The sequence below is a fragment of the Streptomyces mesophilus genome, assembly GCF_040300965.1.
In the GTDB taxonomy this organism is placed as follows: Bacteria; Actinomycetota; Actinomycetes; order Streptomycetales; family Streptomycetaceae; genus Streptomyces; species Streptomyces mesophilus_A.
The window spans coordinates 1-55,889 of the sequence record NZ_JBEPEW010000020.1 but is presented as its reverse complement, the minus strand read 5'-3'; the positions used below and the strand labels follow the sequence as shown (position 1 = coordinate 55,889).

57 protein-coding genes and 2 riboswitches (1 of these 59 running past the window's edge) are annotated in these 55,889 nt (G+C 70.9%); of the genes, 32 read left to right on the top strand and 25 right to left on the bottom strand.

Annotated elements, in window-relative coordinates:
• From qcrB to ABT367_RS10560, 3 genes are all read left to right on the top strand, one after another.
• Nucleotides 1-1,188, top strand: the 3' portion of a protein-coding gene (qcrB, locus tag ABT367_RS10570; protein ID WP_352251648.1) for a cytochrome bc1 complex cytochrome b subunit. 447 nt of this gene lie to the left of the window's left edge; 1,188 of the gene's 1,635 nt are visible here — the last part of the coding sequence; its start codon lies beyond the left edge, outside the window; its stop codon occupies nt 1,186-1,188.
• A 219-nt stretch (nt 1,189-1,407) separates the two neighbouring features.
• A complete protein-coding gene (trpD, locus tag ABT367_RS10565; protein ID WP_352251646.1) occupies nt 1,408-2,472 on the top strand; it encodes an anthranilate phosphoribosyltransferase in 1,065 nt (354 codons plus the stop codon).
• An 84-nt stretch (nt 2,473-2,556) separates the two neighbouring features.
• A riboswitch (SAM riboswitch) is annotated at nt 2,557-2,674 on the top strand.
• Nucleotides 2,675-2,850: 176 nt separating this feature from the next.
• Complete coding sequence (locus ABT367_RS10560; protein ID WP_352251644.1) at nt 2,851-4,245, top strand: aminotransferase class V-fold PLP-dependent enzyme; 1,395 nt, start codon at nt 2,851-2,853, stop codon at nt 4,243-4,245.
• Between the two features lie 3 nt (nt 4,246-4,248).
• Here the strand turns inward: ABT367_RS10560 and ABT367_RS10555 are convergent, their stop codons facing one another.
• From ABT367_RS10555 to ABT367_RS10525, 7 genes are all read right to left on the bottom strand, one after another.
• Nucleotides 4,249-5,403, bottom strand: coding sequence for a glycerate kinase family protein (locus ABT367_RS10555; protein ID WP_352251642.1), 1,155 nt, complete (start codon nt 5,401-5,403; stop codon nt 4,249-4,251).
• A gap of 135 nt (nt 5,404-5,538) precedes the next feature.
• Nucleotides 5,539-6,957 carry an SLC13 family permease gene (locus tag ABT367_RS10550; RefSeq protein WP_352251640.1) on the bottom strand — a complete coding sequence of 473 codons (1,419 nt, stop codon included), beginning with the start codon at nt 6,955-6,957 and terminating at the stop codon, nt 5,539-5,541.
• A 96-nt stretch (nt 6,958-7,053) separates the two neighbouring features.
• A complete protein-coding gene (locus tag ABT367_RS10545) occupies nt 7,054-7,719 on the bottom strand; it encodes a response regulator transcription factor (RefSeq protein ID WP_165332094.1) in 666 nt (221 codons plus the stop codon).
• A 75-nt stretch (nt 7,720-7,794) separates the two neighbouring features.
• A complete protein-coding gene (locus ABT367_RS10540) occupies nt 7,795-9,255 on the bottom strand; it encodes a sensor histidine kinase (protein ID WP_434975439.1) in 1,461 nt (486 codons plus the stop codon).
• Entirely contained in the window at nt 9,230-9,505 is a 276-nt protein-coding gene (locus tag ABT367_RS10535; protein ID WP_352251638.1) for a small secreted hydrophilic protein, read from the bottom strand. The genes ABT367_RS10540 and ABT367_RS10535 overlap by 26 nt, the downstream gene beginning before the upstream one ends.
• Nucleotides 9,506-9,607: 102 nt before the next feature.
• Nucleotides 9,608-9,889 carry an Lrp/AsnC family transcriptional regulator gene (locus ABT367_RS10530; protein ID WP_352251636.1) on the bottom strand — a complete coding sequence of 94 codons (282 nt, stop codon included), beginning with the start codon at nt 9,887-9,889 and terminating at the stop codon, nt 9,608-9,610.
• Nucleotides 9,886-10,650, bottom strand: a complete 765-nt coding sequence (locus ABT367_RS10525) for a rhomboid family intramembrane serine protease (protein WP_352251634.1) — start codon at nt 10,648-10,650, stop codon at nt 9,886-9,888. The genes ABT367_RS10530 and ABT367_RS10525 overlap by 4 nt, the downstream gene beginning before the upstream one ends.
• A 160-nt stretch (nt 10,651-10,810) precedes the next feature.
• Here ABT367_RS10525 and ABT367_RS10520 point away from each other — a divergent pair, with 160 nt between their 5' ends.
• The 8 genes from ABT367_RS10520 to ABT367_RS10485 all read left to right on the top strand — a co-directional run bounded on the left by ABT367_RS10520 (nt 10,811) and on the right by ABT367_RS10485 (nt 18,234).
• Nucleotides 10,811-11,050 (top strand): hypothetical protein, encoded by a 240-nt coding sequence (locus ABT367_RS10520; RefSeq protein WP_093609527.1) that lies wholly within the window; start codon nt 10,811-10,813, stop codon nt 11,048-11,050.
• A gap of 33 nt (nt 11,051-11,083) precedes the next feature.
• Entirely contained in the window at nt 11,084-12,430 is a 1,347-nt protein-coding gene (locus ABT367_RS10515; RefSeq protein WP_352251632.1) for an NYN domain-containing protein, read from the top strand.
• Between the two features lie 301 nt (nt 12,431-12,731).
• Nucleotides 12,732-13,760, top strand: coding sequence for an NlpC/P60 family protein (locus ABT367_RS10510; RefSeq protein ID WP_165332089.1), 1,029 nt, complete (start codon nt 12,732-12,734; stop codon nt 13,758-13,760).
• A 434-nt stretch (nt 13,761-14,194) separates the two neighbouring features.
• The gene (locus ABT367_RS10505; protein ID WP_352251630.1) at nt 14,195-15,241 is read left to right on the top strand and encodes a C40 family peptidase; all 1,047 of its coding nucleotides are present in this window, start codon (nt 14,195-14,197) and stop codon (nt 15,239-15,241) included.
• A 73-nt stretch (nt 15,242-15,314) separates the two neighbouring features.
• Entirely contained in the window at nt 15,315-16,505 is a 1,191-nt protein-coding gene (locus ABT367_RS10500) for a hypothetical protein (protein WP_352251628.1), read from the top strand.
• 153 nt (nt 16,506-16,658) lie between these two features.
• On the top strand, nt 16,659-17,315 hold the full coding sequence (locus tag ABT367_RS10495) for a helix-turn-helix transcriptional regulator (protein ID WP_352251626.1): 657 nt from the start codon (nt 16,659-16,661) through the stop codon (nt 17,313-17,315).
• A gap of 97 nt (nt 17,316-17,412) precedes the next feature.
• A complete protein-coding gene (locus ABT367_RS10490; RefSeq protein ID WP_352251624.1) occupies nt 17,413-17,811 on the top strand; it encodes a hypothetical protein in 399 nt (132 codons plus the stop codon).
• A 51-nt stretch (nt 17,812-17,862) separates the two neighbouring features.
• Nucleotides 17,863-18,234, top strand: a complete 372-nt coding sequence (locus tag ABT367_RS10485; protein ID WP_352251622.1) for a cupin domain-containing protein — start codon at nt 17,863-17,865, stop codon at nt 18,232-18,234.
• Nucleotides 18,235-18,244: 10 nt separating this feature from the next.
• On the opposite strand, the gene ABT367_RS10480 is transcribed toward ABT367_RS10485, so the two are convergent.
• On the bottom strand, nt 18,245-18,769 hold the full coding sequence (locus ABT367_RS10480; protein WP_352251620.1) for a PadR family transcriptional regulator: 525 nt from the start codon (nt 18,767-18,769) through the stop codon (nt 18,245-18,247).
• Nucleotides 18,770-18,876: 107 nt separating this feature from the next.
• Between ABT367_RS10480 and ABT367_RS10475 the strand changes: the two genes are divergently transcribed.
• Nucleotides 18,877-20,232 (top strand): MATE family efflux transporter, encoded by a 1,356-nt coding sequence (locus tag ABT367_RS10475; protein WP_352251618.1) that lies wholly within the window; start codon nt 18,877-18,879, stop codon nt 20,230-20,232.
• Here the strand turns inward: ABT367_RS10475 and ABT367_RS10470 are convergent.
• Nucleotides 20,196-21,470, bottom strand: a complete 1,275-nt coding sequence (locus ABT367_RS10470; RefSeq protein WP_352251616.1) for a glycosyltransferase 87 family protein — start codon at nt 21,468-21,470, stop codon at nt 20,196-20,198. The two genes, ABT367_RS10475 and ABT367_RS10470, sit on opposite strands and share 37 nt — an antisense overlap.
• Nucleotides 21,471-21,579: 109 nt before the next feature.
• Between ABT367_RS10470 and ABT367_RS10465 the strand changes: the two genes are divergently transcribed.
• Nucleotides 21,580-22,722, top strand: a complete 1,143-nt coding sequence (locus ABT367_RS10465) for a glycosyltransferase family 4 protein (RefSeq protein ID WP_352251614.1) — start codon at nt 21,580-21,582, stop codon at nt 22,720-22,722.
• 64 nt (nt 22,723-22,786) lie between these two features.
• On the opposite strand, the gene ABT367_RS10460 is transcribed toward ABT367_RS10465, so the two are convergent.
• A complete protein-coding gene (locus ABT367_RS10460) occupies nt 22,787-24,580 on the bottom strand; it encodes an AMP-dependent synthetase/ligase (protein WP_352251612.1) in 1,794 nt (597 codons plus the stop codon).
• Nucleotides 24,581-24,928: 348 nt separating this feature from the next.
• Between ABT367_RS10460 and ABT367_RS10455 the strand changes: the two genes are divergently transcribed.
• From ABT367_RS10455 to ABT367_RS10430, 6 genes are all read left to right on the top strand, one after another.
• A complete protein-coding gene (locus ABT367_RS10455; RefSeq protein WP_352251610.1) occupies nt 24,929-25,690 on the top strand; it encodes a metallophosphoesterase family protein in 762 nt (253 codons plus the stop codon).
• Between the two features lie 123 nt (nt 25,691-25,813).
• A complete protein-coding gene (locus tag ABT367_RS10450) occupies nt 25,814-26,254 on the top strand; it encodes an SRPBCC family protein (RefSeq protein ID WP_352251608.1) in 441 nt (146 codons plus the stop codon).
• Between the two features lie 99 nt (nt 26,255-26,353).
• A complete protein-coding gene (locus ABT367_RS10445) occupies nt 26,354-27,472 on the top strand; it encodes an ArsA family ATPase (protein WP_352251606.1) in 1,119 nt (372 codons plus the stop codon).
• Nucleotides 27,473-27,571: 99 nt separating this feature from the next.
• Nucleotides 27,572-28,012, top strand: a complete 441-nt coding sequence (locus tag ABT367_RS10440) for a DUF5304 domain-containing protein (protein WP_352251604.1) — start codon at nt 27,572-27,574, stop codon at nt 28,010-28,012.
• 56 nt (nt 28,013-28,068) lie between these two features.
• The gene (locus ABT367_RS10435) at nt 28,069-29,022 is read left to right on the top strand and encodes an ROK family glucokinase (protein WP_165333299.1); all 954 of its coding nucleotides are present in this window, start codon (nt 28,069-28,071) and stop codon (nt 29,020-29,022) included.
• A 69-nt stretch (nt 29,023-29,091) separates the two neighbouring features.
• Nucleotides 29,092-29,862, top strand: a complete 771-nt coding sequence (locus ABT367_RS10430) for an endonuclease/exonuclease/phosphatase family protein (protein WP_352251602.1) — start codon at nt 29,092-29,094, stop codon at nt 29,860-29,862.
• 64 nt (nt 29,863-29,926) lie between these two features.
• Here the strand turns inward: ABT367_RS10430 and ABT367_RS10425 are convergent, their stop codons facing one another.
• Together ABT367_RS10425 and ABT367_RS10420 are read right to left on the bottom strand one after the other, a co-directional pair.
• Complete coding sequence (locus tag ABT367_RS10425; protein WP_352251600.1) at nt 29,927-30,571, bottom strand: hypothetical protein; 645 nt, start codon at nt 30,569-30,571, stop codon at nt 29,927-29,929.
• Nucleotides 30,564-31,349, bottom strand: coding sequence for an alpha/beta hydrolase (locus tag ABT367_RS10420; protein WP_352251686.1), 786 nt, complete (start codon nt 31,347-31,349; stop codon nt 30,564-30,566). The genes ABT367_RS10425 and ABT367_RS10420 overlap by 8 nt, the downstream gene beginning before the upstream one ends.
• A gap of 201 nt (nt 31,350-31,550) precedes the next feature.
• On the opposite strand from ABT367_RS10420, the gene ABT367_RS10415 reads away from it, so the two are divergent.
• The 4 genes from ABT367_RS10415 to ABT367_RS10400 all read left to right on the top strand — a co-directional run bounded on the left by ABT367_RS10415 (nt 31,551) and on the right by ABT367_RS10400 (nt 35,448).
• Entirely contained in the window at nt 31,551-32,288 is a 738-nt protein-coding gene (locus ABT367_RS10415; protein WP_199548456.1) for a lysophospholipid acyltransferase family protein, read from the top strand.
• Nucleotides 32,289-32,327: 39 nt separating this feature from the next.
• The gene (gene macS, locus ABT367_RS10410; protein ID WP_352251598.1) at nt 32,328-33,536 is read left to right on the top strand and encodes a MacS family sensor histidine kinase; all 1,209 of its coding nucleotides are present in this window, start codon (nt 32,328-32,330) and stop codon (nt 33,534-33,536) included.
• Nucleotides 33,536-34,231 (top strand): response regulator transcription factor, encoded by a 696-nt coding sequence (locus ABT367_RS10405; protein WP_352251596.1) that lies wholly within the window; start codon nt 33,536-33,538, stop codon nt 34,229-34,231. The genes macS and ABT367_RS10405 overlap by 1 nt, the downstream gene beginning before the upstream one ends.
• A 179-nt stretch (nt 34,232-34,410) precedes the next feature.
• On the top strand, nt 34,411-35,448 hold the full coding sequence (locus ABT367_RS10400; RefSeq protein ID WP_352251594.1) for a 6-phosphofructokinase: 1,038 nt from the start codon (nt 34,411-34,413) through the stop codon (nt 35,446-35,448).
• Nucleotides 35,449-35,467: 19 nt separating this feature from the next.
• Here ABT367_RS10400 and ABT367_RS10395 read toward each other — a convergent pair whose 3' ends face one another.
• The 3 genes from ABT367_RS10395 to ABT367_RS10385 all read right to left on the bottom strand — a co-directional run bounded on the left by ABT367_RS10395 (nt 35,468) and on the right by ABT367_RS10385 (nt 38,653).
• On the bottom strand, nt 35,468-36,475 hold the full coding sequence (locus ABT367_RS10395) for a 2-hydroxyacid dehydrogenase (RefSeq protein ID WP_352251592.1): 1,008 nt from the start codon (nt 36,473-36,475) through the stop codon (nt 35,468-35,470).
• Nucleotides 36,476-36,605: 130 nt separating this feature from the next.
• Nucleotides 36,606-38,483 carry an anthranilate synthase family protein gene (locus ABT367_RS10390; RefSeq protein ID WP_352251590.1) on the bottom strand — a complete coding sequence of 626 codons (1,878 nt, stop codon included), beginning with the start codon at nt 38,481-38,483 and terminating at the stop codon, nt 36,606-36,608.
• A gap of 113 nt (nt 38,484-38,596) precedes the next feature.
• Nucleotides 38,597-38,653, bottom strand: coding sequence for a trp operon leader peptide (locus tag ABT367_RS10385; RefSeq protein ID WP_071528813.1), 57 nt, complete (start codon nt 38,651-38,653; stop codon nt 38,597-38,599).
• 110 nt (nt 38,654-38,763) lie between these two features.
• On the opposite strand from ABT367_RS10385, the gene ABT367_RS10380 reads away from it, so the two are divergent.
• Together ABT367_RS10380 and ABT367_RS10375 are read left to right on the top strand one after the other, a co-directional pair.
• Complete coding sequence (locus ABT367_RS10380; protein WP_352251588.1) at nt 38,764-40,116, top strand: class II 3-deoxy-7-phosphoheptulonate synthase; 1,353 nt, start codon at nt 38,764-38,766, stop codon at nt 40,114-40,116.
• A 144-nt stretch (nt 40,117-40,260) separates the two neighbouring features.
• Entirely contained in the window at nt 40,261-40,515 is a 255-nt protein-coding gene (locus tag ABT367_RS10375) for a (2Fe-2S)-binding protein (RefSeq protein ID WP_352251586.1), read from the top strand.
• A 25-nt stretch (nt 40,516-40,540) separates the two neighbouring features.
• Here the strand turns inward: ABT367_RS10375 and bfr are convergent, their stop codons facing one another.
• Nucleotides 40,541-41,020: a bacterioferritin gene (bfr, locus tag ABT367_RS10370; RefSeq protein ID WP_165333289.1), complete on the bottom strand. Its 480-nt coding sequence runs from the start codon at nt 41,018-41,020 to the stop codon at nt 40,541-40,543.
• Nucleotides 41,021-41,174: 154 nt separating this feature from the next.
• Between bfr and ABT367_RS10365 the strand changes: the two genes are divergently transcribed.
• Nucleotides 41,175-41,798 (top strand): sulfite oxidase-like oxidoreductase, encoded by a 624-nt coding sequence (locus tag ABT367_RS10365; protein ID WP_352251583.1) that lies wholly within the window; start codon nt 41,175-41,177, stop codon nt 41,796-41,798.
• A gap of 58 nt (nt 41,799-41,856) precedes the next feature.
• Here the strand turns inward: ABT367_RS10365 and ABT367_RS10360 are convergent, their stop codons facing one another.
• The 6 genes from ABT367_RS10360 to thiO form a co-directional block, all read right to left on the bottom strand.
• A complete protein-coding gene (locus ABT367_RS10360) occupies nt 41,857-42,414 on the bottom strand; it encodes a DUF4396 domain-containing protein (RefSeq protein ID WP_352251581.1) in 558 nt (185 codons plus the stop codon).
• Nucleotides 42,415-42,513: 99 nt separating this feature from the next.
• The gene (locus ABT367_RS10355; RefSeq protein ID WP_352251684.1) at nt 42,514-43,371 is read right to left on the bottom strand and encodes a deoxyribonuclease IV; all 858 of its coding nucleotides are present in this window, start codon (nt 43,369-43,371) and stop codon (nt 42,514-42,516) included.
• A gap of 55 nt (nt 43,372-43,426) precedes the next feature.
• Nucleotides 43,427-45,355, bottom strand: coding sequence for a Stk1 family PASTA domain-containing Ser/Thr kinase (gene pknB / locus ABT367_RS10350; RefSeq protein WP_352251579.1), 1,929 nt, complete (start codon nt 45,353-45,355; stop codon nt 43,427-43,429).
• 100 nt (nt 45,356-45,455) lie between these two features.
• Nucleotides 45,456-46,250 carry a thiazole synthase gene (locus tag ABT367_RS10345; RefSeq protein WP_352251577.1) on the bottom strand — a complete coding sequence of 265 codons (795 nt, stop codon included), beginning with the start codon at nt 46,248-46,250 and terminating at the stop codon, nt 45,456-45,458.
• A 5-nt stretch (nt 46,251-46,255) separates the two neighbouring features.
• Complete coding sequence (gene thiS, locus ABT367_RS10340; RefSeq protein WP_352251682.1) at nt 46,256-46,456, bottom strand: sulfur carrier protein ThiS; 201 nt, start codon at nt 46,454-46,456, stop codon at nt 46,256-46,258.
• A 29-nt stretch (nt 46,457-46,485) separates the two neighbouring features.
• The gene (thiO, locus tag ABT367_RS10335; protein ID WP_352251576.1) at nt 46,486-47,649 is read right to left on the bottom strand and encodes a glycine oxidase ThiO; all 1,164 of its coding nucleotides are present in this window, start codon (nt 47,647-47,649) and stop codon (nt 46,486-46,488) included.
• Nucleotides 47,647-47,757, bottom strand: a riboswitch (TPP riboswitch). It overlaps the preceding gene by 3 nt.
• Before the next feature lie 49 nt (nt 47,758-47,806).
• Here thiO and ABT367_RS10330 point away from each other — a divergent pair.
• The 6 genes from ABT367_RS10330 to ABT367_RS10305 all read left to right on the top strand — a co-directional run bounded on the left by ABT367_RS10330 (nt 47,807) and on the right by ABT367_RS10305 (nt 52,684).
• Nucleotides 47,807-48,151 (top strand): hypothetical protein, encoded by a 345-nt coding sequence (locus tag ABT367_RS10330; RefSeq protein WP_352251574.1) that lies wholly within the window; start codon nt 47,807-47,809, stop codon nt 48,149-48,151.
• Between the two features lie 51 nt (nt 48,152-48,202).
• Complete coding sequence (locus ABT367_RS10325) at nt 48,203-49,441, top strand: NAD(P)/FAD-dependent oxidoreductase (protein WP_352251572.1); 1,239 nt, start codon at nt 48,203-48,205, stop codon at nt 49,439-49,441.
• A gap of 83 nt (nt 49,442-49,524) precedes the next feature.
• Complete coding sequence (locus ABT367_RS10320) at nt 49,525-49,905, top strand: Rv2175c family DNA-binding protein (protein ID WP_352251570.1); 381 nt, start codon at nt 49,525-49,527, stop codon at nt 49,903-49,905.
• Nucleotides 49,906-50,032: 127 nt separating this feature from the next.
• Nucleotides 50,033-50,698 (top strand): thiamine phosphate synthase, encoded by a 666-nt coding sequence (gene thiE / locus ABT367_RS10315; protein WP_352251568.1) that lies wholly within the window; start codon nt 50,033-50,035, stop codon nt 50,696-50,698.
• A 111-nt stretch (nt 50,699-50,809) separates the two neighbouring features.
• Nucleotides 50,810-51,730 (top strand): methylenetetrahydrofolate reductase [NAD(P)H], encoded by a 921-nt coding sequence (metF, locus tag ABT367_RS10310; RefSeq protein WP_352251566.1) that lies wholly within the window; start codon nt 50,810-50,812, stop codon nt 51,728-51,730.
• A 51-nt stretch (nt 51,731-51,781) separates the two neighbouring features.
• Nucleotides 51,782-52,684 carry a hypothetical protein gene (locus ABT367_RS10305; RefSeq protein ID WP_352251564.1) on the top strand — a complete coding sequence of 301 codons (903 nt, stop codon included), beginning with the start codon at nt 51,782-51,784 and terminating at the stop codon, nt 52,682-52,684.
• Nucleotides 52,685-52,727: 43 nt separating this feature from the next.
• On the opposite strand, the gene ABT367_RS10300 is transcribed toward ABT367_RS10305, so the two are convergent.
• From ABT367_RS10300 to ABT367_RS10290, 3 genes are all read right to left on the bottom strand, one after another.
• Nucleotides 52,728-54,176, bottom strand: coding sequence for a phytoene desaturase family protein (locus tag ABT367_RS10300; protein WP_352251562.1), 1,449 nt, complete (start codon nt 54,174-54,176; stop codon nt 52,728-52,730).
• Between the two features lie 86 nt (nt 54,177-54,262).
• Nucleotides 54,263-54,883 carry a DUF4126 domain-containing protein gene (locus ABT367_RS10295; RefSeq protein WP_352251560.1) on the bottom strand — a complete coding sequence of 207 codons (621 nt, stop codon included), beginning with the start codon at nt 54,881-54,883 and terminating at the stop codon, nt 54,263-54,265.
• A gap of 380 nt (nt 54,884-55,263) precedes the next feature.
• The coding region (locus ABT367_RS10290; protein ID WP_352251558.1) for an alpha/beta fold hydrolase at nt 55,264-55,889 on the bottom strand (626 nt) is incomplete at its 5' end.

Below are 55,889 nucleotides of genomic sequence, written 5' to 3'. Positions count from 1 at the left end.
CTGTTCGGCTTCCTGCTGCTCGTCCTCGGCATGTTCACCGGATTCACCGGTTACTCACTGCCTGACGACCTGTTGTCGGGTACCGGTGTCCGCTTCATGCAGGGCGCGGTGCTCTCGGTGCCGATCGTCGGTACGTATCTGTCGATGTTCCTGTTCGGCGGAGAGTTCCCCGGCGGCGACTTCGTGGCCCGGTTCTACTCGGTGCACATCCTGCTGCTGCCGGGCATCATGCTCGGGCTCGTGGTGGCGCACCTGATCCTGGTCTTCTACCACAAGCACACCCAGTTCGCGGGCCCCGGCAAGACCAACAAGAACGTGGTCGGCATGCCGCTTCTGCCCGTGTACATGGCGAAGGCCGGCGGCTTCTTCTTCCTGGTCTTCGGTGTCATCGCGGCCATCTCGGCGCTCGCCTCGATCAACCCGATCTGGGCGCTCGGCCCGTACCGTCCGGACCAGGTGTCGACCGGCGCCCAGCCCGACTGGTACATGGGCTTCTCCGAAGGCCTGATCCGTGTCATGCCGGGCTGGGAGATCAACCTCTGGGGTCACACGCTCGTCCTGGGTGTGTTCATCCCGCTGATCATCTTCCCGCTGGTGCTCGTGACGATCGCCGTCTGGCCGTTCATCGAGTCCTGGGTCACCGGGGACAAGCGCGAGCACCACATCCTGGACCGCCCGCGCAACGCCCCGACCCGTACGGCCTTCGGTGTGGCCTGGCTGACCTGGTACTTCATCCTGCTCATCGGTGGTGGAAACGACCTCTGGGCGACCCACTTCCATCTGTCGATCAACTCGATCACCTGGTTCGTCCGGATCGCGTTCTTCGTCGGACCGGTGATCGCCTTCATCATCACCAAGCGGATCTGCCTCGGCCTCCAGCGCCGGGACAAGGACAAGGTGCTGCACGGACGCGAGTCCGGCATCATCAAGCGCCTGCCGCACGGTGAGTTCATCGAGGTGCACGAGCCGCTCAGCCAGGAGGCGCTGCACACCCTCACGGCGCACGAGCAGCACAAGCCGCTCGAGCTCGGCCCGACGGTCGACGAGAACGGTGTCGAGCGCAAGGTGAAGGGCACGCAGAAGCTCAAGGCCAAGCTGTCGCAGGGCATGTACGGGGAAGAGAGCCAGATCCCCAAGCCCACCGCCGACGAGTACAAGGAGATCACCAGCGGCCACGGCCACCACTAGTGGCTGACGGGTGACGGGGCTGAGGTCTCCGTCACCCCGAGGCTGCTCCGCCGCTCCGCGGCGGTGGGTGTCGTGGGGGCTAACGCCCCCACACCCCTCGCTTTTGATCCTGATCGCCACGGCAGGAGCCCCGTCCATTCGCTGGACGGGGCTCTTTGCCGTCCCCGGGCTTCGTTAGGCTGAGGCCTGCCGATTTCGTACCGACGACCAGGAGCGACCATGAGCGCTGTGACCCCCGCTGGAGGCGACACCACGGCGGTCCGTTCCTGGCCCGCCGTACTGAACGGACTGCTCGACGGGCGCGACCAGAGCGCCGAGGACACCTTCTGGGCGATGGACCGCATCATGCGCGGTGAGGCCACCGACGCTCAGATCGCCGGGTTCGTGGTGGCGCTGCGCGCCAAGGGCGAGACGGTCGGCGAGATCACCGGTCTCGTACGCGCGATGTACGAGCACGCCAACGTCATCGAGGTGTCCGGGCCGACCGTGGACATCGTCGGGACCGGTGGTGACGGCGCCAAGACGGTCAACATCTCCACCATGTCGTCGATCGTCATCGCCGGCACGGGCGCCAAGGTCGTCAAGCACGGCAACCGGGCCGCTTCGTCCGCGTCCGGGTCCTCCGACGTCTTGGAGAAGCTCGGGGTCAATCTGGAGCTGACGCCGCAGCGTGTGGCCGAGGTGGCCGAAGAGGCCGGGATCACCTTCTGCTTCGCCGTGAAGTTCCATCCGGCGCTGCGCCATGCCGGTGCCGCGCGCGGCCAGTTGGGCATCCGGACGATCTTCAATGTGCTCGGTCCGCTGACCAACCCGGCCCGCGTGAAGGCGCAGGCCGTGGGTGTGGCCGATCCGCGGATGGCGCCGATCGTGGCCGGGGTGTTCGCCGAGCGCGGGAACTCCTCGCTGGTGTTCCGCGGTGACGACGGGCTCGACGAGCTCACCACGACCGCGACCTCGCGGGTGTGGATCGTGCGCGACGGTGTCGTACGGGAGGAGTCCTTCGATCCGCGCGATGTCGGCCTGGAGTTGGTGCCGGTCGAGGCGCTGCGCGGCGCCGACGCCTCGTACAACGCCGAGGTCGCGCGCCGGGTGCTCGCGGGGGAGACCGGGCCCGTTCGGGACGCTGTGGTGCTCAACTCGGCCGCGGCGCTTGTCGCGTTGGAGCCGACGGACGCACCGCTCGCCGAGCAGATCCGGGCCGGGATGGACAAGGCCGCCGAGGCGATCGACTCCGGTGCGGCGCGCAGGACGCTCGAGCGGTGGATCAAGGCGAGCAACGCCTGAGGGCTCGTAGGTGTGACGCAGGGCGCAGTCCGGGATACGGACTGCGCCTTGCGCGTGGAAGATCTTCTGGCAAGATGCTGCACAGGTCATGAGTGACAGCGACTACGGCCCCGGCCCGCTGTCCGGCAACCCTCCGTCCGTGGCGGGGTGCCCCGGGTGAAGACCAGGCCGCAGACAACAAGGTCTGTGGCAAGCGCGGACCCCTGCACACCCTGGGGTCCTGGTCCTCAAGGGAGCAGTCTCGTGAGCAAGCGAATGCGATAGGGCGAATCCGCCCCACTTCCGCGCACCCTCTTTTCCCCTTTCTTTTCGGATCACCTGCGCTCGACGCCGTACGGCTCGCGCGGTGCATTCGCCTGCCTGCCACGGGAGTTCGCCATGTCCGCGTACCTGAACACCAACGCCGCCACCCTCGAAGCCTCCGCCGCCGAGCCGGTGTGTACCGAGCCGCTCCAGGTCCTCGGCCGCGATGTCCGCGTGCCGCTCGTCACCGGCGGTGAAGTCACCTACGCCGCCCTGGACTACGCGGCCAGCGCCCCCGCCCTGCAGCGGGTCTGGGACGACGTCGCCGCGTACGCGCCGTACTACGGCAGCGTGCACCGCGGGGCCGGCTATCTGTCGCAGCTGTCCACCGACCTGTTCGAGAACGCGCGGCGCACCGTCGAGGAGTTCCTCGACTGCCGCGAGGGCGACCAGGTGATCTTCACGCGGTCGACCACCGACTCGCTCAACCTGCTCGCCCAGGCGCTGCCCGCCGACTGCCAGGTGTTCGTCTTCGAGACCGAGCACCACGCGTCGCTGCTGCCCTGGCGCGACGCCCGGGTCACCTACCTCAACGCCCCCCGTACGCCCGACGAGGCCGTACGCACCCTGGAGACCGCGCTCGCCGCGCGCGACCCGTACGGCCCCGCGCTCGTGTGCGTGACCGGGGCGTCCAACGTCACCGGCGAGCTCTGGCCGGTGCGCGAGCTGGCGGCGGCCGCTCACGCGCACGGTGCGCGCATCGTGCTCGACGCCGCTCAGCTCGCGCCCCATCACCCCGTCTCCGTCCAGGAGTTGGACGTGGACTGGGTGGCCTTCTCGGGGCACAAGCTGTACGCGCCCTTCGGCTCCGGTGTCCTTGCCGGGCGGGCCGACTGGCTGCAGGAGGCCGAGCCGTACCTCGCGGGCGGCGGTGCCTCGAAGGCGGTCGCGCGGCGCACCGACGGTGGTGTGGACGTGGAGTGGCACTCCACCGCGGCGCGGCACGAGGCCGGTTCGCCGAACGTGATCGGCGCCTACTCCATCGCCTCCGCGTGCAAGGCGCTCACCGAGGCCGGCTTCGACTCGCTCGTCGCCCGTGAGCAGGAGCTGATCGGGCGGGTCCGTACGGGACTTGCCGAGGTGCCCCAGGTCAGGGTGCTCTCGCTGTTCGGCGACGACGCCCCGCGCGTGGGTGTCATCTCCTTCGTCGTCGACGGCTGGAACAGCTCGCACTTCGCTGCCGCGCTCTCCGCCGAGTACGGCATCGGGGTGCGCGACGGACTGTTCTGCGCCCACCCGCTGGTGCGCACCCTGCTCGGCAGCGACCCGCAGGAGCAGGGCGAATGCGGTGCGCCCGAGGCCGCGCCCGGCGAGAAGTCGCTGAACGCGATCCGGGTGAGCTTCGGTGCCGGTACGCCCGACGAGCACGTGGAGCGTTTCGTACGCGCCGTCGGCGAGCTGGTCCGTGACGGTGCGCGGTGGAACTACCGGACCGAGGACGGTCGTTGCGTCCCCGACACCTCTGCCTGACAGTCAAGCCGCCAGCCGGGTGCCCAGGAGGACCATCCGCAGGGCGCGTTCCGTGGCGTCCGTGAGGAACTCAGCGCCCCGGCCCAGGGCTTCGGGCAGGGAGACCGGCGCGGGCAGGATGCCGCTGTAGGCGTCCACGCCCGAGGCGCGGATACGGTGCGCGCCCTCGCCGATCGTGCCCGCGAGCACGAGCACCGGCCGGCCGGACAGCTTGGCGCGGCGGGCAACTTCGGCGGGGACCTTGCCGCGCGGGCTCTGGAAGTCGAGGGCGCCCTCGGCCGTGACGACCAGGTCGGCGCGGGCCAGCCGGGCGTCGAGGTCCAGGTGGTCCAGGAGCACGTCGAAGCGGGGGAGCAGCCGCGCGCCGAGCGCGGCGAGGCCCGCGCCCAGGCCGCCGGACGCGCCGGTACCCGGGCCCTCCCGCAGGTCCAGGTCGCTCGGCAGATCCCGCTCCAGGGCCGAGGCCCACCGGTCGAGGGAGGCCGAAAGCGCCTCGACCTGCTGCGGGGTCGCGCCCTTCTGCGGGCCGAAGACGCGGGCGACGCCGCGTTCGCCGCACAGGACGTTGAAGGGGTTGCAGGCGACAAGCAGTTCCGTGTCCTTCAGGCGCGGATCCAGACCTGTCGTGTCGATCCGGTCGAGTGTCGTCAAGGCGCTTCCGCCGTACGGGAGTTCGCGGCCGTCGGCGTCGAGGAGCCGCGCCCCCAGGGCCTGCAGCGCACCCGCGCCGCCGTCCGACGTGCCGGAGTCCCCGCAGCCGATGAGGATGCGGCGCACGCCCGTGTCGAGCGCCGCGGAGATCAGTTCGCCCACGCCGTACGTCGTGGTCGCGCCCGGATCGCGCAGGGCGCGGGGGACCAGGGACAGGCCCGCCACGGCGGCCATCTCCACGACTGCCGTGGTGGGGCCGAGCAGCGCGAAGTGGGTGCGGACGGGGCGGCCGACCGGGCCGGTGGCGGTGGTGGGGACGAGCCGCCCGCCGGGGGTGCCGGCGACGAGCGTCGCCGCGGTGCCCTCGCCGCCGTCCACGAGCGGGATGAGGTCGACCTCGGCATCGGGTACGACGCGTCGTACACCCTCGGCGATGGCCTGCGCGGCGGCCTCGGCGGACAGGGACTCCTTGAAACCGCTGGGGGCGACGGCGACTCGGGTCAGCATGGTGAACTCCTGATCGGGGTGCGGGGGTTGGGGACCGGTTCGGGGGTGGGGTGCTCAGGGCGCGAGGCTGAAAGGGCAGGTGGCGCTCTCGGAGCGCGAGGCTCAGGGGCGCGTGGCGCTCTCACGGCGCGAGGCTCAAGGGGCGAGTACGGGCACGCCGAGCAGCGGCCAGACGGCAAGGGCGAAGAGGAGCACCAGGGCGGCCGTGAGCGGTGCGAGCACGGCGGACAGGCGCAGCAGGTCGCGCGGGGTGTACGTCGGGGTGCCGGGGATGTCCGCGAAGAGCGTCACGGGCTTGGCGGAGGCCGGCAGGGTGTGGCAGAAGCCGGCCGCGGCGGTCGAGGCGAGCGCGGCGGCCACCGGGTTCACACCGGCGCCCACCGCGGCCACCACGACCAGCGGCACCAGGACCGAGGAGCGGGCCGAACGGGACTGAAGGACCAGATGCGCCGCGGTGCTGACGGCGATCACGACCCCCAGGAACAGCGCGGGGGACAGCCCGTCGGGCAACCCGTCGACCAGCCACTTCGCCGCCCCCGAATCGGCGAGGGCGACGCCCATCGCCATGGTCGCGGCCATGAAGAGCAGCAGCGACCAGGGCACGGTCTTCAGGGCGTCCTTGAGGCGTACGGTGCCGAGCGCCGGTGAGGCCGCGACGACCGCGCCGATCAGGGCGACCACGGCGGGCGGCACCTGGTGCAGCGGCTCGCTGCACCACAGCACCACGACCGTGCCGAGCAGCAGGGCACAGCGGGTCTCCTCGGTGCTCAGCGGGCCCGTGACCGGCTGCTCGCTGTGCTCCTGGATCTGAGCGGCGGTGACACGGACCGGGCCCTTGCGGTCCTCGCGCCGGGTCATCGTCAACAGCACGGCTTCGGCGGCCAGATGGGAGGAGGCGACGGCGAGCGGCAGACCGAGCAGCAGCCACTGTGTGAAGCCGATCTGCTCGCCGGTCGCCTCGAACAGGACGTTCACGGTGATGAGATGGGCGCCCGCGCCGATCAGGGTCGCGACCGCCGAGAGCAGGATGACCGTGGGAAAGAGCAGGGCCAGCATCACCACGAGGCGCCTGCGGTCGGCGAGGACCTTGGCCAGGGCGAGGAATACCGGCAGCGCCAGGGCCGCGCGCCCGGAGGTCGCCGGCACGGCGAAGGCCGTCACGACCAGCGCGGCGGTGGTCAGATGCGTCAACTGCCGTACGCTGCGGGCCCCGCTCACAAGGAAGGCCGCGGCCCGCCCCGCGAGACCGGTCCTGCGTACCGCGGCGGCGAGCACGAACGCGCAGATGAGCAGCCACACCGTCTCGTCGCCGAGCGTCCCGAACAGCGTGTCGCTGCTGATCACGCCGGTCACCGTGAGCGCGAGCCCCGCGCCCAGGGCGATATAGGTGTCGTCGATCGGGGTGCCGATCCACGCGCAGGTCGCCAGGGTGAACACCGCGAGGGTGAGCCGGGCGTCGCCGTCCAGGGCGGGGAAGTTGGTGGGGACGAGCAGCAGCCCACAGATGCTGAGGGCCACCACGAGGGTCGCTGTCTGCCGTACGTTCAGGGTCACGCGATACAGCGTTGTGCGCGGCGGTGAGCCCTCAATGAGTCGTAGATGAAGGAAAGTTCACCAGGGCGCCCGGGCAGGTCGGCCGGAGACGGCGGCTCACTCCCCGGGCATGCGGTACCCCATCCCGCGCACCGTCTCGACCTGCTGCGCACCGAGCTTCTTGCGCAGCGCCCGTACGTACACGTCGACGATGTTGGACCCGGGGTCGAAGTCGTAACCCCATACGTGGGACAGGATCTGTTCCCGCGACAGGACCTGGCCGGGGTGGCGCAGGAACAGTTCGAGCAGCACGAACTCGCGGGCCGTGAGATCGACCGTACGGCCGTCGGCGCGCGCCCTGCGGGTGCGCAGATCGAGCGAGAGCTCGCCGTTCTTCAGCAGCGTGACCTCGGGGGCGCGGGCCGCCGTGCGCAACCGCAGCCGTACCCGCGCGAGCAGTTCCTCGAAGCGGAAGGGCTTGGTCATCCAGTCGTCGGCGCCGCCCTCCAGACCGGCCACGGTGTCCCGTACCGAATCCCGGGCCGTGAGCACGATCACCGGCACCGTCACCCGGGCCTCGCGCAGCTGGCGCAGGACCGTGAAGCCGTCCTTGCCGGGCAGTCCGATGTCCAGGACCACCAGGTCGAAGCCGCCGGTCAGGGCGTAGTCGTGGGCGCTCTCGCCGTCGCCGACGACCGTGGTGGTGAAGCCGTTGGAGCGCAGCCCCTTCTCGACGAAGGACGCGATGCGCTCCTCGTCCTCGACTATGAGTATCCGGTGCATCGCGTTCCTACTTTCCTACGGCGTGGCGGGCGCCGCGCTCCGTGGTGCGTTCGGTGCGCTCGGTGCGTCCTGGGTTCATGCCGCCGAGCCGTTCCATGCCAGGACGAACGTCGCGCCGCCGCCCTCGGTGTTCTGCAGCCGTATCTGTCCTCGGTGCCCTTCGGCGATCGCCTTCACGATGGACAGGCCGAGCCCGGCTCCGCCGCTCGCGGCCCGCCGCGTGGTCCCGCGGCGGAAGCGCTCGAAGATCAGCTCGGCGTCCTGCGGCCGTACGCCGACGCCCGAGTCGGCCACGTACATCTCGACGAGGGGGCCGCGCACTCGCGAGCCGATGCGGATGGTCTCGCCGTCGGCCGTGTGCTGTACGGCGTTCTGCGCCAGCTGGACCATCGCCTGCGTGACCCGCTGCGGGTCCAACCGGGCCTCGCCGTCGGCGACTTCGGCCAGCTGCCAGTCGCGGGCGCCGAGGGTGCGGGCCTTGACGTAGACATCGGCGGTGAGCTCGGCGAGCTGCACCGGCTCAGGGGTGACGAAGTCGGGCCGCTCGGCCTTGGCGAGCAGCAGCAGGTCCTCGACGATGCGGCTCATCCGGTCGAGTTCGTCGGTGACGATCCGTACGGTCTCCTCGCGCTCGGCCGGATCGTCGCCCATCAGCTCCAGATGCCCGCGCACGATCGTGATGGGGGTACGCAGTTCATGGCCCGCGTCGTCGACGAACTGGCGCTGCGCAGCGAAGGCACGCTCGAGCCGGTCGAGCATCCCGTTGAACGTCTCGGCCAGCGCGGCCACATCGTCCTTGCCCTGCACGGGGATGCGCCGGGTCAGATCCTGCTCGGTGAGCTGCGCGGCCGTCGTCCGTACGAGACGTACCGGCTTGAGGATGCGGCCCGCGACCACCCAGCCGATGCCCGTGGTCATCAGCAGGGCCACCCCGGAGATCGCGAGCAGCACCCGGAACACCTGGTCCGCGCGGGCCTGGTCGTGCTCGGGGTGGAAGGCCACGACGAACGCCGCCCGCGCGTCCTGGCCGCGCAGCGCGACCTCGACCTTCGCCCACCGCACCTCGCCCGAGGGGCGGTCGAGGGTGCCGGTGGACGCGGGGGACTCGAAGATCCGCCGCCGGGCCGCGGCGTCGTCGTCCAGCGCCAGGTCCGCACGGATGTCGCGCACCTGGGCCAGCTTCGCCGGGTCCGGGTCGTGCTCGCGCGCGACCAGGCCGAGCAACTCCTCGTCGGGGTCGGCGTACTGGCGCTCCAGGAACACCTTCAGGAGCTCACGGGTGTCCGTGAAGGGCTTGTTGGTGGCCGGGTCCCTGCCGATGTCGACGAAGTTCTTGAACTCGTTCGCCTCCTGGCTGAGCAGCAGGGCGACCCGCTGGTCGACATCCCTCAGCAGGATCGAGCGGGTCGTGCCGGCGACCGCGGCGAGCGCCACGGCCATCACGGCGAGCAGCCACAGCAGGATGCGCAGCCGGGCCGAGAGCCGCCAGGGGGAGGAGATGTGGTCGGGGTCAGCCGTCGTCGCGGTCGTCGTCATCGTCATCGTCGTCGTTCACCGGCGGCCTGGAGACCACCTCGTCGCTCGGGTCGCCGCTGGGCTGCCGCGTACCCGGTGTCGCCGAGGGGGTGCCCGACCCGGGCGTCCCCGTCGAGCTGTTGTCCAGCTCGACCTTCGGCGGCACCTTGGGAGTCTCCGGGCTGTCGGTGAGGGCGTAGCTCGTCGCGGCGATGCCGAGAGGGATCGCCACCACGGCGGCGAGGGTCGCTATGCGGTGGGAGAAAGCCATGCCCTCAGCGTGCGCCCGCCACCCCGCGCGCCGGATGAGCCGCTGATGAAGAAGTCTTCATCTGCGCGCACTTCATCGGCTGCTTCCGCCCCAGGACCCAGGTCAGCTGTCGAGCCCGATGGCGAAGGCCGCCTCGAGGTCGTGCTGGGAGTACGTGCGGAACGCCACATGCGTGTCCGTCGCCTCGACGCCCGGGATCTTGCTGATCTTGCCGGGAATGATGTCCGCGAGGTTCTCGTGCTGGTGGACACGGACCATCGCGATCAGGTCGTACGTACCCGTGACCGAGAAGACCTCGCTGACGCTGTCGAGCGCGGCGATGGACTCGGCGATCTCCGGGATCCGGTCGACGCTGGTCTTGATGAGCACGATCGCGGTGATCACGGCTGGCTGTCTCCCTCGGTGGCCGGCGCCCTGTGCCCGGCGGGCCCCTTCACTTTAGACCTACGGGCATAACGTCCCCATGCGTAGAGGAAGCCCAGCGAGAAGCCCGCGAGATGAGCGAGATAGGCGACCCCCGGACCGTTCTCGTCCCGGCGGGCGGCCAGCCACTGCAGGGTCACCCAGAACGGCAGCACGATCCAGGCGGGGAAGCGCAGCGGGATGAAGAACAGGAAGGGGAGCAGGCTGGTGACCCGGGCCTTGGGGAACAGCTTGAGAAAGGCTCCGAGCACGGCCGAGATGGCCCCCGACGCCCCGACCAGAGTCTGCAGGGAGCCCGCGTTGGCCAGCGCGTAGCCGAACAGGGCCAGTGCGCCGCAGCCCAGGTAGAACAGGGCGAACTGCAGATGCCCGAGCCGTTCCTCGACCATGCCGCCGAAGACGTGGAGGAAGAGCATGTTGCCGAGCAGATGCAGCCAGCTGCCGTGTACGAACAGGGCGGTCACCGGGGTGATCGCGGCCCGTGGCGAGCCGCTGAGCAGTTCGGCCGGGATCACCCCCCAGCGCGCGAAGAAGGTGCGCTGGGCGGCGAGCAGCGCATCGCCGGTGCCGTACGCCGGATTGAGTCCCGCGGCGGGGGAGAGGATGAAGACCGCGCAGCACAGGGCGATCAGGCAGTACGTGACCAGCGGACCGTGGCCCGTGAGGACCCGCGCGGTCGAGGTCCGCAGGCTCTGGCCGACCGCTCCGGGTGTGGTGATCATGCACAGATCCTGACGGAACGGGACGGATGTGCAGGGACCGCCTCGCCGTTGTGATCAGCGTCCCCAACTACGGACGGCGTCCGCACCGCACCCCGCCAGGCCGTAGGGTTACAGGGAGTGCGTTCCGATGCGAAAGCCACCTGAAAGGCGCCCCGCCACCATGACGGTTCCCCTGCCGACCGCCGAGACCCGCTGGCGCTGCACGCTCTGCGGCAACCTCACGCGTTTCGACGTGACGCGATCCTCGAAGGTCGTGGAGTACGTCCACCTCGACCTGGCCGGTGAGCCGAAGGTGGAGGAGCGCGAGGTGGTCAGTGAGACCATCGAGTCGGTGCGGTGCCGTTGGTGCAACGCACAGGACCAGGTCGAGCTGGTGGACAGGCCGGGCGCGGGCTCCTGAGGAGTGCCGCACCCTCGGATATTGGGGTGACGGATGGTGGAGAACCAGGGCGGGGAGCCGGGCGACGGCGCCGCTGAGGTGCTCGACCGCCCGCTGCCCGAAGGTGTACGGCGCCGGGTCATCGCGCTGGCCTCGGAGGGCTTCGGCTCCCTGACGATGACCGAACTGCCCGCACAGCTGCGGCAGTACGCACGGTTCACCCCCTCGCGGCGGCTGAAGTTCGCGGGCAATGCGATGGCCTCCGCGCTGGAGTCCGACCCGCTGTTCCGCCAGCGCATCGGCGAACGTTTCAGAGAGACGCAGCCCGAACTCGCCGGCGCCCTCGACGCGGGGTCGCCGCCGCCGGCCGCGGATCCGCTCGACGTGGCGGCCGCGGCCTATGTGCTGCGCCCCGTCGGCTGGGTCAAGCTGGTCACCGCCGCAGGCGAGGAGGCGCAGCGCGCCGAGTCCGAGCGGGCCGACGAGGAGGCCAGGGCCGAACTGGAGCGGCTGCGCACGGAGCTGGCCGCCGCCCAGGAGCACACCAGGTCCGAGACCGAACGGCTGCGCTGCGAGCTGGAGTCGGCCAAGAAGGAAGCCGAATCGCTTCATCGCAAGCTGCGCAGCGCGCTGAGCGATGTCAAGCGCGGCGAGGCGGCACTGCGCAAGGCGCACGCCGAGTTCGAGACGCAGCGCACCGAGGCGCATGCCGCGCAGTCGGCGGCCGAGAGCGAGGCCCGGCGGCTCAAGTCCCGCCTCGCGGAGGCCGAATCGGCCCTGGAGTCCAGCCGCAAGGCGGTACGCGAAGGGCGGTCCATCGAGGACATGCGGGTGCGGCTGCTGCTCGACACCCTCCTCGAATCGGCCCAGGGGCTGCGCCGTGAACTCGCGCTGCCGCCCGTCGACGTACGCCCCGCGGAGACCGTGGACGCGGTCGAGCCGGGCCGTATGTCCCCCAAGGACATCGCCGCACGCGCCCTGTCCGAGGCCGACCCGGCGATCCTCGACCAGCTGCTCGCGCTGCCGCAGGCGCATCTGGTGGTCGACGGCTACAACGTGACGAAGACCGGCTATCCGACCATGCCGCTCGAGAAGCAGCGGCTACGGCTGCTCGGCGGCCTGTCCGCGCTCGCCGCGCAGACCGGCGCGGAGGTCACCTGTGTCTTCGACGGGGCCGAACTGGCCGCGCCCGTCCTGCTCGCTCCGCCGCGCGGGGTGCGGGTGCTGTTCTCCAAGCCCGGCGTGACGGCCGACGAACTGATCCGCCAGCTGGTGCGCGCCGAACCGCCGGGACGGCCCGTGACGGTGGTCTCCACGGACCGCGAGGTCGCGGACGGGGTGGCCAAGGCCGGGGCGCGTCCGGTGCCCTCGGTGATGCTCCTGAAGCGCCTGTCGCGCTGAGTAGTGGGCTTGGGCCGGTATCGGCCCTCTATCGGGGCTCTCGTCAACTCCTGTGACGTATGCCCGAATTCGCGAGATCTTCACACGACGTAGCGTCAACCTGCCATCACTGCACGTGGGTTCTCGGTAAAGAAAACGCTCTGTGAGCATTTTTTTCTCATCGGGATTTGAACTGATCACAGGAAGGTCACTAGGGTCACGCTCGAACCTTCGCACGGTTGATCACCCATAAGGGGTGACGGCAGGTTCACCGCCCACCGGTTCGTTCGGTAGGCGGCTTGAGAAGAAGGAGCTCGCCTTCGTGGCGTCCCACCGTCGACCCAAGCAGCCCAGCCGCACCCGCGTGACCGTGCTCACCGCGACCGCAGCCGCCGCCGTGGCGCTCACCTCCCAGGCCGCGCAGGCCGATGAGAAGCCCACGAAGAAGGAAGTCAAGGCGAAGGTCGACCGGTTGTACGAGGAGGCCGAGAAGGCCACCGAGAAGTACAACGGTGCCAAGGAGCAGCAGGGCAAGCTCCAGGACGACATCGACGAGCTCCAGGACAAGGTCGCGCGCGGCCAGGACGAGCTCAACGGCCTGCGCGACAGCCTCGGTTCGATGGCCAGCGCCCAGTACCGCAGCGGTGGCATCGACCCGACCGTCCAGCTCTTCCTCTCGTCCGACCCGGACACGTATCTGGACAAGGCCTCCACGCTCGACCAGATGACGGCCAAGCAGGCCGACGCGCTGGAGAAGATCCAGGACAAGCAGCGCACCCTCGCGCAGCAGCGCAAGGAAGCCACGCAGAAGCTGAACGACCTCGAGGACACCCGCGAGGAGCTCGGCAAGAAGAAGAAGGAAGTCCAGGGCAAGCTCGGCGAGGCGCAGAAGCTCCTCAACACCCTGACCGCGAAGGAGCGCGCCGCGCTCGCCGCCGAGGACGCGCGCGCCAGCCGCGACGCCGGTTCCCGGGTCGACCTCGGCAACGCGGCCAAGGGATCGAACTTCGCGATGGCCGCCTTCCAGGCCGCGCAGAGCAAGATCGGTTCGCCGTACGTCTACGGTGCCGCGGGCCCCGGCTCCTTCGACTGCTCGGGTCTGACCTCCTGGGCGTACGGGCAGGCCGGCGTCTCCATACCCCGGACCTCGCAGTCCCAGGCCAACGCCGGTACCCGGATCTCCTCGCAGAGCGATCTGCGCGTCGGCGACCTGGTCATCTTCTACGGCGACATGCACCACGTCGGCTTCTACGCGGGCAACGGCCAGGTGCTGCACGCCCCGAAGCCGGGAGCGGTCGTGCGCTACGAGTCGATCAACAACATGCCGTACATGTTCGGCGTCCGTATCTGACGCCTCGTGCCCTCCTGCGAGGACGCCGAACCGCGGTGACCCGCCCTCCGAACGGGCGAATTCCCGCATAGTCTGCTGACCCCACGCCCCGCCAACGACCTGCGTCGATGGCGGGGCGTCGTGTTGCGCGCGGCGCCGCGGGGCCCGGAGTCGGTGATAGCTTCCGCGACGTTCGCATCGCGCTTTCGCGGGGCGGACCTACCGCCGGACGGGCGGGATGTGAGGCCTGTGGAGGCTCCGAGGTGCCGGAACTGCGGTTTCGGCAGGGGCCGTTGAAGCGGGAACCCGCCGGAAGCCGTTCGCGCCGCGGACGGCAGACCGGAGGCCCAGCTGGTTCGTCAGGGGCCGGACGTCCGCACTGCCGCTGATATCCGGCAGCCCGCCCTGTCACGAGGGCGGGCGGCAGCGGCAGCAGGAAGGAGAGCCGTCCCCCCGTGACAAGGCCAGCGTCCCATCGCCGTTCCGCTTCGCCCGAACGCTTCGGCAGGTTCGACCGGAGCGCGCGCGTCACCGTCCTGTCCGCGGCCGTGGCCACCGCCGCCGCGACCCTCACCGCCGCACCGGCGGGCGCCGACCCGGGGGAGCCCGCGGGCGGCACCCGGGCCAAGGTCGACCGCCTCTACGCGGAGGCCGAGCGGGCCACGGAGGCGTACAACAAGGCGGATGAGCAGGCCGGGAAGCTGCGCGAGCAGATCGACCGGTCCAAGGACCGGGTCGCGCGCGGCCAGGAGCGCATCAACACCATGCGGGGCGCGCTCGGTTCACTCGCCGGCGCCCAGTACCGCTCCGGCGGGGTCGATCCGACCCTCGCCCTGATGCTGTCCGAGAACCCGGACACGTATCTGGACAAGGCGGCCACGCTCGACCGGATCAGCGCACGGCATGCCGAAGGGCTCGCCGACCTCCAGGAGGCCCAGCGCAAGCTGGCGCAGGAGCGTGACGAGGCGCAGCGCAAGCTGGTCGAGCTGGAGAAGTCCCGTAAGGCGGTGGCCCGGCAGAAGCGGATCGTGGAGAAGAAGCTCGCCGAGGCGCGCCGGCTCCTGAACTCCCTGCCGGGTGCCGAACGGGCCGCGTACGACCGGGCATCGCGCTCGGGCCGGGCCGAGATGCCGGCGCTCGGCGGCGCCCCCGCCTCCGCGCGGGCCGCCTCCGCGATCGCCGCTGTCCGCCAGGCGGTCGGGCGGCCGTACGTGTGGGGCGCGAGCGGGCCGTACGGGTTCGACTGCTCGGGTCTGACGCAGTGGGCGTACTCGCAGGCGGGCGTGGGGCTGCCGCGTACGTCGCAGGCGCAGCGGTACGCGGGGCGGCAGGTGTCGCTCGCGGAGGCTCAGCCGGGTGACCTGGTGACGTACCGCGATGACGCCAGCCACATCGGGATGTACATGGGGAACGGGCAGGTCGTGCACGCTCCGTATCCCGGGGCGCCGGTGCGTTACGACCCGGTCGGCATGATGCCGATCTCCTCGGTGACGCGGGTCTGACGGCTCGCTGCCCGGGTGTGGGGCGCCTCGCAGGGGCGCCCCACGGAGCCCGGCCCGCCGTACGATCGAGAACGTGGCTGGTCGAGGGCGTGTGAGAGCCGGGCTCGCGGGGCTCGTCGTGGGGGCCGCGCTGTGCGGGTGTGCCGGGGCGCCCGGTGAGCCTGCCGACAGCCGTGCGGTCAAGGAGTTGCTGGAGCGCAGAGCCGAGGCCGTGCTCGCCGGTGACGAAGCCGGCTTCCGGGCGACCGAGGCCGACGGGGACGCCGACGAGCTGGACGATCTGGCCCAAGTGCCGCTCAGCACCTGGAAGTACGAGCTGACCCGCCTGGAGCCGGCCGGCGACGAAGCCACCGCGACGGTGCGGCTGCAGTACCGGATCACCGGCTACGACGCCGCTCCGATCACCGCGGACCGCACCCTGCGGCTGCGCAGCGACGACGGTGCCTGGCGCGTGGCCTCCGACCGGCCGCAGGGCAAGGGCGCGGAGCAGCTCTGGGAACAGGGCGAGGTCAGGGCCGTGCAGGGGCAGCACAGCCTCGTTCTCGGCGTCGGCCGCAGCACCGAGAGGCTGCGCCGGTACGCGGATCTCGCCGACCGGGCCGTCCCCGCGGTCCAGGAGGTGTGGGGCAAGCGCTGGTCGGGCCGGGTCGTCGTGCTCGTACCGCAGTCGCTCGACGCCATGGGCAAGCTGCTGGGCGCGCCCTCCTCCGGCTACCAGGGGATCGCCGCCGTCACCACCGGCGAGGCGGGCGGCTCCGACGCGGCGCCCGCGGACCGGATCATCCTCAACCCCGAAGCGTTCGACGTGCTCGGCGACTTCGGCCAGCAGGTCGTGCTCACGCATGAGACCACCCACGTGGCGACCCGCACCGACACCACCCCGGCTACCCCGCTGTGGCTCTCGGAGGGGTTCGCCGACTGGCTCGGCTACCGCGGCTCCGGCCGTACGGCGCAGCAGGCCGCCCCGGAACTGGACCGTGCCCTGGACCGTTCCGAGCTGCCCGTCGCGCTCCCCACGGACGAGGAGTTCGCCTTCGCGGGACATGCGTCCCGGCTCGCCCAGGCGTACGAGGGCGGCTGGCTGGCGTGCAAGATGATCGCCGAGCGCTGGGGTCAGGAGAAGCTGCTCGCCTTCTACAAGGCGGTCGGCGGGCACGAGCGGCGGGACGGGGCGGTGGAGGACGCGCTGGACGAGGTGCTCCGTACGGACCTGGAGAGGTTCACGCGCGAGTGGCGGGAGTACGTGCGGCAGGAGCTGGCCTAGGTCGACGGGCGCCGGTCAGGGGGGCGGTTGAGCCGGGGCGGGGCTGAGCCGGGGACGGCGGGGTGAGTCGGGGCCGGCGGGGCTGAGCCGGGACCAATGGTGGGGACCTTCGCCCCTCGCTTTTAGGTGATGCTTGTCGTTTATATTCGTGTCATGACCGAAATGACCGGTGGTGAGGCGGCCGAGAGCGTGCATCGCGCCCTGGCCGTTCCTTCGCGACGGCGTCTGATGTCCCTGCTGCGGGAGGCGGACGGTCCGCTCGCTATGGACGAGCTCACCGCCGCCACCGGTCTGTCGGCGGCCACGGTGCGGCACCATCTGGCCGCCCTGGCCGAGGCCGGACTCGTACGGGCCGAGAGGTCCGCGGGTACGGGACGCGGCCGGCCGAAGCTGCTGTACGCGGCCGTGCCCGCCGTCCCCGGGGGCGGCGACGAGGACCGTGCCTACCGTGATCTGGCGGGTGCCCTCGTCGACGCCCTCGCGGCCGACGCGCCCTCGGCCCGTGACGCCGGCCGGGTCTGGGGCGGCCGCCTCGCCCGCGCCGCCGCTCCCGCACCGGCGGCCGAGCGTGTGTACGCGCACGCCGCGCGCCTCGGCTTCGATCCGGAAACGGTGCCGGCGCCGGCCGGTACGGACCGGATCCTGCTGCACGGGTGCCCGTACCGCGAGCTGGCCCGCAGAACGCCCGAGGTCGTCTGCGCCCTGCATCAGGGGCTGCTCGACGGCCTGCTCGAAGGGGCCGGAACCCGGGCCGAGTTGCACCCCTTCCTCGCTCCGGATCTGTGCCGGGCCGACCTCGTCGCCCGCTGAAACACCCGCTGCATCCCCGTATCGCATGCCCCGTATCGCATCCCCCGTATCGCCCCTGCTTCCGCCGCCTCGCGGCCTCGCTTCCCAGGAGGACCCCGTGTTCCCGATCCGCATCGACACCCAGTACGTACGCGGCGACATGCCCGTCACCCGGATCGACCCGCAGGGCGCGCCCTTCACGGAACTCGCCGCCGCCCGGATCCAGTTGCTCGCCCACACGGGCATGGAGGCGCACGCCTACGAGGAGTCGGAGGTGCTGCTCACCGGGGTCGAGGGCGAGGTGTGCGTCGGGGACCCGGGGCGCGGTGAGGTCGCCTTGCGGCCGGGTGCGTGCGTGATGGTCCCGCGCGGGGAGCTGTTCACCCTCGCCAACCGCACGGGCCGGCCCGCCACGCTGCTCGCCGTGCTGAGCCGCGGCGACCGGGTCGAGAGCCTGCCGCGATCCCGTCGTGTCCCGCTGCCCGAGCCCGGGCGTCATCTGCAGGCCGTCGCCTGAGCCGGCCCATATCGAATCCACCGAACCCACGCAAGGAGACCCATGTTCGGCATGACCATCGACACCGCGCTCGACCGGAACGCAAAGAGCCCCGCCCTGCGCCTCGACCCGAAGGGCGGCCCCTTCCGTGAACTCGCCGCCGTGCGGATCCAGGTGCCCGCGGGCGGCGCCATCCCCGCGCACTCCCACGGCACGTCCGAACTGCTGCTCACCGGCATAGCGGGCGTCGTCGAGGCGTCCTGCGGGTGCGGCGCCGAGACGGTGGAGCCCGGCACGTTCGCGATGCTCCCCGCAGGCAAGGAGATCGCCCTGGTCAACAACGGGGAGCAGGACGCCACGGTGCTCGCGGTCTTCTCGCAGAGCGAGTTCACCGATGAGCTTCCGTCCGCCGCGGCCGAGGGCTGCGGCTGTCACAAGGGGTGAACCCGGGGCGTCAGGACTCCAGTTCCGCGATCGCCTCCGCCAGCCACTTCTTCTCCGCGGTGCCCGTGGCCCTGGCGATCCGCAGCATGCCGCGGCGGAACAGGTCGGGCTCGGCCTCCGCCTTGATGGGCGCCCCGTCCTCGTAGAAGAAACTCGCCGGCGCGGACAGGAACTCCTGGCGCCGCCTCAGCACCGCCGCCTGCTCGGCGCGGTCCGGCAGCTGGCCGAGGAAGGCGAGCAGCGTGAAGAAGCGCTGGCCGTCCGTGATGTCCGCGTCCTTCGGTGAACGCAGCCGTTCGTGGAGCGTCGCACGGCCCTCGGGGGTGAGGGAGAGGATGCGGCGCGGGACGGCTCCTGTGCCGGGCACCGTGCGCTGGTCGAGTTTGCCGGCCTTCACCAGGCGGGTGAGCGCGGGGTAGAGCGCGCCGTCGCTGACCGGGCGTACGTGGCCGCTGAGGCCCTGGATACGGGCCTTCAACTCGTAGCCGTGCAGCGGCCGTTCACCGAGGAAGCCCAGGATCGTCAGTTCCAGCACTCTGTCTCCCGCCCGCGTTCATGTGCGTGCTTGCCGTTCGCTCAGGCGTCATGGTATCTCTCGTCGAGGTACCTCGAATCGAGGTATAGCGAATCGAGGGGGCTGGGATGGGGCGCACCGCGTCAGGGATCGGGCACACGGCGGACGGACCGGTGCACAGGCGACGGCTTGTGGCGCTGGCGTATCCCGTCTACTTCGAGCTGCTTGCCTCGGTCGCCGCGGGCATCGTCACGATGATCTGGGTCGCGCGGCTCGGTGGTCCGGCCGTCGCCGCCGTGGCCGTCGCGACCAATGTCGAGAACCTGCTGCTCGGCCTCGCGCTGATCGGCGGCTCCGGTACGACGGTGCTCGTGGCGCATGCCCGCGGGGCGGACGACACGGCCGCGCGACGCGGTGCGGTGGCGGGCGGCTGGGCGGTGTGCGCGGTCATCGCACCGGCCGTCGCGATCGGCGGGTTCCTGCTGCGCGAGCCGGTCGCCGCGCTGGTCCTGGGCGGCTCCCAGGGCCCTGAAATCGCCCTCGCCGCGGCGTACTTCGCGATCTCGCTGCCCGGCTCGGCGCTGCTCTTCGCGCAGTTCCAGCTGGACGCGGTCCTCAAGGGCGGCGGCGACACCCGCACCCCGATGCGCCTGGCGCTGCTCGCCAACGGCCTGATCCTCGTGCTCGATCCGCTGCTCATCGAGGCGTACGGCATCCAGGGCGCCGCCCTCGCCATGGCACTCGGCCGCGCGGTCGCCCTGTGCTGCGGGCTGCTCGTGCTCCGCCGGCACCGGACGGCGGGCCCCAGGGTGGCGGTGGCCCGCGCGGCCCTGCGCACGCTGAGGACCGGGCTGCCGATGGGCGCGGACTTCCTGCTGCGGATGGCGACGACGCTCGCCCTGGTCGGGGTCGTCGGGCGTCTCGGTGTGGCCTCCGTCGCGGCGTACGGGATCGCCACGAAGGCGATGTACGTGGCCACCATGGCCTTCTATGCCGTACGGCAGGCGGCCTCGATCCACACCGCCCACCTGCTCGGAGAAGAGCGACAGGGGCAGCAGGAACACCAGGGGCACAAGGCCGTGGGGCGGCAGACGCTGCTGGTGGCCGTGACGCTGGGCACGCTCGCGGCCGGGCTGCTGTTCGCGGGCGCCCCGGCGGTGCTCGCCGCGTTCGGGGCCGGGCCCGAAGTGGCGGGGCAGGGGGCGGTGTTCCTGCGCTGCCTCGGTCCGTATCTGATCCTGCTCGCCTGCTTCATCGCGCTCGGCGGCGTCCTCGAGGGCAGTGGGCACAGCGCCCGGCTGCTGCGGATCACCGCGCTCGGGGCCCTGGTTCAACTGCCGCTCGCCTACGCCCTGTCCGGGCTCGGGCTCGCCGGTGTGGCCCTCGCCATGGGACTCGCCGCGGCCGTGCAGTGTGCGGCGCTCGGGCTGCTGGTCCGGCGCGTGCGTCAGATGCCGGCGCCGGTCTTCTCGCGCGCCGCCTGAGCGGGCTGTGCGTCGCGCTCGCGCGGTTCGGCGACCGTCTGCCGCCACAGCCGTCGGGCGGCGAGCAGAGTGGCCGCCACGAGCAGGCCGTTGCGCACGGTCAGGAGGGTGATGCCCCAGGGGTCGCTGGCCGCCACATGCGAGAACCAGATGGGGAACTCCAGGAACGAGACCCCCGTCGCCGCAAGCGTGAGCAGCGCCGGGCCGCGCATACGGCTCGTACGGAAGATCAGGCAGACCGCGGCCAGGCCGACCAGCCAGAGCAGATACTGCGGGCTGATCACGCGGCTCGTGGCCGTGAACAGGAGCACCGCCGTGAAAGCCGCGTCCGCGGGCGTCGACGGCGCCCAGGCGCGGGCGCGCAGCCGCCACAGGAGCAGCCAGGCGAAGGCCGCCGCCGTCAGCACCTGCGCCGCGGTGGTGACCAGGGGGACGTACGGGCCGAGGAACTCCACCGAGCCGTAGTTGAGCTGCATACGGCCCGGCCAGCCGAAGTGCCGGGCCACGTGGAAGGGCAGGGCGCCGAGCGATTCGACCTCGGTGCCGCGGTCGCGCTGGAAGCCCAGGAAGGCGAGCGCACCCGGCATCGTCACGGTGAACGCCAGCGTCAGGGCGAGCGCCGTGGCGACCGCGGTGGTCCAGGCGCGGCGGGTGGCGCGGGCGCGAGGGGTGCCGATCAGGAGCAGCGCGGGCCAGACCTTGAGCAGGGCGCCCAGCGCGACCAGGGCGCCCTGGGTACGGGCGTGCCGGGCGCCCGCGAGCAGCGCGGTGACCGCGACGGCGGTCACGAACAGGTCGTAGCGGGCGTACGCGGTCGGCCCGAGCAGCGGCACCCCGGCGACCCACACCCAGGCGCCTGCGGCCGACTTGCCGGGCCGGCCCGCCGCGTACCGCAGGAGTCCGAGCACGATCGCGTCGGTGACGAAGGCCAGGACGAAGAACGCCGAGGTGTACGCGAGGAACGGCAGCAGCGCGGGGGCCAGGACGGGGAGCGCGGCGGCCGGCGGGTACTGCCAGGTGACGTCGTCCAGCGGGAACGTCCCGGTGCGCAGGATCTCGTACCAGCTCTGGTAGATGACCTCGACATCGCCGGTGACATCAGGTCCTGGGGCCGTGAAGACCTTGAAGACCCAGAGCAGGAGCAGGGCGCGTGTGGGCAGCCAGACGGCCAGGAGCCGGACGGTCAGGGGGAGTTGCGCGAGGGTGCGCAGGGGCGCGGGTCGCTTTGCGGACGTCATGTGTGCCTTGCCCGTATTCGTGCAGAGTTATGGGCAGTCATGATGCCGCTGGGTCACCCGGGACGGGGTGAGGCGCGACCGTCGGCGCCTTCGGCTACTGTCGGCGTCGATGCACAAGACCCTGATCGTCACGAACGACTTCCCGCCCCGCCCCGGTGGCATCCAGGCCTTCCTGCACAACATGGCGCTGCGTCTGGACCCCGAGCAGCTCGTCGTCTACGCCTCCACCTGGAAGCGCGGCCACGAGGGCGCCGAGGCGACCGCCGCCTTCGACGCGGAACAGCCCTTCAAGGTCGTACGGGACCGCACCACGATGCTCCTGCCGACGCCGCGCGTCACCCGCCGCGCGGTCTCGCTGCTGCGGGAACACGGCTGTACGTCGGTGTGGTTCGGCGCCGCCGCCCCGCTCGGCCTGATGGGCTCGGCGCTGCGCAAGGCGGGGGCGACCCGCCTTGTCGCCACCACGCACGGGCACGAGGCGGGCTGGGCCCAGCTGCCCGCGTCCCGTCAACTCCTGCGCAGGATCGGGGAGTCGACGGACACGATCACGTATCTCGGCGAGTACACGCGCTCACGGATCGCCGCGGCGCTCACCCCCGAGGCCGCCGCGCGGATGGTGCAACTGCCGCCCGGCGTCGACGAGAAGACCTTTCATCCCGGCTCGGGCGGCGCCGAGGTGCGGGCCCGGCTCGGGCTCAGCGAGCGGCCGGTGGTCGTCTGCGTCTCGCGGCTCGTACCGCGCAAGGGGCAGGACACGCTGATCGAGGCCATGCCGCTGATCCTGGCCAAGGTCCCGGACGCGGTGCTCCTGATCGTCGGCGGCGGCCCGTACGAGAAGGATCTGCGCAAGCTGGCCGCCGAGACCGGGGTCGCCGGGTCCGTGCACTTCACGGGAGCCGTGCCGTGGAGCGAACTGCCCGCGCACTACGGGGCGGGCGACGTCTTCGCGATGCCGTGCCGCACCCGGCGCGGGGGCCTCGACGTCGAGGGCCTCGGCATCGTCTACCTGGAGGCCTCCGCCACCGGACTGCCCGTCGTGGCCGGTGACTCGGGCGGTGCGCCGGACGCGGTGCTCGACGGGGAGACCGGATGGGTGGTGCGGGGCGGCTCCGCCGAGGAGTCCGCGGAGCGCGTCACGGCGCTGCTGCTCGACCCCGAGCTGCGGGCCCGGATGGGTGCGCGGGGGCGTGAGTGGGTCGAGGAGAAGTGGCGCTGGGATCTGCTGGCGGAGAGGCTCAAGGAGCTGCTCTAGGAGCTGTTCCAGGCATACGGAAAGGGCGCGCTCGAAGGGACGCGCCCTTTCCGTATGTACAGGGTCAGCCCCGGTAGATGGCCTCGATCTCGTCCGCGAAGTCCTTCGCCACGACATTGCGCTTGAGCTTCAGGGACGGCGTCAGATGGCCCGACTCCTCCGTGAACTGCGAGCCGAGGATCCGGAACTTGCGGACCGACTCCGCCTTCGAGACCGCCGCGTTGCCGTCGTCCACCGCGCGCTGGATCGTCGCGAGCAGCTCGGGGTCCTCGCGCAGCACCGCGACGGAGGCCGAGGCCTTGCCGTTCTCGGCGGCCCAGCGGCCCAGGAACTCCTCGTCGAGGGTGACGAGGGCGCCCACGAACGGACGGCCGTCGCCGACCACCATGCACTCGGCCACGAGGGCGTGCGCACGGATGCGGTCCTCGATCACCGCGGGCGCCACGTTCTTGCCGCCGGCCGTGACGATGATCTCCTTCTTGCGGCCGGTGATCGCGAGATAGCCGTCCTCGTCGAGCGTGCCGATGTCACCGGTGTGGAACCAGCCGTCGGCCAGCGCCTCGGCGGTCGCACCCTCGTTGTTCCAGTAGCCCGCGAACAAGTGCTCGCCGTGCAGCAGCACTTCACCGTCGTCGGCGATCCTGATCACCGAGCCGGGCAGCGGCTGGCCGACCGTGCCGATCTTCTGGCGGTCCCAGGGGTTGAACGCGGTCGCGGCGCAGGACTCGGTCAGGCCGTAGCCCTCCAGGACCGTGAAGCCGATGCCGCGGAAGAAGTGCCCGAGGCGTTCGCCCAAAGGCGCGCCACCCGAGATCGCGTACTCACCGCGGCCGCCGAGCACCGCGCGCAGCTTGCTGTAGACGAGCTTGTCGAACGTCTTGTACTTGAGCTTCAGACCGAACGACGGCCCGGACGGGGTGTCCAGGGCGCGGCTGTACGCGATCGCCGTGTCCGCGGCCTTGTCGAAGATCTTGCCCTTGCCGTCCGCCTGCGCCTTGGCGCGCGCCGAGTTGTAGACCTTCTCGAAGACGCGCGGGACGCCGAGGATCAACGTCGGGCGGAACGAGGCGAGTTCATCGGTGAGGTTCTTGATGTCCGGCACATGGCCGAGCTTGATGGGCGCCATCATCGGCGCGACCTGCACCAGGCGCCCGAAGACATGCGCCAGCGGCAGGAACAGGAGCACCGAGCACTCGCCCGTACGGAACAGGGGGCGCAGCCGCTCCACCACGTTGCCGCACTCCGCGAAGAAGCTGCGGTGGGTCAGCACACAGCCCTTGGGGCGGCCGGTGGTGCCCGAGGTGTAGACGATCGTGGCCGGGTCGTCGGCCTTCGCGACGGCCGAACGCTCGTCGACGGTCTCGTCGCTCACCGGGGCGCCGGAGGCACGCAGCTCGTCCAGGCCGCCGCCCTCGATCTGCCAGACGTTCCCCAGGGCGGGCAGCCGGTCGCGTACCGACGCGACGGCCTCCGCGTGGGCGTCGAGCTCCACGACACAGCCGACCGCGCCCGAGTCGCCGAGGATCCACTGGATCTGCTCGGGCGAGCTGGTCTCGTACACCGGGACCGTGACCGCGCCCGCGCTCCAGATCGCGAAGTCGATCAGCGTCCACTCGTAACGCGTACGGGACATCAGGCCGACGCGGTCGCCGGGCTGCACGCCCGCGGCGATCAGGCCCTTGGCGGCGGCGCGTACCTCGGCGAGGAAGTCTCTGGCGGTGACGTCCTGCCAAGTGCCGTTCACCTTGCGCCCGATGACCGCAACATCCGGGTGCTGCGTGGCGTTGCGGTGGACGATGTCGGTCAGATTGCCGTCCGCAGGGACCTCGTAAAGGGCCGGAAGGCTGAACTCGCGCAAGACTGCTGCTCCTCATAGGGCGCCGGCGCCACGACGTTGTGTGCTGCGACGGTGCGGTCCAAGATCGGGCAGGTGCTCGGGTGCGTGGGGCACGGGAGCACGACTGGACTGCCCGGACGTTACCCATCGGTACGGGCTCTCCGATAGGGGGTCCGGGCCAGATGTTCGCTGCGTCACACGACAAGGCGTTGCAGTTCGCACAGTAGTCGACCCTCCGGGCGACTCGGAAGTAACCGCAGGTCCGGTGGGGGTTCTGTGGGGGAGCGGTGCGCCCTACCCTCCCCCAAGCTCTCAACTTCGTTCGAGCAGGGGGTACCCCCTTCGCTCCGGAGTTCTAGGGTGATCGGCATGCGCGTGCATGTGGTCAGCGACGTCCATGGCAACACCGAGGCCCTCGCCCGTGCCGGCGACGGCGCGGACGCCCTGATCTGCCTCGGTGACCTGGTGCTCTTCCTCGACTACGCCGACCACTCGCGCGGCATCTTCCCCGACCTCTTCGGCACCGAGAACGCCTCCCGCATCGTCGAACTGCGCACGGCCCGCCGTTTCGAGGAGGCACGGGCCTTCGGCGCCTCGCTCTGGCAGGGGCTCGACCGCAACGCCGCCATCGAAAGTGCGGTGCGCAAGCAGTACTCCGAGCTGTTCGCGGCCTTCCCGACCCCGACGTACGCGACCTACGGCAACGTCGACATCCCGGGCCTGTGGAAGGAGTACGCGGGCCACGGCACCACAGTCCTCGACGGCGAGCGGATCGAGATCGGCGGTCTCGTCTTCGGCTTCGTCGGCGGCGGACTGAAGTCGCCGATGCGCACGCCGTACGAGATCAGCGACGAGGAGTACGCGGCGAAGATCGAGGCGGTCGGCGAGGTGGACGTGCTGTGCACGCACATCCCGCCGGAGGTGCCGGAGCTCGTGTACGACACCGTGGCGCGGCGCTTCGAGCGCGGCAGCGTCGCGCTGCTGGAGGCGATACGGCGGACCCGCCCCCGGTACGCCCTGTTCGGGCATGTGCACCAGCCGCTCGTGAGGCGGATGCGGATCGGGGTCACCGAGTGCGTCAACGTCGGGCACTTCGCGGGGTCGGGCCGGCCCTGGGCGCTGGAGTGGTGAGCGGGCGCCGTCTCGCCTGCTGAGGCGCGGGACCTGGTGCGGGGCCGGCGCGGTAGCCTTCACGGCGGCGGGTCCACCCCGTCTGCCCCTTGCATTTCGTCCCGTACTGGAGGAGCCACGGCGATGGCGGAACACACCAGCTCGAGCATCACGATCGAGGCGTCGCCCGCCGAGGTCATGGCGGTGATCGCCGACTTCGGCCGCTACCCCGACTGGACCGGCGAGGTGAAGCAGGCGGAGGTGCTCGCGACGGACGCCGCGGGGCGTGCGGAGCAGGTGCGTCTCGTCATGGACGCCGGCGCGATCAAGGACGACCAGGTCCTCGGCTACACCTGGACCGGCGACAACGAGGTCAGCTGGACGCTGGTCAAGTCCCAGATGCTGCGGGCGCTCGACGGCAGCTATCTGCTCGCGCCCGCCGGCAAGGGCACCGAGGTCACGTACAAGCTCACCGTCGACGTGAAGATCCCGATGCTCGGGATGATCAAGCGCAAGGCGGAGAAGGTCATCATCGACCGGGCGCTCGCGGGCCTGAAGAAGCGGGTGGAGTCGGGCGCCAAGTAGCGGATGGAGTCGGGCACCAAGTAGCGGGTGGGGCCGGCTCCAAGTAGGGCCCGGCCGGGGCGGGTCGGTGCCGCGGGCGTTCACGTACCGTTCACTGTCATGCGCACCCTCTTCGTCACCGGCCCCGGCGGCAGCGGCCGTACCACCATCGCGGCTGCCACCGCTCGGGCCGCCGCGGCGCAAGGGCTGCGCACGCTCCTGGTCGGCTCGCAGTCCGGACCGGTCGACGGCGTCACCGTGCGGACGGTCGACTCCGCCGCCCATTTCCGTACGGAACTCCTCGCCCTCCAGGACCGGGCCGGCGCCGCCCTCGACATGTTCGGCGCCCAGCGGCTCGACGGCGACGAGCTCACACCGCTCCCCGGGGCCGAGGAACTCGCGCTGCTCACGGCGCTCCGCGACGCCCACCGCAGCGAGGTGTACGACCTCGTCGTGGTCGATCTGCCGCCCACCGGGAAGGCCCTGGCCACCCTCGCGCTGCCCGCACAGCTGCGCCGCTACGTACGCCGGCTGCTGCCCCCTGAGCGCCAGGCCGCCCGGGCCCTGCGGCCCATGCTGGCCCAGCTCGCGGGGGTGCCCATGCCCGCGCAGTGGCTGTACGAGTCGGCCGCGCAGTGGGACGCCCATCTCGCCGGGGTGCAGTCCGTGATCGAGAGCGAGCACACCGCCGTACGGCTCGTCGCCGAGCCCGGGCCCGCCGGGGCCGACGCCGTGCGGACCGCCGTGAAGGGGCTCGCCCTGTACGGCCTGCCGGTCGAGACCCTGATCGCCAACCGCGTCCTGCCCAAGGACTCCGCCGACCCGTGGCTGGCCGGGCTCGCCGCTCAGCAGGACAAGGCCCTCGGAGAGTGGCGCACCGACCGTCTGCCGCTGGCCGAGGTGCCTCACCTCGGCCGCGATCCGCGCGGCACCGACGACCTGGCCGCCCTCGCGGTCCCGGCACCCCGCCCCGTATCGCAGCCGGCGTCCTGGCCGATAACCGACCGCCTGGCGGACGAGGGGATCCTGGAGTGGCGGATACCGCTGCCCGGAGCCGTGCGCGAAGAGCTCGACCTCGTGCGGCGCGGGGACGAACTGGTCATCACCGCGGGGGAGTTCCGCCGGATCGTGCCCCTGCCGTCCGCGCTGCGCCGCTGCACCGTCGCCGGCGCGGGTCTGAAGGACGGCGGGCTCGGGATCCGCTTCGCGCCCGACCCGGGCCTGTGGCCCCGCACCTGAGCGGCCTCGTACCGGCCACACCCTGATCCCCGTACCGCCGTTCGGGTACCGTCGAAGGTACGCAGCCACGCACCGTCCGACCCGCCGCAGGAGCCCGTCATGAGTGACACCGAGCGCCCCGCCGACCAGCCTCGAGCGGCCGACGACGACGCATGGGAGCAGGCCTGTGCCGAGGACCTCGCCGCCGAGCAGGCCCGGCGCCGCGCCCAGTACGGCACGCCGCCCGGATCCGCCGCCGAGGAACTGCGCCGTCTGGTGGACGCCGTGAGCGAGAAGTTGTCCGGGCTGCAGTCGCCGATCGCGGGGATGGCCGCGCAGGGCGCCGTCAACCAGCTGATCAACCAGGCGAAGTCCGTCGTGGAGCCCGTCATCCAGCGCAACCCCGACGTGTTCGACCACCTCGCGGCCGCGGGCTCCGAACTGCTCGCGGCCTACCGTTCGGCGGTCCAGGGCCATGAGCGCCGTTGGACCGCCGACGGTGACGACAAGGACCGTAAGGGCGAAGGACCGTCCACGGGCGACCACATCGACTTGGACTGACGTTCCCCTCAGTTAGGCTGGGCAGCAGCGGGGCTCGACCGAAAACTGAGGGACACATGGGACTCACCATCGGCGTCGACATCGGCGGCACCAAGATTGCGGCCGGCGTGGTCGACGAGGAAGGCACGATCCTTTCCACCTTCAAGGTGCCGACTCCCAGCACACCCGAGGCCATCGTGGACGCGATCGCCTCGGCCGTGGAAGGCGCGCGGGCCGGTCACGAGATCGTGGGCGTGGGCATCGGCGCGGCCGGATACGTCAACCGCCAGCGCTCGACCGTCTACTTCGCGCCGAACATCGACTGGCGCCACGAGACGCTCAAGGAGAAGGTCGAAGGCCGCGTCGGCCTCCCGGTGGTCGTGGAGAACGACGCGAACGCCGCGGCCTGGGGCGAGTACAAGTTCGGTGCGGGCAAGGGGCATCGCAACGTCATCTGCATCACCCTCGGCACCGGTCTCGGCGGCGGCATCATCATCGGCAACAAGCTGCGCCGCGGACACTTCGGCGTGGCCGCCGAGTTCGGCCACATCCGGATGGTCCCGGACGGTCTGCTCTGCGGCTGCGGCAGCCAGGGCTGCTGGGAGCAGTACGCCTCCGGCAGCGCCCTCGTGCGGTACGCGAAGCAGCGCGCCAACGCCACCCCGGAGAACGCCGAGTTGCTGCTCTCCCTGGGCGACGGCACCCCGGAGGGCATCGAGGGCAAGCACATCTCGATGGCCGCCCGTCAGGGCGATCTGGTCGCGGTGGACTCCTACCGCGAGCTGGCCCGTTGGGCCGGCGCCGGTCTGGCCGACCTCGCCTCGCTCTTCGACCCGTCCGCGTTCATCATCGGCGGCGGTCTCTCGGACGAGGGCGAGCTCGTGCTCGACCCCATCCGCAAGTCGTACAAGCGCTGGCTCGTGGGCGGCAACTGGCGCCCGCAGGCCGAGGTGATCGCGGCCCAGCTGGGCAACAAGGCGGGCCTCGTCGGCGCCGCCGACCTGGCACGGGAGCCCGACCCGGTCATGTGATTCCTCGCGTATGGCCGTCGCCCGCCGTGTTCCGTACAGGACCGGCGGGCGCTGTCATATCGTGGCCCGGTGACCGGACAGGCCCAGCCCATCTCGCTGCCCAACTCCCGTACGGAACCGGACGGTTCGGCCGTCGTCAGGGTGCTCTCGTACAACATCCGCTCGATGCGCGACGACACCGCCGCGCTCGCCCGGGTGATCCGCGCCTGCGACCCCGACCTCGTCCTCATCCAGGAAGCCCCGCGATTCTTCCGCTGGAACAAGAAGCTCGCGCGTCTCGCCAAGGCCTCGGACCTGGTGATCCTCGGCGGCGGCGCACCGGCCGCGGGCCCCGCGCTGCTCTGCTCGCTGCGGGCGACGGTCGAGCGCACCGAGGACGTGCTGCTCCCGCTCACCCCGGGCCTGCACCGCCGCGGCTTCTCGACCGCGGTCGTACGCTTCGGCGGCGCCCGGCTCGGCGTCCTGAGCTGCCATCTGTCCTTGCAGACCGACGAACGCTACGACCAGGGCAGGATGCTGCTCGACCGCCTCGCGGGCATGGGGGTCGAGCACACGGTGGCGGGCGGCGACCTCAACGACAGGCCGAACGGCCGTACGTTCAAGCTGCTGGCGGGCGCGCTCCAGGACTGCTGGGCGACGAAGCCCTGGGGCGGCGAGTACACCTCCGAGCCCGCCACACCGCGCCAGCGCATCGACGCGATCTTCGCCTCCCGCGGCATCGAAGTCCTCGGCTGCGGCGTCCCGTTGGGCCACGCGGGCATCACCGGAACGGACCTGCTGGCGGCCACGGACCATCTGCCGCTGCTGGCCGCCCTCAGGGTTCCCGCCGGTCCTGCCTGATACGGCACACGAAGGGCCCGTACCGGAACAATCCGGTACGGGCCCTTCGTACAGCCTTTAAACCTCAGACGACCGCTCCGCGCCCCGGGTCGTCGTCCTCGTCCTCGCCGTCCCCCATCCGCATCACCAGCGTCGCGAAGCCGCCCAGGAAGCCGCCGATGCCAAGCGTGGTGAGCCACCAGGTCATCGGCCAGCCGAGCAGGATCGCGAGCAGCAGCAGCACGGGGCCGCCGATCACCGCGAGCCAGGCGAACTTGGCCGTCGTATCGGCCTCCGGGAGCGGCGGCGGCTCCGGCGGTACGAAGTGGCCCTCGTCGCTCTCGTCCAGATCGTCGTCCGAGGCCTCGGCCACGTCATAGTCCCGCGGCCCCACACCGGGAGCGAAGACGATCGAGCTGCCCACCGGCTTGTCCGGACCGGCGCGGGCGGGGCCCCGCTCCTGCTCGGCCTCCTCCGCCTCCGCGACCAGGCCCGCGAGGTCCTCGACGGACTTGAAGGGCTTGGCACCCGGCGGATCTGCCGGCTGCGCGCCGTATCCGGCGATGATCGCGGCCCAGGCGGCGTCCTCGTCCAGCGGCTCGGGCTCGGGGCCCTGCGCCTGGGGCTTGGCCAGCGGATCGCGCAGGGCAGGGTTGATCCGGTCCTGCTGCTCCTGCTCGTCGTGGTCCTCGCGGCTCTCGTCGCGGTCCGCCGCTTCGTGCTCAGCCACCGGCCGTCGTACCTTCCCGGGAATCCTTCGCGTCGGATGCGAGCCGGTCGACGAAGGAGACGCTCTCCTCGAAGATCCGGTCCGCGTCATGGTCCAACGTCGCGACGTGGTAGCTCTGTTCCAGCAGGATCTCGGTGACGTCCGTGGACGAGACGCGGCCGAGGACACGGGCCGAGTCGGCCGGCGCGACCACATGGTCCTGCGGGCTGTGCAGAAGCAGCAACGGCTGCGTGACCTGCGGCAGTTCGGCGTCGACAATGCGGGAGAACCGCCGCAGCGAGTGCGCCGCGTGCAGCGGCACCCGGGTGTAGCCGAGCTCCTCGGAGCCCTCTTTGGCGATATCGCTCACGACACCCTTGGTGGAGCGCACGAAGTGCCGGGCCACCGGGAGGGCGAAGGCCATCGGGTCGTGCATCTTGTTGAACGGGTTCACCAGGACGATCCCGCTGATCGCGTCGCCGTGCTTGGCCGCGAGCCGCAGCGTCAGGGCGCCGCCCATCGACAGACCGAAGACGAAGACCTGCGCGCACCGCTCGCTCAGCGCGCGCAGCTCGCGGTCCACCTCCGCGTACCAGTCCTGCCACCCGGTCAGCGCCAGGTCCTGCCAGCGCGTGCCGTGCCCGGGAAGCAGCGGCAGGGAGACCGTCAGACCGCGTGCGGCCAGATGCTCCGCCCACGGGCGCAGCGACTGCGGAGTACCGGTGAAACCGTGGCAGAGCAGGACGCCGACCTCGCCGCCTTCATGGCGGTACGGCTCGGCTCCGGGGAGGACCGGCACCATCGGTCTCCTTCTTCAGGCAGGCTCCGGCGCGGTGGGTCCGGAGTCGGGTCGGGAGGTTGCGTTCACGGTACGCGACCGGACCGACACCGACCAGGGCCGTTGTGGCCCGACGCAGCGGCACGGCCGCTTCATGCCGGAAAGGAGCGCAGGCCCGGCACGGGTTAAGGTCGACGTGACGATACGAGAAAGGCACCTGCGTTGATCTACGGGTTCATGAAGCTCACCGTCGGCGGGAGCCTGAAGACTGTGTTCCGCCCCTGGGTCGAGGGGCTCGAGAACATTCCTGCCGAGGGGCCCGCGATCCTCGCGAGCAACCACCTGTCCTTCTCGGACTCCTTCTTCCTGCCCGCGGTGCTCGACCGCCGGGTGACCTTCATCGCCAAGGCCGAGTACTTCAACAGCCCGGGCGTGAAGGGCAAGCTCACGGCCGCCTTCTTCAAGGGCATCGGCCAGCTCCCGGTGGACCGCTCGGGAGCCCGCGGCGCCGGTGAGGCCGCGATCAAGAGCGGTATCGACGTCGTCGAGCGCGGCGAGCTCTTCGGCATCTACCCCGAGGGCACCCGCTCCCCGGACGGCCGCCTCTACCGCGGCAAGCCCGGCGGTCTCGCCCGGGTGGCCCTGGCCACGGGTGCGCCGGTGATCCCGGTCGCGATGATCGACACCGAGAAGATCCAGCCGCCCGGCAAGGTGATGCCCAAGCTGATGCGCCCGGGCATCCGGATCGGCAAGCCGCTGGACTTCAGCCGCTATCACGGCATGGAGGGCGACCGGTTCATCCTCCGTTCGGTGACGGACGAGGTGATGTACGAAATCATGAAGCTGTCCGGCCAGGAGTACGTGGACATGTACGCGACGGCCGCCAAGCGGCAGCTCGCGGACGAGGCCAAGAAGAAGGCTGAGCTGGCCAAGGCGGCGGGCAAGGCCAAGGAAAGCTAGTCGGGGGAACGGTCCGTCAGGACCGCTGGGGGCGGGGTTATGGCCAGGCGCGAACGCGTGATGCGCATGTCGGTGGAGCTGCCGCTGTGGCGCGCCCTGACCGCGTACCGCATCGGCACGATGGTGTACGCGATCGGCCTCTTCGTCGCCGCGTACGAGGAGTTCGCGCGGCCCTGGGTCGCGATCGTCTACTTCGCGGTGCTCTCCGTGTGGACCCTCGCCACCCTGCGCTTCGTCGCGAACGCCGCGGCCTGCACCAAGCGCTTCCTCTTCGTCGACCTGGCGATCTCCCTCACCGGCATCCTGCTGACCCCGGTCGCCGACTCCGCCCAGCGGATCACGGGGGAGGGGCCCACGCTCCCGTCGATCTGGACCGCGGGCGCCGTCCTCGCGTACGCGCTCAAGGGCGGCTGGCGCTGGGCGGCCGTCGCCTCCGCCCTGGTCGGGGTCGCGAACATCGTCCAGCGGGGCCACCCCAGCCAGGACACCCTGCACAACGTGCTGCTCGTCTGGGTCGCCTCCATAGCGATCGGATACGTGGTGGAGGTCGCCCGGGCCTCCGAGCGCACCCTGGCCCGAGCGCTGGAGATCGAGGCGGCGACCCGTGAGCGGGAGCGGCTGGCGCGCGACATCCACGACAACGTGCTCCAGGTCCTCGCCATGGTCCAGCGCCGCGGCACCGCCCTCGGGGGCGAGGCGGCCGAGCTCGGGCGGATGGCCGGCGAGCAGGAGGTCGCCCTGCGCACCCTGGTCGCGGGCGGTCTGGTCCCGGCGTCCCGGGTCTCGGAGGACGCGCAGCAGGGCGCGTTCGTACGGATCGTCGACGAACCCGACGAGGACCCGGACGACGTCCCGCGAGACATCCGCACTTTGCTCTCCCCGTATGCGGGCTCCCGTGTCACCCTCTCCGAACCGGGCGCTCCCGTGCTGCTCGCCCCGGCCGCGGCGCGCGAGCTCGCGGCCGCCGTCGGTGCCGCACTGGACAATGTCCGGGCGCACGCCGGCGAGGACGCACGGGCCTGGATCCTCGTCGAGGACTGGACGGACGAGGTGATCGTGACGGTGCGCGACGACGGTCCGGGCATCCCGGAGGGCCGCCTCGCCCAGGCCGAGGGAGAGGGCAGGCTCGGAGTGGCGCTGTCGATCCGCGGCCGGCTGCGCGACATCGGCGGCACCGCCGAACTGATCTCGGTACCCGGGCAGGGTACGGAAGTAGAACTGAAGGTCCCACGGGGGAAGGCGAGTTGATGAGCGAGCAGCAGGTGACCGGCGAGCAGTCGGCACAGCAGATCAAGGTCATGGTGGTCGACGACCATCCGATGTGGCGCGACGCGGTGGCCCGCGATCTGGCCGAGTCCGGCCTGGACGTGGTGGCCACGGCGGGCGACGGTGAGCAGGCGGTACGCCGCGCCAAGGCCGTCGCGCCCGACGTCCTGGTGCTCGACCTGAATCTGCCGCTCAAGCCCGGCGTCCAGGTGTGCAAGGAGCTCGTGGGCGCCAACCCCAAGCTGCGGGTCCTGGTCCTTTCGGCGAGCGGTGAGCACGCGGACGTCCTGGAGGCCGTCAAGTCCGGAGCGACGGGCTACCTCCTGAAGTCGGCCTCCACCGAGGAGCTTATCGACGCGGTCCGCCGCACCGCGGTCGGCGACCCGGTCTTCACCCCCGGCCTCGCGGGCCTGGTCCTCGGCGAGTACCGCCGCCTCGCCTCCGAGCCGGCGCCCTCGGCCCCCGACGAACCCAAGGCCCCTCAGCTCACCGACCGCGAGACCGAAGTGCTCCGCCTGGTCGCCAAGGGCCTCAGCTACAAGCAGATCGCCGAACGCCTGGTCATCTCCCACCGCACGGTCCAGAACCACGTCCAGAACACCCTGGGCAAACTGCAGCTCCACAACCGGGTGGAGCTGGTGCGGTACGCGATAGAGCGCGGACTGGACGACGAGTAGCGCAGCGGCGGGGAGCGGCCCGGTCCGCTCCCGTGAGGACGCCGTGTTCTCGTACGAGTGAAACCCACTGATCAACTACCAAGCTCGCCAAGGGATTTGGCGCCCTCGACACCGTGAAGTGACCTGGATCACCATTAGCGTGACGGGTCACACAGCGAACGTGGCGAAGGGACTTCCCCATGGGGGCCAAGAAAATCGGCGTGCTGACCGGTGGCGGCGACTGCCCCGGGCTCAATGCCGTCATCCGCGGCATCGTCCGCAAGGGTGTCCAGGAGTACGACTACGAGTTCGTGGGCTTCCGTGACGGCTGGCGCGGGCCGCTCGAAGGCGACTCGGTACCGCTCGACATCCCCGCCGTACGCGGCATCCTGCCCCGCGGCGGCACGATCCTCGGCTCCTCGCGGACGAATCCGTTCAAGGAGGAGAACGGGATCCGCCGCATCAAGGAGAACCTCGCCAAGTACGAGGTCGACTCCATGATCGCGATCGGCGGCGAGGACACCCTCGGCGTCGCCGCGAAGCTCACGGACGAGTACGGCATCCCGGTCGTCGGCGTACCGAAGACCATCGACAACGATCTGAGCGCCACCGACTACACCTTCGGCTTCGACACCGCGGTCGGCATCGCCACCGAGGCCATCGACCGCCTGCACACCACGGCCGAATCGCATATGCGCGTCCTCGTCGTCGAGGTCATGGGCCGGCACGCGGGCTGGATCGCCCTGCACTCGGGTCTCGCGGGCGGCGCCAACGTCATCCTCATCCCTGAACAGCGCTTCGACGTGGACCAGGTCTGCGCCTGGGTCACTTCGCGCTTCAAGGCCTCGTACGCCCCGATCGTGGTCGTCGCCGAGGGCGCGATGCCCAAGGACGGCGAGATGGTCCTCAAGGACGGCACGCTCGACTCCTTCGGACACGTCCGGCTCTCCGGCGTGGGCGAATGGCTGTCCAAGGAGATCGAGAAGCGCACCGGCAAGGAGGCCCGCACCACGGTGCTCGGCCATGTCCAGCGCGGCGGCACCCCGAGCGCCTTCGACCGCTGGCTCGCCACCCGCTTCGGACTGCACGCCATCGAGGCGGTACGGGACGGCGACTTCGGCAAGATGGTCGCGCTGCAGGGCACGAACATCGTGCGGGTCCCGATCGCCGAGGCCACGGCCAGGCTCAAAACCGTGGACCCGGAGCTCTACAAGGAGGTCGGCGTCTTCTTCGGCTGACCGTTTTCCGCAGGGCGGGTCAGCCGGCCTTGGGCGCGGCGGGGACCAGGACGTTCTCGCCGCGCTTGCCCGCCTGGTAGTCGAGGACGTTCTGCAGCGTCGTCTCGATGATCTGGTTCAGCGCGTCCTCGGTGTAGTACGCCTGGTGCGAGGTGACCACGACGTTCGGGAACGTCAGGAGTCGGGCCAGGGTGTCGTCCTCGACGCCCTGGATCGACTTGTCGAAGAAGAACAGGCCGGCCTCGGCCTCGTACACATCGAGTCCCACGCCCGTGAAGCGGCCCTTGCGCAGCTCGTCGACCAGCGCCTCGGTGTCGATGAGGCCGCCGCGGCTGGAGTTCACGAGGATCGCGTCGTCCTTCATCTCACCGAGCACCTCGGCGTTGATGATGTGCTGGGTCGCGGGCAGCAGCGGCACATGCAGGCTGATCAGATCGGACTCGGCGAAGAGCTGGTCCTTCTCGACGTACTTCATGCCGAGTTCCAGACAGGCCGGGTTCTGCGCGACGTCCCAGCCGAGCAGGTTCATGCCGAAGCCGTGCGCGATCCGGGTGAAGGCCTCACCGATCTTGCCGGTGCCCAGCACCCCGACCGTACGGCCGCGCATGTCGCGCCCCATCAGGCCCTCGAGCCGGAAGTCGAAGTCGCGGGTGCGGTTGGAGGCGCGCACGATGCGGCGGTTGACCGCCATCGCGAGGGTCCAGGCGAACTCGGCGACCGAGTACGGCGAGTAGTACGAGACCCGCGCCACCGTCAGGCCGAGGCGCTCGGCCACCTCGAGGTCGATGTGGTTGAAGCCGGTGGAGCGCGTGGCGATCATCTGGGTGCCGCCGGCCGCCAGGGTCTGCAGGACCCGGCTGCTGACATTGGCGTTGACGCTGACCGTGATGATCTCGTAGCCCGCGGCGATCGGCGCCGTGTCCTCGGTGAGGAACACGTCCAGGCAGCGGACCTCGTGGTGTCCTTCGAAGGCCTTCTCGATGAGCGGCTTCTCGTCGGCCTGCACGCCGAATGACAGGATTTCCACGACTGCTCCCAGGAGATGCGGCTGCTGGCTCGTAGGGCCTTGGGCTCATGAGGCTTCTGGCCTGATATGCGCGAATATACGGCGGTCCAGGCCCCTGCGCTCCCGGGGCCCGGACCGTCCGTACGCCGCCTCAGACCCGGACCGTGGCCCGCACCGACTCGATCAGCTCCCGCACCACGGCGGCCCCGCGCAGCGTCAGGACCGACTCCGGGTGGAACTGCACCCCGGCGAACCCGGGCCCGCGCAGCGCGTGCACCTCGCCGGTCCCCGAGCTCCGGCTCACCTCGATCCCGTGCGCCGAGAGCTCGGCCGCCGTCTCGGTGTCGCACACCGCGGTGAAGCTGTTGTAGTAGCCGACGGTCTCGGGCCGCCCGAACAGCACGATCCGCGTCTGCGCTCCCTGATACGGCACCTGCTTGCGGACGATGTCGAGCCCGAGCTCGGCGGCGATCAGCTCATGGCCGAGACAGACCCCGAGCAGTCCGTGCCGGTGATCGCGTACGAGATCGGCGGTCAGCTCGCTCAGGAAGCGCATCTTCGGGTCGGCGGCGTCCGAGGGATCGCCGGGGCCGGGTCCCAGGACGACGGGCCCCTGGTGCGAGAGCGCCGCCTTGCGCACCCCGGGCTCGTCGTAGCGGCGGACCGTGACCGACAGGCCGCAGGAGCGCAGGACGTGGGCGAGCATCGCCGTGAAGGTGTCCTCGCCGTCGATCACCAGGGCGTGCCCGCTCAGCTCACCGGTCCGCTCCTGCATCCGCAGCCAGAACGGCGCGAGCGACCCGCGCCGCGAGTCCAGCGCCTCCTGTACGCGGGGATCGTCGCCGAGCCGGGGGCGGGACCGCTCGGTGCGGGGGCGTCCGGGGCGCACCCCGAGCGCGGCCAGGATCCCGGCCGCCTTGGCGTGCGTCTCGGCCACCTCGTTCGCCGGCACGGAATCCCGTACGAGGGTGGCGCCGACCGGGACCCGCAGGCGGCCGTCCGCCGCGATGTCCGCGGTGCGGATCAGGATGGGGGAGTCGAGGGTCTGTGCGCCGCCCGCGTCCCGGCCGATCAGGGCGAGGGCGCCGGCGTAGTAGCCGCGGCCGCCTTCCTCGTGGCGCCGGATGACCCGGCAGGCGTTCTCGACCGGGGAGCCCGTGACGGTCGCAGCGAACAGCGTCTCCTTGAGCACCTCGCGCACATCGAGGCTGGACTTCCCGCGCAGCTCGTACTCGGTGTGCGCGAGATGCGCCATCTCCTTCAGGCGCGGCCCGACGACGACCCCGCCCTGGTCGCCGACGGTGCACATCATCTTGAGCTCCTCGTCGACCACCATCGACAGCTCGGCGCGCTCCTTGGCGTCGGCGAGGAAGGAGAGCAGCCCGTCCGCGGTCGGTCCCTCGGCCGGGTAGCGGTAGGTGCCGCTGATGGGGTTCATGACCACCGTGCCGCCGCTCATCCGCACATGGACCTCGGGACTGGCGCCGACCAGGGTGCGGTCCCCGGTGTGCACCACGAACGTCCAGTACGCGCCCCGCTCGCCGTCGAGCAGCCGCCGGAAGAGCGCCAGCGCGTCGGCCCTGGTGAAGCCCTCGATCTCCCCTTCGTACGTCCGCCGGATCACGAAGTTCGCGCCCTCGCCCTGCCCGATCTCGTCCCGGATCACCCGCTCCACGATCCCGGCGTACGTGTCGTCGTCGATGTCGAAGCCGCCGCCCCGCACCCGTACGTCATGCGCCGGCAGCTGGGCCAGGGCCTGGTCCAGGCTCATCTCGTACGACTCCCGCGCGACCAGGTACGACAGCGGCGTGCCGTCGTCCGTGACCTCGAAGCCGCGCTCGCGGATCTGCCGGAAGGGGACCAGCGCGAGCAAGGGGAGCTCGGTATCGGGGAGTTCGCCGAGGTGCGCGGCCTCGTGCACCTCTCCGGTCAGGATCTCGACGGTGTCGTGGTCACGGCCGGGGGTGCGGCGGCGGAGCAGGGCGAAGGGGGTTGCCGAGTCGATAAGTCGGCTGAGGCGGTCGTCCATGGCATGGGTTCCTTCCGGCGGATCTCGGGATCTCGGATCTCGGGGAGGAACGGCCTCGGACACACAAAAAGGCCGCCCCTCGGGCGGCCTTCGCGAGTCTTGGGAACGCGCAGTCAGTGGGCCGCCGGATGAGCGGTCCACCACCAGTTCTGGGTCGAATGCGCGAACATGGGGCCGACCCTAGCGCATGTTCCGCGGCGCGCGGTCCGCCCTTGGGACGTTCGTCTCACAAAGTGGGCGGGGGAATGGGCACCCTCACCGACCCCGTAATGTTGACGAGGTGACCGTGAACGCTAAGACCACCGTCAGCGGTGGCAACACCTGGCGAGACCTTCCCGCGGCGCAGCAGCCCACGTACCCCGATGCCGAGGCTCTGCGCGATGTGATCGCGGACCTCGAGTCGTATCCGCCGCTCGTCTTCGCGGGCGAGTGCGATCAGCTGCGCAACCGGATGGCCGCTGTGGCCAAGGGTGAGGCGTTCCTGCTGCAGGGCGGCGACTGTGCCGAGGCCTTCGACGCCGTGTCCGCCGACCACATCCGCAACAAGCTCAAGACGCTGCTCCAGATGGGCGCCGTCCTCACGTACGCGGCCTCCGTGCCGGTCGTGAAGGTGGGCCGCATCGCGGGCCAGTACTCGAAGCCGCGCTCCAAGGACACCGAGACCCGCGACGGCGTGACCCTGCCGACCTACCGCGGCGACTCCGTCAACGGCTTCGACTTCAACGAGGCGGCCCGCGTCCCGGACCCCGAGCGCCTGAAGCGGATGTACCACGCGTCCGCCTCGACGCTGAACCTGGTGCGCGCCTTCACCACCGGCGGCTACGCCGACCTGCACCAGGTGCACGCCTGGAACCAGGACTTCGTGAAGAACTCGCCGTCGGGCCAGCGCTACGAGCAGCTCGCCCGCGAGATCGACAACGCGCTGAAGTTCATGCGCGCCTGCGGCACCGACCCGGCCGAGTTCCGCACCGTCGAGTTCTACTCCTCGCACGAGGCGCTGCTTCTCGACTACGAGTCGGCCCTGACCCGCGTGGACTCGCGCACCGGCCGCCTCTACGACGTCTCGGGCCACATGGTCTGGATCGGTGAGCGCACCCGTCAGCTGGACGGTGCGCACATCGAGTTCGCCTCGAAGATCCGCAACCCGATCGGCATCAAGCTGGGCCCGTCGACCACCCCGGAGGAGGCGCTGCAGTACATCGAGCGCCTCGACCCGGACCGCGAGCCGGGCCGGCTGACCTTCATCGTGCGGATGGGCGCGGACAAGATCCGCGACAAGCTGCCCACGCTGGTCGAGAAGGTCACCGCCTCCGGTGCCACCGTCGCCTGGGTCACCGACCCGATGCACGGCAACACCTTCGAGGCCGCCTCGGGCCACAAGACCCGCCGCTTCGACGACGTCCTGGACGAGGTCAAGGGCTTCTTCGAGGTGCACAAGGCGCTCGGCACGCACCCGGGCGGTATCCACGTCGAGCTCACCGGTGACGATGTCACCGAGTGCGTGGGCGGCGGCGACGAGATCTTCGTCGACGACCTGCACCAGCGCTACGAGACGGCCTGCGACCCGCGACTGAACCGCAGCCAGTCCCTTGACCTGGCCTTCCTTGTCGCGGAGATGTACCGAGACCAGTAAGGCGCAACGCGTACGACACGCCTGTGGGGCGCGGATCCTTGTGATCCGCGCCCCACAGTGCTTTTGCACGCTGGTCGTGACGGGTAAGGTTAGGTTAGCCTCACCGATCATCGGGAGAGCGCAACCTGATCCTGTCGTCGGGAGGTGAACGGCGTGTACGTCTGCTCGTGCTTCGGTGTCACGGAGCAGCAGGTCAAGCAGCACGCTGACGCCGGCGCCTGCACTCCGCGGCAGATAGCCTCCGCGTGCAAGGCCGGTACGGACTGCGGTTCCTGCGTACGCCGCATCCAGGCCATCCTCGGCCGGGGCAACTGCCCCCGCCGCGAACTGGTCGACCAGGGAAAGCCCGCACTCGCCTCGGCGGTGGAGCTCGACGTCGAGCTGGACGAAGCCGCCTGACGCTCCTCGTACGTGCCGTGCAGGCTCAGGCCTCCGGCTGCTCGATCAGCTGCGCGATGTAGAGCGGCTCACCGAGCTTCTCGATCAGCTCCAGCTGCGTATCGAGATAGTCGATGTGGTGCTCCTCGTCCTCGAGAATCGACTCGAAGATGTTCGCCGAGGTCACATCGCCCTTCGCGCGCATCACGTCGATGCCCCGCTTGAGCCGGTCGATGGCCTCGACCTCGACCTGTCGGTCCGCCTGGAACATCTCGGTGACGGTCTGTCCCACGCGTACGTGGAAGAGCCGCTGGTAGTTCGGCAGCCCGTCCAGGAACAGGATCCGGTCGGTGAGCACCTCCGCGTGCTTCATCTCGTCGATCGACTCGTGCCGCGTGTATTTCGCGAGCTTCGTCCAACCGAAGTTCTCCTGCATTTTGGCGTGCAGGAAGTACTGGTTGATGGCCGTGAGCTCGGCGGTCAGCTGCTCATTGAGAAATTCGATGACCTCGGGGTCGCCCTGCATCGCAGAGGCTCCTTCCAAGTGCTTGACTGGGCAGGTGCGCCGCATCCTTGCACCGGGTTTCTGGGCCGTCCAGTAAGTGCATGCTTAGTAGGAGTTGCCCGAATCGGTGCAGACCTGGTCACGTCCACCCTCCGCGGGCTGTCATCATGGAGACATGGGTCAGCCGGAAAGCCGCGTCGAGAAGCAGAACGAGCTTCCCCCGGGGCAGCGGCTGCAGCGGGGCTGGCCGGTCACCCACTACGGGCCCGTACCGAAATTCCGGCCGGAACGCTGGGAGTTCAGGGTCTTCGGCGCCACCGCCGACGGTGAGAAGCACTGCTGGACCCATGAGGAGTTCGGCGCCCTGCCGTACGCCACGGTCCTCGCCGATCTGCACTGCGTCACCAAATTCTCGGTGCTCGGCGCCGAATGGGGCGGCGTCCCCGCGCGCGCCGTACTCGAGCTCGCGCCGCCCGCGCCCGATGTCACCCATGTCATGGTCTGGGCCGAGTACGGCTTCAGCTCCAACCTGCGGATCTCCGACTTCACGGCCGAGCAGACCATGTTCGCCACGCACCGCGACGGCGAGCTGCTCACGGCCGAGCACGGCTTTCCGCTGCGGCTCGTCGTCCCGCATCTGTACGCCTGGAAGGGCCCCAAGTGGGTCCGTGGCATCGAGTACATGACCGCCGACCGCCGTGGCTTCTGGGAGGAGCGCGGCTATCACAACATCGGCGACCCCTGGCGCGAGCAGCGCTACTCGTACCAGGAGGAGCCCGGGGACGGCCCCGAGCTCTGACGGCAGGAAGAGCCCGGCGAGTGGTCCCGGGCTCTGATCCTGGCTTGTGCGGTACGGGTCAGTGGTACTGGTGCACCACCGCGTGTCCCTTGCCACGGCCGATCAGCCACTTGTTGACCGGGGTCGTGACCAGGAAGGCGATCGCGAAGGCGAAGGCCAGGGCGCCCCAGAAGAGCGCGTCGCTGAGATGGGCCTCCATCGCGCCCGGTACGGCGAGCAGGACGCCGTTGTCGACGATCTCCATCACCGTGATCGAGAGGGTGTCGGCGGCGAGCGCGACACCGATCGCGGCCTTGAGCGAGAGGCCGGCGCGGACGACCGCGAACAGCGTGAGCGAGTAGCCGAAGAAGAAGGCCAGCGCGATGGCCAGGACCATCGTGGGCGCGGTGCCCCAGCCGAGCGCAGTGCCGATGATCATGCCGAGCACCTCGCCGATGGCGCACCCGGTGAGGCAGTGCAGCGTGGCCTTGGCCGCCATGGCCCAGGAGACCTTGCCGTGACCGCCGTGACCGTGACCGCCGTGTCCCTCGTGGTTGCCGTGGCCGGCGTGCTCATCGTGCCCGCCGTGGCCTTCGTGTTGGTGGTGCGAGTGTCCGGCGTGCGTTTCGTGCTGCATGGCTGATGGCCCCCAACGTCAGGTAGCGGTTCCTGTCGATAACAAGAACCGTATACCCCCTAGGGGTATTCCCTCAAGTCCTTCGCGGACCTTCCCGCCTCACCCGTCCCGCAGCTTCTTCAGGAGCTCCACATCCGCGGTGTGGCCCGACGGCCCGCCCGGCGTCTCGATGATCAGCGGCACTCCGTCCATCGCGGGGTGCTTCATCAAGGCGCGGAACGCGTCCTCGCCGATATGGCCCTGTCCGATGTTGGCGTGCCGGTCCTTCTTGGCGCCGACCACGTCCTTGGAGTCGTTGGCATGGATCAGCTTGAGACGGCCCTCGCCGACCGTCTCCACCAGCTGGTCGAGGGTCTGGTGCATGCCGTGCGGGCCGGTGAGGTCGTGGCCCGCGGCGAAGACATGGCAGGTGTCGAGACAGATGCCGAGCTTGGGGTGGTGGCCGAGCGCGTCGAAGTACGGGCCGAAGTCCCAGGTCCGTGAGCAGATCGAATAGCCCTGCCCTGCGGTCGACTCGAGCAGGAGGTACGGATCGTCCTCGTGCGTGAGCTCGTCGAGGAGCGGCCGCATGTGCCGGCGTACCTGCTCGAGGGCCTCCGCACGGTCGCGGCCCATCGTCGCGGAACCCGTGTGCACCACGACGCCGAGCGCGCCGATCTCCCGGCCGCGGCGCAGCGAGTGGCGCAGGGAGGCCACCGACTTCTCGACCGTCTCGGGGGAGTGGGAGCCGAAGTTGATCAGATACGGGGCGTGGATGTACGCCGGGATCGACTCGGCCGCGCAGGCCGCGCGGAAGGCCTCGTCCTCGGCGGGGTTGCCGGGCGGGGTGGCCCAGCCGCGGGGGTTGGCGACGAAGACCTGTACGGTCTCGCAGCCCAACTCCCTTGCGTACGCGAGGCCTTTGGAGGAGAGCCCGCCGGCTACAGGGACATGGCTGCCGACGGGGTTACGAGGGATCTGCACGCTGCCCAGGGTGTCACGACGACGGTGGCACCCCGGACGCGGTTCACCTTCAGCGGATCTTGATGGTGATCGTCGAGCCCTTGGCGGCTTCCTCGCCGCCCTCGACCGACTGGCTCTCCACCGTGTCGCCGAACAGGCCGAGCAGACCCCGGTCCTCGTCGACCTCGAAGCCGGCTCCGGAGAGCTTGTCCTTGGCCTCGTCGACCTTCAGGCCGACGACGTCCGGGACCTCGATCATCTCGGGGCCCTTGGAGATCGTCAGGGTGACGGTGTCGCCCTCGCCGAGCGAGGCGCCGGCGCCGGGCGACTGCTCGCCGACCAGGCCCTTGTCGTGCTCGGAGTGGACCCGCTGCTCGGCGATCTCGACCTTGAAGCCGTCCTCCTCGAGCTCGTCGCGCGCTTCTTCCGGTGTCTTGCCGGTGACCTCGGGCACCTCGACGGGCTCGCCCTTGCTCACGGTCAGCGCGACGGCGGTGCCGGACTGGCGCTGCGTACCGGAGGTCGGACTGGTGCGGATCACATCGCCGCGCTTGACTTCGTCGCTGAATTCGCGGGTGACCGTGCCCGGTTCGAGCCCGGCCTTCTGGAGCTCCTTCTTCGCCTCGGCGAGCGGCGTTCCGCTGACATCGGGGACGCGCACGATGCGCTGCCCGAGCGAGACGGTCAGGGTGACCGTGCCGCCCTCGCGGATGCGCTGGCCGCGGTCCGGGTCGGTGTCCATCACCTGGCCGCGGTCGTACGAGGCGCTGTACTTCTTGCGCACCTCGTCGTTCACCTTCAGACCGGCGTCCTGCAGCGTCCTGCGCGCCTGCGCCTCGGTCTTGGAGAGCACGCCCGGGACCTGGGTGAACTGGCCGGAGTTGATGTACCAGACGCCCGCACCGATGCCGAGCGCCAGGATCACGGCCGCGATCACCGTGTACAGCCCGCGCCGGGGGCGCTGCGCCCGCGCAGGCGCGACCGGGCCGGGCGGCGGGGGCGGCATCTCCAGGCGGCTGGTGCGGTGGATCTCCTCCTGGGCGGGCCCCGGCTGCGGCACGGAGGCGACCGCGCGCGGGATCACGCTCGTACGGTCCTCGGAGTGGGTGTGCGCGTCCTCGACGGCGGCCGGCGGCACCGCGTCCAGCTGGGCCTCGGTGAGCGCGGCGCGCGCCGTACGGGTCTGGCCGAGCAGCGCGACCGCGTCGTACGGGCGCACCTCGGGCGTACGGGCGGTGGCGAGGGCGACCAGTTCGTCGAGGTCGACGGGCAGGCCCGGCACGGAGGCCGAGGGCGGCGGGATGTCCTCGTGCAGATGCTTGTAGAGGATCTGAGCGGGCGATTCGCCGGTGTGCGGCTTGGCGCCGGTGAGCATCTCGTACAGCACGACACCGCAGGCGTACACATCGACGCGAGGATCGGCGACACCGCGCTCGATCTGCTCGGGGGCGAGATACGAGACGGTGCCGAGGACGGTGCCCGTGGTGTTCGTCACGGTGTCCACGGACCGTACGAGCCCGAAGTCGGCGACCTTGACCCGGCCGTCGTCCCCTATCAGGACGTTCTCGGGCTTCATGTCCCGGTGCACGAACCCCGCGCGGTGCGCGGCGCCGAGGGCGGCGAGTACCGGCTCCAGGATGTCGAGCGCGGCGCGCGGCCGCAGGGCGCCGCGTTCGCGCAGCACGTCGCGCAGGGTGCAGCCCGCCACGTACTCCATCGCGAGATAGACGTACGCGCCCTGGGCGCCCTGGTCGTAGACGGCGACCACATTGGGGTGCGCGAGCCGGGCGACGGACTTGGCCTCGCGGATGAAGCGGTCGACGAAGGCGGCGTCGGCGGCCAGGGTCGGATGCATCACCTTGAGCGCGAGTACGCGGTCGAGGCGGGTGTCCACGGCCCGGTAGACCGTGGCCATCCCGCCCACCGCGATCCGGGCGTCGATCCGGTACCGGCCGTCGAGCACCTGCCCGACGAGAGGGTCCTGAAGGGTCGTGTCCACGCGCCGAGTGTACGAGCCGTGGCTTGGAGGGTTGCCTGGTTGGGGGGATGTGGGGCAGTTCTGAGGCTGACCTGTGACGCGCGGCGGACTCCGCCGGGACTCAGAACGCCGGCCGCTCCGGATCCAGCCGCGCCCGCCCCTCCATCGGCGACGAGGCCTGCGCGAAGTGCCGGCGCGGGATACGCCCCGCGCGGTGGGCGAGACGCCCGGCCTCGACCCCGTGCCGCATCGCCTCCGCCATGAGGACCGGCTCCTGGGCCCGGGTCACCGCGGACGCCAGCATCACCGCCGAGCACCCCAGCTCCATCGCGAGCGCCGCGTCCGAGGCCGTGCCGGCGCCCGCGTCGAGGATCACGGGGACGCCCGCGTTCTCCACGATCAGCTGGAAATTGTGCGGATTGCGGATGCCGAGGCCCGAACCGATCGGGGAGCCGAGCGGCATGACCGCCGCGCAGCCCACGTCCTCGAGCTTGCGCGCGAGCACCGGGTCGTCGTTCGTGTACGGAAGGACCGTGAAGCCGTCGTCGACGAGGGTCTCGCAGGCCTCCAGGGTCTCCACCGGATCCGGGAGGAGCGTGCGCTCGTCCGCGATGACCTCGACCTTCACCAGCTCCGTGCCGAGGGCTTCGCGCGCGAGCCGGGCCGTGAGCACCGCCTCGCCCGCCGTGAAGCAGCCCGCCGTGTTCGGCAGCACCTCGATGCCGAGCTTGGCCAGGACGGAGAGCACCGAGCCCTTGGTGCCGGGGTCGACCCGGCGCATCGCCACGGTTGTCAGCTCCGTACCGGACGCGGCCAGTGAGCGTTCGAGGACATCGAGGCTGGGCGCCCCGCCCGTGCCCATGATCAGCCGTGAGGAGAAGGTCCTCGACCCGATGACCAGTGGATCGTCGGCCATGTTCGTCAGCCTCCCTGTACTGCGGTCAAAACCTCGACGCGGTCACCGGCGGACAGCGCCGTGCGCCGCCACTCGCCGCGCGGTACGACGGTCTCGTTGAGCGCCGCGGCCACACCGGACGGCGCGGCGGTGACGGCGGCGACCAGCGCGTCGAGCGTGGTGCCGTCGGACACCGCCCGCGTCTGTCCGTTCACGTGCACGGCGATCTCGCTCATACGGCCTGCTCCTGACTCGCTCATACGGCCTGCTCCTGAAGGGCGCCGAAACGCTTGGGGCTGAAGGGCCGTACGTCCTGGGGGAGTTCCCCGGTGGTCAGGGCGTGCGCCATCGCGTCGCCCGTGACGGGCGTGAGCAGCACACCGTTGCGGTGGTGCCCGGTGGCGAGCAGCAGGCCCGGCAGCTGGGTCGGGCCGATCAGCGGCGCGTTGTCCGGCGAGCCGGGGCGCAGGCCGGCCCGGGTCTCCACCAAGGGCAGTTCGGTGATCCCCGGGATCAACTCGTGGGCGTCCCGCAGGAGTTCGTAGACCCCGCCCGCGGTGACCGTCGTGTCGTACCCCTGCTCCTCGCTGGTGGCGCCGATGACCAGCTCGCCGTTCTCACGCGGGACGAGATAGACATCGCTGCCGCGCACGACCGCGCGTACGGTCCGCTGCAGGAACGGGGCGTACGCGGGCGGTATCCGCAGCCGGAGCACCTGCCCCTTCACGGGCCGCACCGGCACGGAGACCGGCAGTCCCGCGAGCAGCCCGCTGTGGCTGCCGCCCGCCAGCACCACCTGCTCGGCGGCGAGCTCGGTGCCGTCCGCGAGTACGACTCCCGAGGCCCTGTCCCGTACGAGCAGAAGTCGCTCGGCCCACTGCCGGTGGAAGCTCACACCGGCCCGCTCGCAGGCGACGATCAGGGCCTTCGCGAGCCGGCGCGGATCGATCTGGTGGTCGTCGTCGGCCCGCAGGCCGCCGCGCACACCGGGCGCGAGCATCGGCTCCAGGCGCCGGCACTCGCGGCCCGAGAGCCACTCGGAGGCGAGCCCCGAGCGCTGCTGCAGGGCGTGCACCTCGCGCAGATGGGCGCGGTCGTCGGCGTCGAGTGCGACCGAGAGCGTTCCGCAGGAGCGGTAGCCGAGCTGTTCGCCGCTGACCTCGGTGAGTTCGGCGGCGAAGGACGGATAGCGTGCGGCGGAGGCCAGGTTGAGGGCGAGCAGGGTCTCCTCGCCGTAGTGGAGTTCGGTGACCGCGGCGAGCATTCCGGCCGCGACCTGCGCGGCGCCGCCGCCGGGCGCGGGGTCCACGACCGCGGTGCGCAGCCCCAGCTGCGCGGACCGCCAGGCCGTGACCAGACCGATGATGCCGCCGCCCACCACGACGACGTCGGACGGCACCTTCGAAGACAGCTGTGACATGGGCGTCCAGCCCCTCCCTTCGCCGGCATGACCCGGATCAGGTTCATACGGTCGGAGGCCGCCGCCTCCCTCTCAGCCCGGCACGTCCGGGCTCCCGCGAGTGCTTTACGCCTGCCACCATAGCCCGACGTCCCAACGCTCTTGAAGGGAGCAGCCGATGACCGCCCGCTCGCTCGACGGCCTCGTGATGGCCCCCGTGGAGGACCAGGCACCAGGTCAGGTGGGCACCCGCACCCGCTTCACGTACCACCAGCAGGACGGGGTGATCTGGGCTTCGTACGCGGGTGGTGACGTCGTACGGGGTGAGCTGGTCGGCTCGCGTGACGGGGACGTACTGGACTTCCGTTACGTGCAGTTGAAGACCGACGGCGAGACGGCGTCCGGGCACTGTGTGTCCCGTATCGAGGAACTCCCCGACGGACGGATCCGGCTCCAGGAGACGTGGGAGTGGGAGTCGCGGCCCGGAAGCGGCACCAGCGTTGTGGAACAGGTCACGTCCTGACCTGTGACTTCCCACCTTCCTGACGGTTCGTCAGTTGTTTATGGTGATCGGATGAGCGAGCAGCGGGAGGTACCTGTGGGGCAGCGTCGCGTGGTGATCGTCGGGGCCGGGATGGCCGGTGTGCAGACGGCGGTGGCCCTGCGGGAACAGGGCTTCGACGGAACGGTCACCTTGATCGGCGCCGAACCGCACCAGCCGTACGACCGGCCGCCGCTGTCCAAGGCGGTGCTGCTCGGCAAGGCCGAGGGCTCGGCCTTCGAGGTGGACTTCGAAGCGCTCGGAGTGGAGCTCCAAGTGGGCCGCGAGGTCACGGGCCTGCGCGTCGAGGCACACGAACTCGACACCGCGCAGGGGCCCGTCCCGTACGACGTCCTGGTCCTGGCCACCGGAGCGGAACCGCTGCACCTGCCGGGTGCTTCGGGCATTCCCGGCGTGCACCTGCTGCGCACGCTCGACGACGCGCAGCGGCTGCGCCCCGTGCTCGCCGAGCAGCACGACATCGTGGTGGTCGGCGCCGGCTGGATCGGTGCGGAGTTCGCCACGGCGGCCCGGGACGCGGGCTGCGCCGTCACGGTGGTCGAGGCGGCGGACCGTCCGCTGGCCGGGGCGCTGCCGGCCGAGGTCGCGGCGCCGATGGCGGCTTGGTACGAGGAGTCGGGCGCCGTGCTGCGCACCGGCGCCCGCGTTCAGGCGATCGAAGAGGGGGCCGTCCTGCTGTCCGACGGCACCCGGGTGCCCGCCGGTGCCGTGGTCGTCGGGATCGGCGCCCGCCCGGCCACGGCCTGGCTCGCGGACTCGGGCATCGAGCTCGGCCCCGACGGAGCGGTCGTCGCGGACGCCTCGCTGCGCACCTCCGCCCCGGATGTGTACGCGGTCGGCGACTGCGCCTCGTTCCCCTCGGCGCGCTACGGGGCCCGCCTCCTGGTCCACCACTGGGACAACGCCCTCCAGGGCCCCCGCGCGGTGGCCTCCAACGTGATCGGTACGCAGCCGGCGGTCTACGACCCGGTGCCGTACTTCTGGTCGGAGCAGTTCGGCCGCTTCGTCCAGTACGCGGGCCACCACGGGTCCGCCGACCGGCTGGTGTGGCGGGGCGACCCGGCGACCCCGGCGTGGTCGGTCTGCTGGCTTCGGGACGGGGTCCTGGTCGCGGTCCTGGCGGTGGGCCGCCCGCGCGACCTGGCGCAGGGGCGGAAGCTGATCGAGGCGGGGGCGGTCCTGGACGCGGACAAGGCTGCGGATGCCTCGGTGCCCCTCAAGAGCGCGGTGGTGAAGCAGCCCGATGCCTGAGCGGTACCGCCCCGAGGGCCCGGAGCCAGCCGTCCGGGACACCGAACAATCACACGCGCCCCAAACCATGGCACCCTTATTCCGTGACCGAGATTGACGCAAAGATCGAAGCGCTCGTCCCTGCGTGGCTGAACCTCCCCGAGATCGCCGACATGTTCGGCGTCGAGGTGACGCGTGTGCGGCAGCACGTCAAGGAAGGCCGGCTGCTCGCCGTACGCCGCGGCGAGAACAAGGCGCTGTACGTGCCCGCCGCCTTCATCGACGGCAACGCCGAAGACGGATGGAAGATCGTCAAGGGGCTGCCCGGGCTCCTGACCCTCCTGCGGGACGACGGCTTCTCCGACGAAGAGATGGTGGAGTGGCTCTTCACGCCGGACGACACCCTGCCCGGCACCCCCGCACAGGCTCTGAGCGAGAATCGCGGCACGGAGGTGAAGCGCCGCGCCCAGGCGCTCGCCGTCTGACAGCGACATTCACCGGCCGGTGACGAACGGCCGTCGTGACCAGCATTCGGTATACGGGCCCCGGGACCGGGACCGCCGCAAGGCACCCCGGTCCGGGGCCCGTGCGCCGCGAAACAGGGGGGATCTCATGAACGCCACCGCAGGAACGGCCCGCACGCCGCGCGAACAGCTCGCCGACGCCCGGCTCTACCTCTGCACCGACGCCCGCAAGCGTCAGGGCGATCTCCCCGAGTTCCTCGACGCCGTCCTCGGCAGCGGCGTCGACATCGTGCAACTGCGCGACAAGGGCATGGAGGCCGCCGAGGAGCTCGAGCACCTCGCCGTCTTCGCGGACGCCTGCCGCCGGCACGGCAAGCTGCTCGCCGTGAACGACCGCGCCGACATCGCCCACGCCGCCGGCGCGGATGTGCTCCACCTCGGCCAGGGCGACCTGCCGGTCCCCGCGGCCCGCGCGATCCTCGGCGAGGACGTCCTCATCGGCCGCTCCACGCACGCCGCGTCCGAGGCGTCCGCCGCCGCGGAGCAGCCCGGCGCCGACTACTTCTGCACCGGCCCCTGCTGGCCCACCCCCACCAAGCCCGGCCGCCACGCCCCCGGTCTCGACCTGGTGCGCCACACCGCCGAACTCACCGCGGTCCGCCCCTGGTTCGCCATCGGCGGGATCGATCTGGGCAACCTGGACGAGGTGCTCGAAGCGGGCGCGAGCCGTGTCGTCGTGGTCCGCGCGATCACCGAGGCCGACGATCCGGCCGCCGCGGCCGCGGAGTTCGCCAAGCGCCTGCGTACGCAATAGCGTCGGCGCTTTCGTATGACAACTGTCCGATGGGTGGACGGAAAACCGGCATTCCCGGCATAACAACCGCTCGCGGTTGGGGCGCGGACCCGGGGTGACTAACCTGCGCCTATGGCCCTCGGTACCGCTTCCACCAGGATGGATCGCGCGCGCACGGTGCGCGAGATGCTCGCGACCGGCAAGACCACGTACTCCTTCGAGTTCTCCGCGCCCAAGACCGAGAAGGGTCAGCGGAATCTGTGGACTTCGCTGCGCCGGGTCGAGGCGGTCGCCCCCGACTTCGTCTCCGTCACCTACGGCGCCGGCGGTTCGACCCGCGCGGGCACGGTCACGGAGACCCAGCAGATCGTCGCCGACACCACGCTCACGCCGGTCGCGCATCTGACCGCCGTGGACCACTCGGTGGCCGAACTGCGCAACATCATCGGCCAGTACGCCGACGCCGGGATCAGGAACATCCTCGCGGTCCGCGGCGATCCGCCCGGCGACCCGATGGCCGAGTGGGTCAAGCACCCGCGGGGTCTGGCGTACGCGTCCGAACTGGTGCGGCTCATCAAGGAGTCCGGCGACTTCTGCGTGGGCGTCGCGGCGTTCCCGGCCATGCATCCGCGCTCGCCCGACTGGGATGCGGACGTACGGCACTTCGTGGACAAATGCCGCGCGGGCGCCGACTATGCGATCACCCAGATGTTCTTCCACCCCGAGGAATATCTGCGCCTGCGCGACCGCGTCGAAGCGGCCGGCTGCGAGACGCCGATCATCCCGGAGATCATGCCGGTGACGAGCGTGCGGATGCTCGAACGCCTGCCACAGCTCAGCAACGCCGAGATTCCCGCCGGGCTGAAAGAGCGGATCCTCACATCCAAAGAGGACGCCGCGGCTGTACGCTCCATTGGCATCGAGTTCGCGACGGAGTTCTGCGCTCGGCTCCTTGCCGAGGGAGTGCCCGGTTTGCACTTCATCACGCTCAACAACTCCACGGCGACCCTGGAAATCTACGAAAATCTGGGCCTGCACCACCCGCAGGCCTGAACCGGCACAGCCGCACACCCCTACGCGGCGGGCCGTAGGAGAGGGGCGTACATGGGCTGGACGGTCCTCTACATCGCGTTCGGACTGGTCGCGCTGTGGCTGCTCGGCGAGGTGCTGCTGCAGTACAAGGCGCGCCTGCGCTGGCGGCTGCTCGCTTTCGCCGGCTTCGTCGGCGTCGTGCTCGGTGTGCTGATTCCCTCGGTGTACGTGATCGGGGCGGGCGCCATCGCGTTCGCCATCGGCCAGACGTACGTGACACTCTCGTTCCGCCGCGGCTTCTCCACGGGCTGGGCGATCGGCGGCAACCCGGGCGAGAGCCGCCGCCGCAGGGGCGTGGTGGAGCAGGACCCGACGCTCGAGGTCTCGGACCTGGAGTACGAGGCGGAGTACCGCGAGGACGGCCGGGACGGCCAGGACTCCGGCTACGACGGCCGCGACCAGGGTTACGGCGGCGACGGCTATGCGCCGCAGCCGGCCTCGGTCTACGCGCCCGAGCCGCTGCCCGACGACACCGGCAGCTACGGCATCTACGACACCGGGTCCCATGCGTACCCGCAGCAGCCCGCCGCCGCGGCGGCCGCCGACTCGTCCTCGTACGGCTATGACGCGTACACCAACGGCGGCTACGACCAGCAGAACTACGGGTACGACCAGCAGGGCCAGCAGAGTTACGCGGCCTACTCGGACCCGTACATCGGCACGCAGTCCTACGACACCGGCCAGTACGACACGTACGGCGGCGGGCAGCAGGGCTACGACAGCGGGCAGTACGCCCAGTACCAGCAGGGCGGTTACGGGGACAGCACCCCGCCCGGCGGAGTGTGGGTGCCGCAGCAGCGCAACGGCGACGAGGCGCTCTCCGGGGGCCTGCCGCCCGAGCAGCCGGCGTATCCGCCGTACAACCCGGAGGGGTACGACACCGGGTACAACGAGCAGCAGCCTTATCGCTACTGAGAGTTGATCTTTCGTACGACATGAGGGGCCGGACGGCCAGGGCTCACTGCGAGCCCCGGAAGTCCGGCCCTTCGACGATCAGGCCCGCGACCAGGGCGCCGGACATCCCGGCGTGCGGCAGTCCGCCGCCCGGGTGGGCCCAGCCGCCGACGTGGTGGAGGCCGGGCAGGCGCGTCGTGTTCGACGGGTGGAGGTAGCGGGCGTCGGCGCCGGCCAGTGAGGGGTGGGGGACCGGGCCGTGGGTCCGGATCTCGCGCCACAGCAGGCGGTCGCGCAGTGCGGGGACGGCCTGCTCCGCGGCGGTGATCATCCGGTCGGCGAAGTCCTCGGCGTCGGCGACCTTGTGCGCGACGGCGGTCAGGACCACCGACTCGTGCTCGGCGTCGGGCACCAGCGCGGGATCGCCGGGCCTCAGCACGGTCACTGTCGGACGTACGCCGGGCCCGAACTCGCCTGCCAGGGCGTCGAGTTCGGCTTTGCGGCCGGGAGTGTGAACGACGGTGCGATGTACGGCGTCGCCTTCTCGCGCGCCACTGAGAGCCAGCAGCACGGTGAAGCGGCCGGGACGGACGCGTGCGGTATCGAGCACGGCGTCCTGCCGCGGGTCGTGCAGGGGCCGGCCGGCGAGCGCCTCGGGATCGACGCCGGCGACCACGAACTCGGCTTCGTGCACGGTGCCGTCCGCGAGCTCGACCCCGGCCGCGCGCCCGTCCTTCTCGACCACGCCGACGACCTCGGCGCCGAACGTGAACCGCACCTTCCGCTGCAGGCACCGCTCGTACACGGCGGTCGCGAGCTCGCGGATGCCGCCCCGTACGTACCAGGTCCCGAAGGCCTGCTCCATGTACGGCAGCACGGCGGCGCTCGCGGGTGCGGTACGCGGATCGAGTCCGTACGCGAGGACGGAGCTCTCGACGAGGGCGATCAGCCGGGGGTCGGCCAGCTCGTGCCGCATCGCCTCGGCGAAGGTGGGCGGCCGCTTGCGAAGGAGGCCGCTCCTGCGGACGGCGGGATACGGATCCCGCTCGCCGAGCACCCGCCAGTCCTCCCACAGCGGCTCCTCGAGCAGCGGGCGGCGGGCGCGGTCCCAGGCCTCGCGGGCCCGGTTCAGGAACTGGGCCCAGCGCTCTCCGGTGCCGTTTCCGAGGGCCGCCTCGATGGCGTCGACGGTGCCGGCGCGGGAAGCGTTGGGCACGGAGAGGTCGGTGCCGTCGGCGAAGAGGTGCCGGACGGCGGGGTCGACCTGGACAAGGTCGACGCAGTCCTCCAGGGGCTGCTTGCCGGTCTTGATGAACAGATCGCGGTAGACGGCGGGCAGCGGGAGCAGCCCGGGGCCGGTGTCGAAACGGAACCCGTCGCGCTCGAAGCGCCGCACGGACCCGCCGTACGTCTCCTCGCGTTCGAACACGGTGACGCGGTGGCCCGCGACGGCCAGCCGGGCGGCGGCTGCCATCGCGCCCATTCCGGCGCCGATCACCACGATTTGTGCCATGCGGGGAGGGTACCGGCCGGGTCCGGGCGGGCTTTGCGGGGGCTCCGCCCCGACCCGCCCGGTCCGCCGCCGCTCACTGCAAGGCTTCAGCCCGGTGGTCGTCCCCCGCTCACCTCACGCGCCAAGCGCTTCTCCTCACGTCTCTGCGCCCGTCTGCGCATGAAGCGCCGGATGCGATGCGCCAGGAACAGGACCAACGCCAGACCGAGGATCAGCAGGACTGCCGCGATGATCGCCGCCGCCTCCGGGTAGAACATCGCGAACGTGACGATGCCGCCCACGCCGAGATCCTCGGCCGTGCTCATGACCACATTGCTGAACGGCTCCGGCGACGTGTTGATCGCCATCCGTGTCCCGGCTTTCACGAAATGGCTGGCCAGCGCGGTCGAACCGCCGACCGCACCGGCCGCGAGATCCGAGATCGAACCGCTCTGCCCCGCGAGCAGCGCTCCGACCACGGCTCCGGACACCGGCCGGATCACGGTGTGCACCGTGTCCCAGAGGGAGTCGACGTAAGGGATCTTGTCGGCCACCGCTTCGCACAGGAAGAGGAAGCCCGCCACGCAGAGCACGTCGGTGCGCTCCAGAGCGGGCGGCACCTCGTCGCTCACGCCGGTCACGCCGAAGACGCCGAGCAGGAGCACCACCGCATACGCGTTGATACCGCTGGCCCAGCCGCTGGTGAACACCAGGGGGAGTACGGACACGGACGCGATCGTAACCAGTCGGCAACGGGTCGGCCTGGGGATGAGTGCGTATGCCTGAGTATCCGTACCTAGTGAGTGAGATGAGTACGAGCGCGGATGGGCCCCGACCTGCAGGAACGAAAGAGTGAGGGTCACGGAAGGGGCGCGGCGCCGGCACCGCCGACACGGGGCGGCGGAACGGCGCGGCTCCCCTTGCGGAACGGGGGACGTCCCGGCCCGGAGGGGACACCGGGGAGCGGGGCGGACCACGGGGGATCGGGGGAAGCACTGGTCCGGTGAGGCTCGTGAGAACGATCGAGCCGCGCCGGACCAGTGTCGTTTCCGGGTCCGGGAAGGCCCCGGCCAAGCGCTTCGGGGAACGGGCCTTGGGGGAAGCGCCGCTACCCGAGCGCGAGCATCGCCTCGGCGACCTCGCCGACCGCGGCATCGGGGAGCGCGGTGGCGGCCTCCTCCAGTACCAGCAGCCGGGCCCCGGGGATCTCGCGTGCGAGCGCCTCACCGTTGCCGACGGGGAAGAACCGGTTGCGGCGGCCGTGCACGACGAGCGCGGGGACCTCGATCGCGGACAGCCGCTCGCGCCAGCGGGGTGTGCAGTCGAGCCGGGAGAACACCATGCCCAGCTGGTTGGCCATCTGGACCTCGGGCGCGGTGCCGGGCGTGCGGTCCCAGATGCGCGCGGCGTTCTCGTACGCGGCGACGGGGTCGTCACCGAGGACCTTCGCGCCGTCGGCGGCGAACTCCGCCACCGCCTCGCGGTCGGCCCAGTCGGGCATCGGACGCGCGAACAGCCGCCCCATGGTCGCCTGGTCATGGTCGGGGAGGTCGTCATCGGGCGGCCCCGGCGCCACCGCGCGGGTACCGGCCAGGGTGAGCGCCGAGAACGCGTCGGGATGGTCGAGCACGGCCACCTGCGCGACCATCCCGCCTACGCCGGTCCCCGCGAGGTGCGCGGGCCCGCCGCCGAGCGCGCCGGCCAGGGCCGCGACCTCGCCGCCGATGCCGCGGC

Excerpts from the sequence above, each read along its gene's own strand:
- trpD (WP_352251646.1), top strand. The coding sequence starts at position 1,408 with ATGAGCGCTGTGACCCCCGCTGGAGGCGACACCACGGCGGTCCGTTCC.
- ABT367_RS10560 (WP_352251644.1), top strand. The coding sequence starts at position 2,851 with ATGTCCGCGTACCTGAACACCAACGCCGCCACCCTCGAAGCCTCCGCC.
- ABT367_RS10555 (WP_352251642.1), bottom strand. The coding sequence starts at position 5,403 with ATGCTGACCCGAGTCGCCGTCGCCCCCAGCGGTTTCAAGGAGTCCCTG.
- ABT367_RS10545 (WP_165332094.1), bottom strand. The coding sequence starts at position 7,719 with ATGCACCGGATACTCATAGTCGAGGACGAGGAGCGCATCGCGTCCTTC.
- ABT367_RS10540 (WP_434975439.1), bottom strand. The coding sequence starts at position 9,255 with ATGACGACGACCGCGACGACGGCTGACCCCGACCACATCTCCTCCCCC.
- ABT367_RS10535 (WP_352251638.1), bottom strand. The coding sequence starts at position 9,505 with ATGGCTTTCTCCCACCGCATAGCGACCCTCGCCGCCGTGGTGGCGATC.
- ABT367_RS10525 (WP_352251634.1), bottom strand. The coding sequence starts at position 10,650 with ATGATCACCACACCCGGAGCGGTCGGCCAGAGCCTGCGGACCTCGACC.
- ABT367_RS10520 (WP_093609527.1), top strand. The coding sequence starts at position 10,811 with ATGACGGTTCCCCTGCCGACCGCCGAGACCCGCTGGCGCTGCACGCTC.
- ABT367_RS10515 (WP_352251632.1), top strand. The coding sequence starts at position 11,084 with ATGGTGGAGAACCAGGGCGGGGAGCCGGGCGACGGCGCCGCTGAGGTG.
- ABT367_RS10495 (WP_352251626.1), top strand. The coding sequence starts at position 16,659 with ATGACCGAAATGACCGGTGGTGAGGCGGCCGAGAGCGTGCATCGCGCC.
- ABT367_RS10485 (WP_352251622.1), top strand. The coding sequence starts at position 17,863 with ATGACCATCGACACCGCGCTCGACCGGAACGCAAAGAGCCCCGCCCTG.
- ABT367_RS10475 (WP_352251618.1), top strand. The coding sequence starts at position 18,877 with ATGGGGCGCACCGCGTCAGGGATCGGGCACACGGCGGACGGACCGGTG.
- ABT367_RS10470 (WP_352251616.1), bottom strand. The coding sequence starts at position 21,470 with ATGACGTCCGCAAAGCGACCCGCGCCCCTGCGCACCCTCGCGCAACTC.
- ABT367_RS10465 (WP_352251614.1), top strand. The coding sequence starts at position 21,580 with ATGCACAAGACCCTGATCGTCACGAACGACTTCCCGCCCCGCCCCGGT.
- ABT367_RS10455 (WP_352251610.1), top strand. The coding sequence starts at position 24,929 with ATGCGCGTGCATGTGGTCAGCGACGTCCATGGCAACACCGAGGCCCTC.
- ABT367_RS10450 (WP_352251608.1), top strand. The coding sequence starts at position 25,814 with ATGGCGGAACACACCAGCTCGAGCATCACGATCGAGGCGTCGCCCGCC.
- ABT367_RS10445 (WP_352251606.1), top strand. The coding sequence starts at position 26,354 with ATGCGCACCCTCTTCGTCACCGGCCCCGGCGGCAGCGGCCGTACCACC.
- ABT367_RS10440 (WP_352251604.1), top strand. The coding sequence starts at position 27,572 with ATGAGTGACACCGAGCGCCCCGCCGACCAGCCTCGAGCGGCCGACGAC.
- ABT367_RS10435 (WP_165333299.1), top strand. The coding sequence starts at position 28,069 with ATGGGACTCACCATCGGCGTCGACATCGGCGGCACCAAGATTGCGGCC.
- macS (WP_352251598.1), top strand. The coding sequence starts at position 32,328 with ATGGCCAGGCGCGAACGCGTGATGCGCATGTCGGTGGAGCTGCCGCTG.
- ABT367_RS10405 (WP_352251596.1), top strand. The coding sequence starts at position 33,536 with ATGAGCGAGCAGCAGGTGACCGGCGAGCAGTCGGCACAGCAGATCAAG.
- ABT367_RS10400 (WP_352251594.1), top strand. The coding sequence starts at position 34,411 with ATGGGGGCCAAGAAAATCGGCGTGCTGACCGGTGGCGGCGACTGCCCC.
- ABT367_RS10390 (WP_352251590.1), bottom strand. The coding sequence starts at position 38,483 with ATGGACGACCGCCTCAGCCGACTTATCGACTCGGCAACCCCCTTCGCC.
- bfr (WP_165333289.1), bottom strand. The coding sequence starts at position 41,020 with ATGCAGGGCGACCCCGAGGTCATCGAATTTCTCAATGAGCAGCTGACC.
- ABT367_RS10365 (WP_352251583.1), top strand. The coding sequence starts at position 41,175 with ATGGGTCAGCCGGAAAGCCGCGTCGAGAAGCAGAACGAGCTTCCCCCG.
- ABT367_RS10360 (WP_352251581.1), bottom strand. The coding sequence starts at position 42,414 with ATGCAGCACGAAACGCACGCCGGACACTCGCACCACCAACACGAAGGC.
- ABT367_RS10345 (WP_352251577.1), bottom strand. The coding sequence starts at position 46,250 with ATGGCCGACGATCCACTGGTCATCGGGTCGAGGACCTTCTCCTCACGG.
- thiO (WP_352251576.1), bottom strand. The coding sequence starts at position 47,649 with ATGTCACAGCTGTCTTCGAAGGTGCCGTCCGACGTCGTCGTGGTGGGC.
- ABT367_RS10330 (WP_352251574.1), top strand. The coding sequence starts at position 47,807 with ATGACCGCCCGCTCGCTCGACGGCCTCGTGATGGCCCCCGTGGAGGAC.
- ABT367_RS10325 (WP_352251572.1), top strand. The coding sequence starts at position 48,203 with ATGAGCGAGCAGCGGGAGGTACCTGTGGGGCAGCGTCGCGTGGTGATC.
- thiE (WP_352251568.1), top strand. The coding sequence starts at position 50,033 with ATGAACGCCACCGCAGGAACGGCCCGCACGCCGCGCGAACAGCTCGCC.
- metF (WP_352251566.1), top strand. The coding sequence starts at position 50,810 with ATGGCCCTCGGTACCGCTTCCACCAGGATGGATCGCGCGCGCACGGTG.
- ABT367_RS10305 (WP_352251564.1), top strand. The coding sequence starts at position 51,782 with ATGGGCTGGACGGTCCTCTACATCGCGTTCGGACTGGTCGCGCTGTGG.
- ABT367_RS10300 (WP_352251562.1), bottom strand. The coding sequence starts at position 54,176 with ATGGCACAAATCGTGGTGATCGGCGCCGGAATGGGCGCGATGGCAGCC.